General features: G+C 37.0%; 34 protein-coding genes and 1 tRNA gene. 22 read left to right on the plus strand and 13 right to left on the minus strand.

Annotated elements, in window-relative coordinates:
- The first annotated feature begins 176 nt into the window (after window positions 1-176).
- Window positions 177-3161: a UPF0182 family protein gene (locus tag P9B04_RS03535; RefSeq protein ID WP_342053617.1), complete on the plus strand. Its 2985-nt coding sequence runs from the start codon at window positions 177-179 to the stop codon at window positions 3159-3161.
- A 114-nt stretch (window positions 3162-3275) separates the two neighbouring features.
- Here P9B04_RS03535 and P9B04_RS03540 read toward each other — a convergent pair whose 3' ends face one another.
- The 4 genes from P9B04_RS03540 to P9B04_RS03555 form a co-directional block, all read right to left on the minus strand.
- Entirely contained in the window at window positions 3276-6155 is a 2880-nt protein-coding gene (locus P9B04_RS03540; protein ID WP_342053618.1) for a cyclic nucleotide-binding domain-containing protein, read from the minus strand.
- 35 nt (window positions 6156-6190) lie between these two features.
- Window positions 6191-6532 carry a hypothetical protein gene (locus P9B04_RS03545; protein WP_342053619.1) on the minus strand — a complete coding sequence of 114 codons (342 nt, stop codon included), beginning with the start codon at window positions 6530-6532 and terminating at the stop codon, window positions 6191-6193.
- A 17-nt stretch (window positions 6533-6549) separates the two neighbouring features.
- The gene (locus P9B04_RS03550) at window positions 6550-7326 is read right to left on the minus strand and encodes a MinD/ParA family ATP-binding protein (RefSeq protein ID WP_342053620.1); all 777 of its coding nucleotides are present in this window, start codon (window positions 7324-7326) and stop codon (window positions 6550-6552) included.
- A 362-nt stretch (window positions 7327-7688) separates the two neighbouring features.
- A complete protein-coding gene (locus P9B04_RS03555; RefSeq protein WP_342053621.1) occupies window positions 7689-7871 on the minus strand; it encodes a hypothetical protein in 183 nt (60 codons plus the stop codon).
- 394 nt (window positions 7872-8265) lie between these two features.
- Here P9B04_RS03555 and P9B04_RS03560 point away from each other — a divergent pair, with 394 nt between their 5' ends.
- The 3 genes from P9B04_RS03560 (at window position 8266) to thyD (ending at window position 11833) form a co-directional block, all read left to right on the plus strand.
- The gene (locus P9B04_RS03560; RefSeq protein WP_342053622.1) at window positions 8266-9051 is read left to right on the plus strand and encodes a hypothetical protein; all 786 of its coding nucleotides are present in this window, start codon (window positions 8266-8268) and stop codon (window positions 9049-9051) included.
- A gap of 157 nt (window positions 9052-9208) precedes the next feature.
- A complete protein-coding gene (locus P9B04_RS03565; RefSeq protein WP_342053623.1) occupies window positions 9209-10555 on the plus strand; it encodes an AAA-like domain-containing protein in 1347 nt (448 codons plus the stop codon).
- A gap of 354 nt (window positions 10556-10909) precedes the next feature.
- Window positions 10910-11833, plus strand: coding sequence for a thylakoid membrane protein ThyD (thyD, locus tag P9B04_RS03570; protein ID WP_342053624.1), 924 nt, complete (start codon window positions 10910-10912; stop codon window positions 11831-11833).
- 122 nt (window positions 11834-11955) lie between these two features.
- On the opposite strand, the gene P9B04_RS03575 is transcribed toward thyD, so the two are convergent.
- On the minus strand, window positions 11956-13950 hold the full coding sequence (locus P9B04_RS03575; protein WP_342053625.1) for an ABC1 kinase family protein: 1995 nt from the start codon (window positions 13948-13950) through the stop codon (window positions 11956-11958).
- A gap of 106 nt (window positions 13951-14056) precedes the next feature.
- The gene (locus tag P9B04_RS03580; RefSeq protein WP_342053626.1) at window positions 14057-14827 is read right to left on the minus strand and encodes a hypothetical protein; all 771 of its coding nucleotides are present in this window, start codon (window positions 14825-14827) and stop codon (window positions 14057-14059) included.
- Window positions 14828-14972: 145 nt separating this feature from the next.
- Here P9B04_RS03580 and P9B04_RS03585 point away from each other — a divergent pair, with 145 nt between their 5' ends.
- The 3 genes from P9B04_RS03585 to P9B04_RS03595 all read left to right on the plus strand — a co-directional run bounded on the left by P9B04_RS03585 (window position 14973) and on the right by P9B04_RS03595 (window position 17202).
- The gene (locus P9B04_RS03585) at window positions 14973-15743 is read left to right on the plus strand and encodes an ABC transporter ATP-binding protein (RefSeq protein WP_342053627.1); all 771 of its coding nucleotides are present in this window, start codon (window positions 14973-14975) and stop codon (window positions 15741-15743) included.
- Between the two features lie 56 nt (window positions 15744-15799).
- Window positions 15800-17092, plus strand: a complete 1293-nt coding sequence (locus P9B04_RS03590) for an ABC transporter substrate-binding protein (protein WP_342053628.1) — start codon at window positions 15800-15802, stop codon at window positions 17090-17092.
- 36 nt (window positions 17093-17128) lie between these two features.
- A tRNA-Arg gene (locus P9B04_RS03595) sits at window positions 17129-17202 on the plus strand.
- Between the two features lie 66 nt (window positions 17203-17268).
- Here P9B04_RS03595 and alaS read toward each other — a convergent pair.
- Entirely contained in the window at window positions 17269-19908 is a 2640-nt protein-coding gene (alaS, locus tag P9B04_RS03600) for an alanine--tRNA ligase (protein ID WP_342053629.1), read from the minus strand.
- A 242-nt stretch (window positions 19909-20150) separates the two neighbouring features.
- Here alaS and P9B04_RS03605 point away from each other — a divergent pair, with 242 nt between their 5' ends.
- The 5 genes from P9B04_RS03605 to P9B04_RS03625 all read left to right on the plus strand — a co-directional run bounded on the left by P9B04_RS03605 (window position 20151) and on the right by P9B04_RS03625 (window position 23918).
- Window positions 20151-21332, plus strand: a complete 1182-nt coding sequence (locus P9B04_RS03605) for a PP2C family protein-serine/threonine phosphatase (RefSeq protein ID WP_342053630.1) — start codon at window positions 20151-20153, stop codon at window positions 21330-21332.
- A gap of 19 nt (window positions 21333-21351) precedes the next feature.
- A complete protein-coding gene (cheB, locus tag P9B04_RS03610) occupies window positions 21352-22401 on the plus strand; it encodes a chemotaxis response regulator protein-glutamate methylesterase (RefSeq protein WP_342053631.1) in 1050 nt (349 codons plus the stop codon).
- Between the two features lie 17 nt (window positions 22402-22418).
- The gene (locus P9B04_RS03615) at window positions 22419-23006 is read left to right on the plus strand and encodes a DUF6272 family protein (protein WP_342053632.1); all 588 of its coding nucleotides are present in this window, start codon (window positions 22419-22421) and stop codon (window positions 23004-23006) included.
- Between the two features lie 64 nt (window positions 23007-23070).
- Window positions 23071-23415, plus strand: coding sequence for a slr1659 superfamily regulator (locus P9B04_RS03620; protein ID WP_342053633.1), 345 nt, complete (start codon window positions 23071-23073; stop codon window positions 23413-23415).
- Window positions 23416-23420: 5 nt separating this feature from the next.
- Entirely contained in the window at window positions 23421-23918 is a 498-nt protein-coding gene (locus P9B04_RS03625) for a HAMP domain-containing protein (RefSeq protein ID WP_342053634.1), read from the plus strand.
- A 102-nt stretch (window positions 23919-24020) separates the two neighbouring features.
- Here the strand turns inward: P9B04_RS03625 and P9B04_RS03630 are convergent, their stop codons facing one another.
- The gene (locus P9B04_RS03630) at window positions 24021-25037 is read right to left on the minus strand and encodes a diguanylate cyclase domain-containing protein (protein WP_342053635.1); all 1017 of its coding nucleotides are present in this window, start codon (window positions 25035-25037) and stop codon (window positions 24021-24023) included.
- Between the two features lie 950 nt (window positions 25038-25987).
- Here P9B04_RS03630 and P9B04_RS03635 point away from each other — a divergent pair.
- The 8 genes from P9B04_RS03635 to P9B04_RS03670 all read left to right on the plus strand — a co-directional run bounded on the left by P9B04_RS03635 (window position 25988) and on the right by P9B04_RS03670 (window position 31410).
- The gene (locus P9B04_RS03635) at window positions 25988-27643 is read left to right on the plus strand and encodes an HlyD family efflux transporter periplasmic adaptor subunit (RefSeq protein ID WP_342053636.1); all 1656 of its coding nucleotides are present in this window, start codon (window positions 25988-25990) and stop codon (window positions 27641-27643) included.
- A gap of 280 nt (window positions 27644-27923) precedes the next feature.
- Window positions 27924-28292 carry a HetP family heterocyst commitment protein gene (locus P9B04_RS03640; RefSeq protein ID WP_342053637.1) on the plus strand — a complete coding sequence of 123 codons (369 nt, stop codon included), beginning with the start codon at window positions 27924-27926 and terminating at the stop codon, window positions 28290-28292.
- 280 nt (window positions 28293-28572) lie between these two features.
- Window positions 28573-28809 carry a hypothetical protein gene (locus tag P9B04_RS03645; RefSeq protein WP_342053638.1) on the plus strand — a complete coding sequence of 79 codons (237 nt, stop codon included), beginning with the start codon at window positions 28573-28575 and terminating at the stop codon, window positions 28807-28809.
- A 157-nt stretch (window positions 28810-28966) separates the two neighbouring features.
- On the plus strand, window positions 28967-29302 hold the full coding sequence (locus P9B04_RS03650) for a hypothetical protein (RefSeq protein WP_342053639.1): 336 nt from the start codon (window positions 28967-28969) through the stop codon (window positions 29300-29302).
- A gap of 236 nt (window positions 29303-29538) precedes the next feature.
- Complete coding sequence (locus P9B04_RS03655) at window positions 29539-29826, plus strand: hypothetical protein (RefSeq protein WP_342053640.1); 288 nt, start codon at window positions 29539-29541, stop codon at window positions 29824-29826.
- A 43-nt stretch (window positions 29827-29869) separates the two neighbouring features.
- Window positions 29870-30031 (plus strand): hypothetical protein, encoded by a 162-nt coding sequence (locus tag P9B04_RS03660; RefSeq protein ID WP_342053641.1) that lies wholly within the window; start codon window positions 29870-29872, stop codon window positions 30029-30031.
- Between the two features lie 41 nt (window positions 30032-30072).
- A complete protein-coding gene (locus P9B04_RS03665) occupies window positions 30073-30354 on the plus strand; it encodes a hypothetical protein (protein WP_342053642.1) in 282 nt (93 codons plus the stop codon).
- Window positions 30355-30627: 273 nt separating this feature from the next.
- Complete coding sequence (locus P9B04_RS03670) at window positions 30628-31410, plus strand: peptidylprolyl isomerase (RefSeq protein WP_342053643.1); 783 nt, start codon at window positions 30628-30630, stop codon at window positions 31408-31410.
- Here the strand turns inward: P9B04_RS03670 and P9B04_RS03675 are convergent.
- The 5 genes from P9B04_RS03675 to P9B04_RS03695 all read right to left on the minus strand — a co-directional run bounded on the left by P9B04_RS03675 (window position 31324) and on the right by P9B04_RS03695 (window position 38772).
- Window positions 31324-32202, minus strand: a complete 879-nt coding sequence (locus P9B04_RS03675) for a hypothetical protein (RefSeq protein WP_342053644.1) — start codon at window positions 32200-32202, stop codon at window positions 31324-31326. The two genes, P9B04_RS03670 and P9B04_RS03675, sit on opposite strands and share 87 nt — an antisense overlap.
- Window positions 32203-32806: 604 nt before the next feature.
- Complete coding sequence (locus P9B04_RS03680) at window positions 32807-35896, minus strand: ABC transporter transmembrane domain-containing protein (protein ID WP_342053645.1); 3090 nt, start codon at window positions 35894-35896, stop codon at window positions 32807-32809.
- A gap of 318 nt (window positions 35897-36214) precedes the next feature.
- Window positions 36215-36505, minus strand: coding sequence for a hypothetical protein (locus tag P9B04_RS03685; RefSeq protein ID WP_342053646.1), 291 nt, complete (start codon window positions 36503-36505; stop codon window positions 36215-36217).
- A gap of 31 nt (window positions 36506-36536) precedes the next feature.
- Window positions 36537-37895 (minus strand): MlaD family protein, encoded by a 1359-nt coding sequence (locus P9B04_RS03690; protein WP_342053647.1) that lies wholly within the window; start codon window positions 37893-37895, stop codon window positions 36537-36539.
- A gap of 91 nt (window positions 37896-37986) precedes the next feature.
- Window positions 37987-38772 (minus strand): ABC transporter ATP-binding protein, encoded by a 786-nt coding sequence (locus P9B04_RS03695; protein WP_342053648.1) that lies wholly within the window; start codon window positions 38770-38772, stop codon window positions 37987-37989.
- A 159-nt stretch (window positions 38773-38931) separates the two neighbouring features.
- Between P9B04_RS03695 and P9B04_RS03700 the strand changes: the two genes are divergently transcribed.
- Together P9B04_RS03700 and P9B04_RS03705 are read left to right on the plus strand one after the other, a co-directional pair.
- Entirely contained in the window at window positions 38932-39276 is a 345-nt protein-coding gene (locus P9B04_RS03700; protein WP_342053649.1) for a hypothetical protein, read from the plus strand.
- A 230-nt stretch (window positions 39277-39506) separates the two neighbouring features.
- A partial coding sequence (locus P9B04_RS03705) for a transposase (RefSeq protein WP_342053650.1) occupies window positions 39507-40506 on the plus strand: 1000 nt, incomplete at its 3' end.

Consider the following 40506-nt stretch of genomic DNA (forward strand, 5'->3'; position numbering starts at 1 on the left):
AGACTTAGCTTCTGCTGAGCCTGTATCTGCTCCTGTAATCAATGGTTAATTCCTTTGATAACAATCAAATATTAAGATACTAACAGAAAGGCACTCCCAGAGATGGGGGTGCTTTTTTGTTTTTGGTAATAATATATAAATATGTTCCTCCCCCAGAGAGTCTCATAATTTTAATTATGTCAAGATTTTTGAACCATTCTCTAACTAAATTGATTGCTTTTTTATTAGGTATTGGCTTAATAGTTGAATTAATGTGTCGTATTATTGCGGAAGGACTTTGGTTTCAAGAAGTGGGTTATGTAGATATCTTTTACAAACAATTATTATGGCGTTTGGGATTATGGGTTATTGTTAGTGGTTTTTCTTTCTGGTTTTTATTGGGAAATTTGCGCCGAGCAAAACGTTATCAATGGCATTTTATTCCTCAAATCACCATAAGCAACAAAAAGCGCAATAAAGTGAGAAAAAGAACGCCCGGAGTTACTCCGGAGTCTCCTTCTTTTGGTCTTTTGAAGTTAATTATGTTTCTTGTTAGTTTGAGTAGTTTAATAGGATTAATGCTACTTTATTATGGTCAAGTAGCTTATGATTCTTGGACACCAGACTTCACCTTACCAAATATAACCCCTCCTTTACCCACTCCCTTCTTTTTAGATTCCCTTCCTGAAATTTTATCTCAATTCAGCAATCAGTTGTGGAAAGTAGGAATTGTCGGGGTGATTGTTATACTTATTTTTGTCAATACTCAATTGTATTTGAAGATAGTATCTTTATTTTTTAGCATAATATTTGGACTAGGTTTATCCGGGAACTGGACAAGAGTTTTACAATATTTTTATCCTACAAACTTTGGGGAAACTGATCCTCAATTTAGCTTAGACATTAGCTTCTATATTTTTTCTTTTCCTTTCCTAAGATTACTTGTTTTCTGGCTAGGTGGTTTATTTTTATTAGGTTTTGTTGTAGTTAGTATAACTTATTTATTCTCAGCAAATAGTTTATCTCAGGGAAAATTTCCAGGATTCTCCCGAGATCAACTTCGTCATTTATATATTCTATGTGGTCTTTTTATGTCCATTGCTGGACTTTATCACTGGTTGACTAGGTATCAATTATTGTATTCTACTCAAGGAGTTGTTTTTGGGGTTAGTTACACAGATGTTCACTTTCTGTTACCTGCTTACACCATTACAAGTCTTTTGGCTATTATTATTTCTTTATGGTTGCTAATTAAAGGCATAACAGGACAAGGAAAATATAGTCAAATACGTTTATCAAAGCGTTCAAAACTGAATAATCTTCCTTTTTCTCCTATTCCTTTTGTAATCTACTTTTCAATCATAATCATATCATTTTTAGGTCAGCAAGGAGTACAAAGTCTTGTTGTAGAACCGAATGAATTAGCAAGGGAAACCCCTTATATAAAACGTAATATTAACCTAACTCGTCATGCTTTCGGTTTAGATAAAATTGAAATTGAGACTTTAAATGCGACGGCAAACTTAACAGTAGATGCTTTGAGTCAAAATAGTCTAACTATTAATAATATCCGACTCTGGGATTCTCGTCCATTGCTAGAAACTAACCGTCAATTACAACAATTACGCCTTTATTATAAGTTCAATGATGCAGATATTGATCGTTATACAATTCCCGTTAAAAATAGTAGTGATTCAGCTAAAATTGCTAAACAGCAAGTATTAATCGCTGCTAGAGAACTGGATTATAATGAAGTACCAGAACAAGCAAAAACTTGGGTCAACAAACACCTTGTTTATACTCACGGTTATGGGTTTACTTTATCACCAGTTAATCGAGTTGCTCAAGGGGGTTTACCTTTCTATTTTGTGCAGAATATTGGCACAGAAAATAATTCAGGAGACTTGCAAACATCTAGTGCTTTAATTCGAGATAGTATTTCTATTGATAACCCAAGAATTTACTTTGGGGAATCAACTAATACTTATATTATGACTAATACCGAAGTCAAAGAATTAGATTATCCTAGTGGTCAAGATAATGTTTATAATATTTACGATGGTAGAGGAGGAATTAAGTTAAAAAGTTGGATCAAAAGATTGTTATTTGCCAACTACTTAAAAGATTGGCAAATGATTTTTACCCGCAATTTTACCCCAGAAACTAAATTAATTTTTCGGCGCAATATCAATCGAAGAATTAGAACAATTGCTCCTTTTTTAAGGTTTGATCGTGACCCTTATTTAGTGACAGCTACAGTTAAAGATGATAGTGAAAAAACGACAAAAACTACTTTATATTGGATGATTGACGCTTATACTACCAGCAATCGTTATCCTTATTCCGAACCAGGAGATCGCCCTTTCAATTACATTCGTAATTCGGTTAAAATTATTATTGATGCTTATAACGGTGACGTTGATTTTTATATTGTTGATCCCAATGACCCCTTAATACAAACCTGGCAAAAAGTCTTTCCAACTCTTTTTAAACCTTTATCAGAAATGCCGAGTTCTCTTAAAGTTCATATTCGTTATCCAAAAGATTTATACAACACTCAATCAGAACGTTTATTAACTTATCACATGACCGACCCACAAGTATTTTACAATAGGGAAGATCAATGGCGTATTCCTCAAGAGATTTATGGAGAAAATCAACAACCCATTGACCCTTATTATTTATTAATGAGTCTTACCAATGAGGCGCAAGAATTTATTTTATTTAGTGTTTACACTCCTACTAGCAGAAACAATTTAATTGCTGGTTTATTTGCTCGTTCTGATGAAGAAAATTATGGTAAGATGTTAATGTTTGAATTACCAAAGCAACGGGTTATTTACGGACCAGAACAAATCGAAGCCTTAATAAATCAAGATCCTGTTATTTCTCAACAAATTTCTCTCTGGAACCGTCAAGGATCTCGAGTAATTCAAGGTAATTTATTGGTTATTCCTTTCTTCACAGAACAATCTTTGCTATATGTTGAACCCTTATATTTAGAAGCAGAACAAAATAGTTTACCTACTTTAGCAAGAGTTATTGTAGCTTATGAAAATCAAATTGTGATGTCAGAAACCCTAGATCAAGCATTAAACTCTATTTTTGAACCTGACAAAGTAAATTCATCGACCATTATTCGAGAAGTAGATCAAGAAGAAGAAATAATTATCAATAATTAAAGTTTCTGACTTTGATTTATATATTCATCTGTCAAGGGGATTACTTTGAAAGAGATTACATAGTAGGATCAAGATAAATAAAAGGGCTTAATAATATTAAGCCCCTAGTGAATTCTAACTTACTAACTGTTTTAAATGTTTTAATTGACGACTTTCTTGTTCAATAACAGCACGAGCGAACCGTTTATCTTGTTCGATCAATTCATTGAGAATTGTTCCTTCAATGACTAGGAAACAGGCTTTGGGAGAGCTTACAACAACCGTTGCGATCGCTTCTAAATTTCCTAAAATTTCTAATTTGTTTAAGAAATTAACAGGTTCAAGTTCGTCAACAATTACTGTGTCATCTTCTTGGATTTGATGACATTCAACTTGCCCATCTAACAATAAAAACAAGTCTTTGATAACCTCTCCTTGTTCCCAAATAATTTCTGATTCACTGTACTCTTTGATGGGAACTTGATAGGATAATTCCATTAAGCTTTCTGCTCTTAATCCCTTTAACAAATCACAACTGGATAAATATAATAGTCGTTCTAATGGGGTAACAATTTTAGTTTCTTGTTCTTCAGTTTCAGCGACAATTTGTTGTGCAGTTTCTTTTAAGGAAGGATTCAACATTAAATAGGAATCTAATAGTTGACTTGCTTGTTGTTGACCCCGTTTTCTGTCTAATTTATTTAATAAATAAAGGCTGACAGTTTTGGTTAAAGAATCTGGTTCTGATAGTAAAGTTTCTAAATAACTAATCATTAATTCTTCAGAGACTTTAGGAGGAATTAACTCAGCTAATTTTAACTGCTGTTTTAGACGAGATAAGTAAATATCATTCAATCTTTCAGTCCATTTTTGATCATGATTTTCTAGGAGATGAGGTAATACATTAGGAGTTAATGTAGCCAAAGCTAACACTAATCGAGTCCCCTTGGTTCCGGAGTCCGACTGTTCCAAAATTTTCAGCATCCCCTTAGCAATCACTTTCTGTTTTTGAGAAACAGTATTGCGTAAGATTTCTAACCCTTTACGTAAATGAGGTATGTTTAAAACTTCAGGGGGATACAAGAGAGTTAGTTCTATATCGTACAAATCTTGTAATTGTTGTAAGAGAAGATTACTACGGCGTTCGAGTTGAGATTCTTCATCTAAATTAGCAATAATTTGATTTTCTTCTTCCAAAGTAATGCCATATTCCCGTGATAAAGATTCAACGCTTCCCCCTTCTTTATCTAACACATCACTGACTGATTTTTCTTTTTTAACTACTTTTAATAGTTCTCTTCCTAATCCTTTTGCCCCCCTTCTTCGTTTACTACCGACCATACCTCGAATTCGTTGGCGGAAACTTTGTAAACGCAACTGATTTTCACGGGAACGCTGTTGATTAGGATCTAATAATTCTGGATCTTCTACTCCTAGCTCGGTTAAAATAGTCAAGTGTTCTTGCTCACTAACTCCTAATTCTCCCCGCATTTGTTGTAGCACTTCTAAACTACTAGCCGAGTTAACATACCCTTCTTCTAAAGAATCTCGCAAAATTCCTTTGTATGCTTCTAGACGTTTATCACCAGTAAAACCAGGAAGAATTTTAGCTAATACATAAACTTCGTCTGCACTCAGTAAGTCTAAAGAACGACCTTCTAAGAATCGAGATACATCGACTTTTAAACGGTTTAATTGTTTTCTTAATCGGTTAGCTAAGCTTTCTCTAGAATAGCGTTCAGAACTTCTAGACCAGGTACGGTATAACCATAAACTACTAGCTAAAACTAATAGCAAATTAAATAAATATTGAAACTGTACTGGAAATTTAGAAATATAAGCTCGTCCTGCAAAAATAAAGAAAAAATTGAACACCCAAAAGGTTGTTAATGTAAAAATTTGATGTTGTAATTGCTGATTATTTAAAGAAGGATTCCGTTTTAATTGATAGCTTTTATAAACTTTTTCCAGTTGTATTCCTAAAAAATAAGCACCAGCCATAGAAGCGGCAAGCGTTAGAGGTGCAGCAATCAATCGAGGAATGGGAATGGCTACATTAAAGATATAAAATCCTGGAGAAAATAGTAATCCTAGCTGATTTTCTTGATGAGTCCAAGCACCAGACAAAAGATAAGCCCAACTTCCTGAATAGAGATAGTAATATAAGAAAAAACCGAATACTAAACCCGCATAACTATAGTACAATATCTTGTAGTCTGGTTTTTTAATAGCGTCCCAGTAGGCGCGTTCTGCATCGATGTCAACACAGGGACTATTACAAGCAACACAAGCACTACTTTCTGTTCCGTCCGGGTTTGGACGACGACACATAGATTGAGTAATTAATGTTTTTTGTCCTTCGTGAGCAATACTATTTAAAAGTCCTCTGGGTTCCCCATAAAAAGCTTGGACTGGGGCCATGGGACAAAAATATTGGCACCAGGTTTTACCCGCGTAAAGATACCCTACTAAAATAGCAGAACCAATAGTAAATAGTAGGAAAGATCCCAAGACAATACGATTGGAATCATAAAATAAAAGCCTCCCGCAAACACCAACATATAATAAACCCATTTGTAGTTTTAAATGGTTTTTTCCTAACCAGGAATTACTTTTAATTTTAACTAATTCATAATGAGTTTTTCCTGTTTCTTTATTAACTCTCTTTCTTTGTCTCTGCTTTCCTAAAGCTCTAAATATTTGAGACATAAAACCTAATGGACAAATTCTTCGCCAAAATTCGTGACCAAAAATTAGCAGGATAAACACACCACTAGGAACAATTAAACCCCAAAATAAAGAAGATCCTAAACCGTAGGGTTGTTCTTCTAAACAAGTACCTTGAACTTTAACACAGGTATCAAGATTTAATTTAAACGGACTCCAATAGGCATTAAAATGAGTTAACAAAGGAGAAATTGGATCATAAAAGAGGGAAAAAATGAGGATTAGCCAACCACAAGCTAAACCAAATCTTACCCGATGCATTACTTTTTCGGGAATGTTAGCTAACATGAGATTTAAAATCAATAAAATAATAAAATACTAAATTATGAATCACCAGACTGTTCTAGAGAAAGTTGTTTAGCCTTTTTCTTATTGGCTAATTTTTTAAATAGAGATTGTCCTTTTTTCTGAGCATGAGTAACACGATAATAGCGTTCTTCTTCCTCAAGTGTTTCCTCGAGAAATCCTTTTTTTAATAAAGCTTGTAAGCTGTTTAATGCAGTTTGTTCGTCTTGGCAAAGATGAATCGCAATATCGAGTAAACTAGGTTTCTTTTCTCTTCGGATCCAGTTAATTAAATGTTGCTGTTCTTTTGGTAATTTCTGCAACTCACGGAAGGACAGACCAGAGGAAGAAGACGAAACGCCTTTCGATAAATTAGCCATAATAATATCCTCTGGAATTAACCTTGAATGTGGGAAACAATATGCTGCACTTCTTTCGTTAATGGATGGTCTGGGTGCTGTAAGCAAAAAAGTCCTTGGCTTCCTAAACGCAACATCTCTGTAGATAAAGGTAAAATACCGGCTACAGGCAATTGATAAGTTTCGTGAACTTTATCTTTCAAAACGCCAAAATCGATGTCTGGTAAGGCCTTATTCACCACCAAGAGCATTTTAGGAACTTCTAATTCCCTCGCCACTTCCACAATAACTGCGGTCCCCAAATAGTCTTGTTGATCTGGTCGTAAAATGATTACCAACGCGGTAGACAAGCCAATAGAAAGTAAGGTTTCTTCGTTTAATCCTGGGTGGGTATCTACAAAAAGATAATCTAACTCAAGGGTTTCTCCCACCTCATAAAATCCTTGTTGCAGCAATTCTACGTCGTACCCTTCGCTGAGAATGGTGGCAATATCCTCACTCTTCATGCTCGAAGGAATTAAGAAAATTTTTCCGTTGGGGTTAGCCTTAACTTCATCGGGACGATCCAGGACATAACTAACATCATAAGCAATTTGTTCGACGGGACAATCGTCATCCCAGAGATAATCGTTGAGGGTTTTATTGATTTTTGTTTCATCCAGGCGAAAAAGAATATGAATTCCTGGAGACTGGATATCGGTATCAACTATACCCACGCGCTTACCTAACATAGCCATAGAGGTAGCTAAGTTGGCTGTCATGTTAGATTTTCCTGTTCCACCGCGATAGGAATGGATAGAGACAATATGAGTCATAATCAGATTCAATAGGTAATGGGGTGCAATCAAGATAGGAGTCGGTTCATCTCAAATATCGATTAGATAACTGGATGAACAAACGGGGTTAGAGCTAATTTTCAGATTCCTCGAGCTTATAAAGAAACACTGATTTTTTGGTATCAACGATTATTTCGTTTATGAAGAAAGACCATAAACATTCGTCTGTACTCCGTCAGCATTTCTTCTCTTGTGTTTACTATCACACTGCTGTTGTGATCCCTCTAACAATATTATCTTTCCCAAAAATGCGGCGTAAGTTATCACAGGTGGAATTACGTTAAATAGAAAAACTGGACAAGATTTTGTCCAGTTTCCCATTACCTAGCGGTGTTAAGCATTTATTCGTGGGGGAATTTAAGTAGGGGTAAGCGATCGCCTCTAAAGATTTCTTCGCTCTGTTCTCCCCACTCTGAAAAGTCTTTACTAATGTTTTTCATCATCATTAGTCCTGCCAATAAGGGAAAGGTTGCTACACTAAGCCCCATAGTTATTAATTGGGAATTCTGATTTTGATTACTCATGGTTTTAAATTACGATACGATTTTGATCCTAAAAGAATTTCGTGGGACGATCAACTAGCCCCTAAGCCATCGATTAATAATTAAAAGATGATAGTAGCTTGAGCTTTTGTGTTGAGGTTTTGCCGTTCCTCGTTGCCTCCAAAGCAACAGCCTTGGTAAATTTTTTCTACAGACTACCCCCAAATTATAAAAATTTCCTAAAAATTTGAGAATAAAATTTTTGTACTATTTAAGTATAAATCAAGAATATTGATAAGATGAGCAAATATTGTTTAACCCATCGTTAAATAATACATCCATTCAGGATGCAATGGAACAATCTAAAAAGCGTCACAAATATTAGTTTATCTTGTTCAAGATATGTCAAAATAAAATTAAAAAATAAGAGCAAATCATGAAAAAAACATACGATTACTATTTATATTTTAGTTTTAGTTTTGGTTTAGGTTTTTTGATTTTAGTGGCATTCTTTTTATTACAATGGTTACAAATTCCTGCGGGCAATTTTATAGATTGGGTGATTGGAGTTACCAGCTTTTGGTGGTTACTGACTATTGTTACTATTCCTTGGAATATTTATTTCTCTGCTAAAGAGGTAGCCTCAGAAGCGATAATTTCTCAAGATAAGGGTATTCTCCTCGATAATAAAAAATTAGACTATATTAATACTGTGAGCAGATGGGCTTTAGTGGTGGCCATCGCCCTTCATCTACTTTCTGGTTTAGGACTTTATGAACTGGCAGCTTTTGGCATTAGCCCGGTAGGATATATTAGTTGTTTTGCTACATTATTATTAACAGGATTACGACCTGCGGTTAGAGGTTATCAATATTTAGCTTATCGTTTATCCACCATTCAACAAGAAATTAAATACCCTCGTGAAGATATTTTAGAATTACGAAATCGCTTCACTAAATTAGAAGAAGAACTCAACTCCCTTCAAACGAAATTCAATAGTAGTGATCCCAATTCATGGATTAATAAACAGCAAAATAACTGGGAAATTACTCGCCAAGAAGTAATCACTATCGGCGCACAGTTGGATAAATTTGAGGCAAAAAATACTTTAGAACATCAAGAAATTTCTAGGGAAGCAACAAAAGCAATTTCTCAATTAACCGAAGACAGTAACTTCTTGCATCAAGTTAGGGAGATTATTCGCTTTATAAAAACAGCTTAATAGTATTATTTTTTCTAATTATTTTAGGTATTTTTTAAGGATGCAAAAAATTAGAAACTAGAAAATAATACGCCAATACGTACAAAAGTGAGCTATGTAGATCATAACTATAGGAACTGCTATCATAGTCGGTTAGTTTTCAATAATCTTTACCAATATGACAGGAGAAAATAACAAAAAACAACAACGACGACGAGGAGTTATTCTCACAGAAGTAGGATTAGAAAAGTTGCAAAATGCAAAGATAAAAGCTGAACAAGAGGAGAATAACGGCAATCGCTACACTTTAGAGAGTTTGAGCGAAAAAACAGGGTTAGCGATGGATACCCTTATGAAAGTCTTTGCTTGTGAGTCACGAGTAGATAGACAAACCCTTAGACATTGTTTTAAGGCTTTTCAACTACAATTGTGGAATGAAGACTTTTTCTATCCGCAGATGTCCTCTGTAGAAGAAAATGACTGTAATTTATTATCAGATTTGGAATTACCTGAAGGACAAGTTTCCCTCACCTCTCAGTTTTATATTGAGCGACCGCAGATAGAATCTGAGTGTTACAAAGCCATTTTAAAACCAGGCTCCCTCATTCGACTAAAAGCACCGAGACGCATGGGAAAAAGCTCTCTGCTAGCAAGAATTATCGATCATGGGATTCAAAATAATTGTGCTGCTGTTTCTTTAAGTTTTCAACTAGCAGATACAGATTTATTTCAAGACTTAGATAAATTTTTAAGATGGTTTTGTGCAAATATTAGTTTAAATCTAAAAATCGAGAATAAAGTTATTGATTATTGGGATGATATATTTGGAAGTAAAATTAGTTGTAAAAGATATTTTGAAGAATATATTTTATCTACATTAGAAACCCCGTTGGTATTGGGATTGGATGATGTTGATCGCCTATTTGAATACCCTGATTTAGCAGATAATTTTTTTGGACTACTCAGAGCTTGGCACGAGGAAGCAAAAAATAGAGACATTTGGAAGAAATTACGTTTAATTGTGGTTCACTCAGCAGAAGTTTACATTCCTCTCAAGGTTAACCACTCTCCTTTTAATGTAGGAATTCCTATTACATTACCCAATTTTACTACCGAGCAAGTTCAAAATTTAGCAAAAATTTATCAATTGAATTGGTCATTAGAGAACAGGGAAAATTTGATGAGTTTAGTGGGAGGTAATCCCTATTTGTTGAGGTTGGCAATGTATAATGTTTCTACGAGTAAGATCAAATTAAAAGAACTTTTAGTTAGTAATTATCAGGCAATATCAGTTGTATACGGTGATCATCTTCAACGACAACTATGGACTTTACAACAACAAAACTCTGACTTACTAGAAGCTTTTAAAAAGGTTGTTTTCTCATCTAAACCCATTGAATTAGACCTAGTGCAATCTATGAAGCTACAAAGTTTGGGGTTAGTTGATTTTCAAGATCAACAAATTGTTATTAGTTGTCGTTTGTATAAACAATATTTCCAACAACATTTTCAAGGAGTGGTATAAAGTCAAACCTTTGACACTCTGATATCTCTCTTAACCTAAAACACTTCTCCCATCTAAGTAGTCGGACATAAATAAAACTCACTGTATAAAGATTTATAAATATAGCTGTAAACCTACTCCTGCCTACTGCCTCCTGCCTCTTGTTAACTGTAACGTTTATTTTTGTCCAGGTACTTATATTAGGACAATGTTCAGCGTTGAAGATAGCTAAAGTACCATTAGTCAAATTGTTGTTCAAAGAACTGCTTGTGGCTTATGGTAGACATCAGGTTAAATAACACCAAAAAAAGGAAGCTTAATGACTCCCTAATTGGTGGCTATTTAAAAGAATTAATCCTAAAGTCAACTTAAACAATGAAAATTGCAATTACTGGAGCAACTGGGTTTGTAGGAACTCGATTAGTTAATAGTTTAAAAGAAGAACAGCATCAACTTATAATCTTCACAAGAAATGTCAATCGCGCCCAAAACATTTACCCTACTTCTAGCTTTCCCAATGTTGAGATTGTTCCTTACAACGCGACAGAATCAGGGGACTGGCAAGATAAAATTTCGGGATGTGATGCTGTGGTCAATTTAGCAGGGGAACCTATAGCAGAAAGGTGGAGTGCAGAACATAAAAAAGCTATCTTAGAAAGTCGACAGTTAGGAACCGAAAAAATTGTTGAAGCCATTACTAAAGCAAAAGATAAACCTTCTGTCTTAATTAATCCTTCTGCCATAGGTTATTATGGCACCAGCGAAACAAAAACTTTTGATGAAAATAGTCCTTCTGGTGATGATTTTTTGGCTGAAGTTTGCCAAGCTTGGGAAAGCGAGGCACAAGAAGTTAAAAAAGTAAATGTGCGTTTAGTTATTCTGCGAATTGGTATTGTATTAGGCAAGGGTGGTGCATTAGCTAAGATGATTCCTCCCTTTAAACTATTTGCTGGTGGACCAATTGGAAACGGTCGTCAATGGTTTTCTTGGATTCATATTGATGATTTAGTACAGTTAATTAAGGAGTCCTTGAAACGGTCAGGAATTGTGGGAACTTTTAATGCCACAGCACCTAACCCTGTACGGATGAATGAGTTGTGTAAAAATTTAGGGGAAGTTATGAATCGACCTTCTTGGTTGCCGGTACCAGATTTTGCCTTAGAAGTTCTTTTAGGAGAGGGGTCAAAAGTGGTTTTAGAAGGTCAACAAGTGCTGCCTAAAGAAACACTAGCATTAGGCTTTCAATACCAATATCCTACTATTCAATCTGCTTTGACGGATATTGTTCCTAAAATTTAATTTATAGAAATATTTTAGCCATTCAAAAATACACAAGCTAAAAACCCTTATTTAAAGGCGATCGCTATTTTAGCAGAGAGAATTTTTTTGCCTAGCGATCGCTTTAAAAAAAATTATTTATCTTAAGCTGCGGGTAAGGATTTTTGGGTGTTAATTGTCCCCATATTATTACCTGACGGCTGATCAATTTCTAGCAGTAAATTGCGAACCAAACGCGCTACTAACTTGTGCATTAATCCCTCGGCAATTTTTTGACCCATCTTTTGAGTTTCGGGCTTTCCTAATAGTTTCACCACTAAAGGAACAACTTTCATAGGATCAAATCCTGGGGTATTTTGAAGGATTTGCAGAATGTTCTTTAAGTGTTCTACACTCTCGCTTTTGTCCTGTAAATCTTGAGGGGTTTCTTGAACAGCTAAGCCGATTTGTTCTCTAACTATACTAGACATATTAAACCAAGTACGACGGCTAAACATATCCAAAGCATTAACAATTTCACTAACCAATCTTTGTCTGATAAATTCCCCCCGTGGAGAAAAAAGAAAATCAGCGGCCTGATCTACTACTTTATCGATGTCATAATCTTGGGAATCTTTAGCGTTTCTCATTAAATTTTCCAAACGATTCCAGCGAAATCCTCCTTCTTTAAACAATAAATCTTTCAAAGAAGATCGTAATTCTGGAGAGGAATCTGTTAGCAAACGTTTCGCCACATAAGGATATGCTTTACTCAAGACTTTAAAATCGGGATCAATGCCAATTGCGATACCTTCTAAAGTTACCATAGAACGTAAAATTAAAGCATAGTAAGCGGGAACTTTAAAAGGAAATTCATACATCATTTCGGACATTTGATCCGTAATACTTTTAAAGTTTAATTCTGCTACACTTGAGCCTAAAGCATTACCAAAAACCTCTGTTAAAGCCGGTACGATGGGATTAAGGTCTGTTTCAGGTGTTAAAAAGTCTAATTTAACGTAATCATAAGCTAAAGCGTCAAAATCACGATTTACTAAATGCACCACTGCTTCGATTAAACCGTATCTTTGATAGGGTTTAATGCGACTCATCATCCCAAAATCTAAATAAGCCAATCTTCCATCTTTCATCGCTAATAAGTTACCTGGATGGGGATCAGCATGGAAAAAACCGTGTTCCAATAATTGACGTAGAGAACAATTAACCCCTACTTCCACTAAGTGTGTAGCTTCGATTCCTTGCGCTTGAATCGCTTGAATATTAGTTAGCTTAGTCCCTTCAACCCATTCCATTGTAAGGACTCTTCTACCTGTATATTCCCAGTATATTTTTGGTATATATATTTCTGATAAGTGACCGTAAAGCTTAGCAAATTCTTCTGCATTTTTTCCTTCTTGAATATAATTAATTTCTTCAAAAATACGACCAGCTAATTCATCCGTAATAGCCACTAAATCTGAACGAAGGAAAGAGAAGGTTTTCTGCGCCCAAGTAGAGAGATTGCGTAAAATATAGATATCTAAAGTAATCCTTTTAATTAAGTCGGGACGTTGGACTTTAACAGCTACCTTTTCTCCTGTTTTCAATGTTCCTTTATAAACTTGTCCCAAAGAAGCAGCCGCAATGGGTTTATCTGATAATTCAGCGTAAATTTTCTCAGGACTCTGCCCTAATTCTTCCTCAATAAAACTATAAGCAACTTCATTAGGGAAGGAGGGTAATTGATCTTGTAATGTGGTTAATTCGTCTAAGTAAATAGGAGGAACTAAATCAGGCCGTGTTGATAAAGCTTGCCCCACTTTGATATAAGTAGGCCCTAACTCTGTCAGCATTTCCCGTAAATGAATCGCCCGTTTCCTTTCTTCCTTGGGATTTTTCCCTCTGATTTTGTCCCACCACAATCCCAGTACAAAACGGGCAAACAACATGAATACATTGATGAGACGACCTATTACTTGAGGAAGACGTTTACTGTAATAATTGTCTATAATCTCGGGGCTATACTGCCAACTATCGGGAGACATATCACTAATGGGCCCTAAGTCTTCGTTATGTCCCCGAGGGATGTGACGGGGTTGTACATCGATGGTTATGGTGTCAACCGTAGGAGTACCTGGGGAAAGAGTTGATTGAGGCATAAGGATGATTGCAACTTCAGTAAAAATAATTCTCTTTGTAAACTATTGTAACAAGTTCTGTTTACTTTGTTGTTGATTTGTTATCTGATCGAAGTTTTGGCGGTTTCTAACTGTAATAAAAATCGAAATCTTTTAATGCCAATAACCTTTCCTTGTTCAAACGATAATGATATCCTAATCTTCGTTGTAATTTTTCCCAGGCGGTTTTTTTAACAATTGTGGAAGCATCGATATGTTGGGCTATGCGATTGAGGGTTTCCCAATCTCTGCTTTTTTTGGGTTGCCATCCTGCCTGAAATGCGGCTATTCCAATAGTAATTCCCTCTCCCGAGTGAATTCCGTTTAGTTCTAAATATCGACCAATTTTTCCCCAATTTTCTAAAAAAATCTTTGCTTGACTATCTTGGTTAGAAACCATGAGAATAGACTCTCCAAAGTAACTAACGTCATCGAGATTTATTTTTAGTTTTTCGGCTACTTTTTTGACAACACTAAGTCTATCAGGTCGGTATTTAGTAATGTGTCCGATAAGATTTTTATGCACTCCTTGAATACCTGAAAAATCATCTATTTCCCTAGGTATTGGCTCATTGAACCGGGTATCTGCATCTATAAAAATTGCCATGTCAAACCTAGACAAAGCAAACTCAAAGACAAATCTCTTATCGTTATAGCAATGCAAAATTCCCTGTTGTTTTTGATGATAACTAATCACATTCGGACAATCTTTAAAATCTTTAACCTCATCGGTTCCAATTACTATTCTAATTCCAGGAGCATATTTTTCTAAATCACGGGCTAAGTCTTTACTCATCTTCCGATAAGGAGGATTAAAAGCTAAAGTACAAAAACAAAAATTTTTACTTTTTTGATTCATAGAATTAATAAACCCCTAAACTAAAATCAATTATCTAATAAAGATTATTGGCAAATGATAGATTAATCAAAACATCATTATTTATGATATCTTAATATGTTAAAACTTAACCTTGTTGTTTTGAAAATGGTTCTTAGTTACCTCAATGACTGATTCTTCCTCTATTATTCTTGATGCCAAGCAACTGTCTAAAAGTTTCGGTGGTTTAAAAGCTGTCAACAATGCTAACATACAAGTACAACAGGGTAGTATTACCGGCTTAATAGGACCCAACGGTGCCGGAAAAACCACTCTATTTAATCTTTTGTCTAATTTTATTCGTCCCGACGGGGGAGAGGTCATTTTTGACGGGGAACCAATTCACCATTTATCCCCTCACAAAATCGCCTTACAAGGTTGTATCCGTACCTTTCAAGTGGCCAGGGTACTATCCCGTCTCACCGTCTTAGAAAATATGTTACTCGCTACCCAGAAACAAACCGGCGAACATTTTTTACAACTTTGGTTAAGACGAAGACAAGTTAAACAAGAAGAACGAGAAAATAGGGAAAAAGCCCTTAATATTTTAGAATCCGTCGGATTGATCGAAAAATGCCACGACTACGCCGGCGCATTATCTGGGGGACAGCGTAAACTCCTGGAAATGGCCAGAACTTTGATGACTCGTCCTAAACTAATTTTACTGGACGAACCAGCCGCAGGGGTGAACCCCACCTTAATTGGAGAAATTTGTGATCATATTAACACTTGGAATAGAGAGGGAATTTCTTTTTTAATTATTGAACACAATATGGATGTGGTAATGTCTTTATGTAATCACATTTGGGTATTAGCAGAAGGAACTAATCTAGCTGATGGAACTCCAGCCGAAATTCAACAAAATTCTCAAGTTCTAGAAGCTTACCTAGGAGAGTAATCTAAATTCTTTCTCCTCAATATCATAATAATCAAGCTGTTATCAATCATAAAACAATGAGTAGATTAATCAATCGGAGTAAATTAATTTTATGGGGATTTCTCGGCTTAATGCTCAGTTTTCTCATTAGTTGCAATAGCGGTCAATCTCCTACTACTAGTCAAGAACTAGAATTTTGGACAATGCAACTGCAACCCCAATTTACACCTTATTTTACAGAATTAATCCAAAAATTTGAACAGGAACATCAAGGAGTTAAAATTCGCTGGGTTGATATTCCGTGGTCTGCTATGGAAAGCAAAATTTTAACTGCAGTTTCTGCTAATACTGCGCCAGATGTAGTTAATCTTAATCCTAATTTTGCAGCTAAATTAGCCAGTCGCAACGCTTGGTTAAATTTAACGGAAAGTGACTATATTTCTTCTGAGGAAAAACAAGAGTATTTACCCAATATTTGGGAAGCTGGAACTATTAATGATATTAGTTTTGGACTCCCTTGGTATTTAACCACACAAATCACTATTTATAATCAAGAATTACTGAAAAAAGCGGGTATTGAAACAGCACCTAAAACCTTTGCAGAATTGGTTGATGTTGCTGCTAAATTAAAGGAAACAACTGGTAAATACGCTATGTTTTTTACCTTTGTACCTGGAGATTCTGGAGAAGTTTTGGAGTCGTTGGTACAAATGGGAGTTACTTTACTCGATCAAGAAGGGAAAGCTGCATTTAATAGTCCAGAAGGCTTAAAAGCGTTTCGTTATTGGGTAGATCTATATCAACAAGAATTATTACCTCCAGAAGTTTTAACCCAAGGTCATAGACACGCCATCGATTTATATCAATCAGAAGAAATTGCCCTATTATCAACCGGTGCAGAGTCATTTCCAACAATTATAAAAAATGCTCCTACCGTTGCTGAAATTTCTGCAGCTTCCCCTCAAATTACAGGAGAAACTAACAAAAGAAATGTGGCAGTTATGAACTTAGTTATTCCTAAAAATACTGATAAACCTCAAGAAGCGATCGAGTTCGCTAAATTTGTTACCAATACAGAAAATCAATTGGCTTTTGCTAAACAGGCTAATGTTTTACCCTCTACTATAGAAGCAGTAGAAACTTACATTAATGAGCAGGAAAGTTCAACAGAAAATACCGAATTATCACAAGCGATCGCAGTTAGTGCAAAACAATTACAAGATGCTCAAATATTGGTTCCTCCCCAAGATAATATCAACCAATTACAAAAGATTATCTATGAAAATTTACAAGCTGCTATGCTAAAGGAAAAAACAGTAGAACAAGCATTAGAAGATGCTGCCGATGCTTGGAATAATCTTAATAACTGATAACTGTAAACTCGGGTATAATAAATGGAGGTAAATGGGGCTGTGGCTCAGCTGGATAGAGCAAGCGCCTCCTAAGCGCTAGGTCGCCGGTTCAAATCCGGCCAGTCCCGTTGAATGGGAAAATTTTTTAGTATCCACTGAACCTTATAGGGTGGACATTTACCACCCAACTCTATTTATTGTAAGCCTTCTTTTAACTGTTGTTTAGCAGTTGATAAAGCCTCAGATAACTTACTAGGATCTCTTCCTCCTGCTTGGGCTAAATTGGGACGGCCGCCACCACCACCACCGCATATTTTAGCAATTTGACCGATAAATTTTCCTGCCTGTAGTTGCTTCTCTTTATTGACTTTTTTACTAAAAGCTGCTACTAAGCTAACCTTTCCTTCTGAGGGAATAGAACCCAAAATAACCGCCCCTTCCCCTAGTTTTTGTTGTAACCTTTCCGCAGCAGTTTGTAAAGCTTTTGCATCCATTTCTCCCATGTCTGAAACCAAAAGTTTAAACTCACCAATAGACTCTGCTTCGTTTAATAATTGATCAGATTTTGCTATGGCTAAGTCTTGTTTAACCCCTTCTAATTCTTTCTGAGTGGTTTTCAGTTCAGACTGTAGAGAAGTGATCCGATCGCTGATTTCTTCTGGTTTAATCTTAAAGCGATCGCAGAGATCCTTAACCACAGTTTCCCGAACTTTCAAGTATTCCAAAATCCCAGGGCCAGCAACAGCTTCGATACGTCTTACTCCCGAAGAAATACCGCTTTCCGACATAATTTTAAACAAGCCAATTTCTGCTGTATTTCTAACATGAGTTCCTCCACACAATTCCATAGAAACTCCAGGTACATCGATCACCCGAACTTCTGCCCCATATTTCTCCCCAAACATAGCGATTGCACCTTTTTCCTTGGCGGTTTCTAGGGACATTACTGTGGTTTCTGTATCGTGCGCTTCAGCAATCCAGGTATTAATTAAACTCTCAATTTCTTGTAACTCTTCTGGTGTGATAGAACGAGGACAATTAAAATCAAATCTGAGGCGATCAAAAGCAACTAATGAGCCAGCTTGAGAGATAGAATTATCAACCACTTTCTTCAAAGCTGCTTGTAATAAATGGGTAGCCGTATGATTAGCTTGTACCCGACGACGACAAGCACGATCGATGGTTGCATTAACAGAATCATTAACTGCAACTTCTCCCCTTTCTACGCGGCCAAAATGAACAAAAATTCCTGATTCTTTCTGCACATCATTAACACGAATCACTAAATTTTCTCCCGTCAAAAATCCACGGTCGCCTATCTGTCCTCCCGATTCTCCGTAAAATGGAGTCTTATCTAAGACAATCTGAATCTCTGTTCCTGCCTCTGCATTATTAACAGTTTTACCCTCAACTAAAACTGCTTCCACTTTAGCCGTAGATTGTAATTCTGTATAGCCTAAAAATTCTGTAGGATGGATATGTTCAGCCAATTTATCCAAGCTTCCTTGTACCGTTAAATCTATAGTTTCATGGGCAGCTTTAGAGCGTTCTTGCTGCTGCTTCATCTCCGCCTCAAAACCTTCAATATCTACCGTTAGATTGCTTTCTTCTGCTATTTCTTGGGTTAGTTCTAAAGGGAAGCCAAAAGTATCGTACAGCGTAAAAGCATCCACTCCAGAAATTTGACCGCCTTTTTCCGTTTTCTCGATAATTTCAGCGAGTAATTTTTCTCCTCGCTCTAAGGTTTTTAAGAAAGTGGCTTCCTCCCGTTCTAATTCAGCTTTAATAAAGCTTTCTCTTTCCCTAACCTGGGGATAAGCTTGTTCAGAAAGTTGGATAGCAGTTTCTGCAACTTGGTTGATAAATTTTCCATCAATTCCGATTAAACGACCATGACGAACGACACGACGAATTAAACGACGTAAAACATAACCCCTATCTGTATTTGATGCAGTAATATTGTCACTAATCATGTGAACTACAGAACGAACATGATCCCCAATTACTTTTAAGGAAACCTTATTTTTTTCCGTTGTTTTTTGGTAATCAATATCAGCAACTTTAGCTGCCGTTTCAATAATTGGAAAAATAAAATCTGTTTCATAATTATTAGGAACTTTTTGTAATATTTGAGCCATCCTTTCTAAACCCATTCCTGTGTCAATATTTTTGTTTTGTAATGGGTTCAAATTGCCGTCAGCATCTCGGTTATATTCCATAAATACCAAGTTATAAAACTCGATAAAACGGGAATCATCTTCTAAATCGATATTTTCCTCTCCTAGTTCCGGATGAAAATCATAATACAATTCCGAACAAGGACCACAAGGACCGGTCGGCCCAGCTTTCCAAAAATTATCTTTTTCTCCCATACGTATAATCCTTGTGGGGGGAAGACCAATTAATTCTTGCCAAAGTTGAAACGCTTCATCGTCTTTTTCAAAAACACTGACAACTATATTTTCTGGAGGTAATTGATAAACTTTAGTAGATAACTCCCACGCCCATTTTATAGCTTGTTCTTTGAAATAGTCCCCAAAACTAAAATTCCCCAACATTTCAAAAAAAGTATGATGTCTAGCAGTACGTCCCACATTCTCGATATCATTTGTTCTGATGCACTTTTGAGAAGTGGTGGCCCGAGGAAAATCCGACTGCTTTTGTCCCAGGAAAATCGGTTTAAAAGGAAGCATTCCCGCAATTGTCAGAAGTACGGTGGGATCTTCGGGAACTAAGGATGCACTGGGCAAAATTTGGTGAGTGTGTTGGGCGTAAAATTGCAAAAAACGATCTCGTATTTGATGTCCAGTCAAAAAAGGTGCAGTGGTAGTCATGACAGTGTTCTCTAGTTTCGGTTTATTCTTAGTCTAGAATTTTTTTTGCCTTGATGATTCGTCATCGGGGTGTATCCACCAAAATCGACCCCATAAAATAGAAAGGCACGTTTAGGTTATTCTATAGAGAGGATTTGATCGCAACAAACGTTGTTTAACGGTGAACCTCTTTAAACACCGTAAAAACTGAAGTGGGTTAACCCCCCAATATCATAACTCGATGCTCCTCATAACCCCCTATAATGACCGAATCTCCTATTGTTGTTCTTTTAATTGATGATCAACCCACCATTGGCGAAGCGATTCGCCGTATGTTGGAGACAGAAACGGACATAATCTTTCACTATTGCCCTCATCCAACAGAAACTTTAAAAATTGCTAAAGAAGTCCAACCCACGGTTATTTTACAGGATTTGGTCATGCCTGATGTGGAAGGATTGATGCTGGTAAGGTTTTTACGGGCGAAAGACGCACCAACCCACGACATTCCTTTAATTGTTCTTTCGAGTAAAGAAGAACCTCTGGTAAAAGCAGAGGCGTTTCAATTCGGGGCTAATGATTATGTAGTCAAATTACCGGATAAAGTGGAGTTAATCGCCCGTATTCGTTACCATTCCGCCGCCTACAACAACCTTCTGAAACGTAAAGAAGCAGAAGAAAAACTCAAAGAAGAAAACCTCCGTCTGAGTGCAGAAGTCGAGATTACCCGTCGCTTGCAACAAATGATTCTCCCAAAAGCTGACGAATTAAAACAAATCAAAGGGTTAGACATTGCTGGTTTTATGGAACCTGCAACGGACGTAGGAGGGGACTATTACGATGTTTTAAATCATAACGGCCGGGTCAAAATTGGGATTGGTGATGTCACTGGTCACGGTTTAGAAAGTGGTGTGGTGATGATTATGGTGCAAACCGCCATCCGTACCCTAATGACTCATAACGAAGCAGATCCCCTCAAGTTTTTATCCGTTATTAACCGCACTATTTTTGACAATGTAGAAAGAATCAACTCAGATAAAAATTTAACCCTATCGTTGCTCGATTATGAAGACAATTGTCTCCGGTTGAGTGGTCAGCACGAATCCTTAATTGTAGTGAGAAAGGGAGGAGAAATAGAGATTGTGGATACCATTGATTTAGGATTTCCCGTGGGTTTAGAAGAAGACATTAGCGATTTTTTGGGGGAAACAGAAATCTTATTGAGTCAGGGAGATCTAGTGATTCTCTACACCGACGGGATCACCGAAGCAGAAAATCCAGCCGGAGAAATGTATGGTTTGGAACGTCTATGTGAAATTGTTAGTCAAAATTGGGAACAATCAGCACAGGAGATCAAAACGGTTGTCATCGATGATGTCAAACAACATATTGATACACAAACCGTCTATGACGACATTACCCTACTGGTAATTAAGCAAAAATAACCCTGTTAACAGCACCCCAATGAGGATTGCAATTGTAAATCATACAGTGATGGTCGTAGAAATTCTACGAAGCATTATTACATCAGTCCCCGGCTACCGTATCGCCTGGGTTGCTTCTGATGGCAAAAGTGCGATCAATCATTGTGCTGCGGATACCCCGGATCTTATCTTAATGGACATGACTATGCCCAAAATGGACGGGGCCCAAGCTACTAGGGTGATTATGCAACAGCACCCCTGCCCAATCATCATCGTAACGCCTGATATCAAGAAAAATTCGGCTAAAATCTTTGAAGCTATGGGTTATGGAGCTTTAGATGTGGTTCGCCTGCCTGTTATGGCTATTGCAGAACACGAACAAGTCTATGAAAATTTGTTAAAAACCATCGCTTCTGTCGGCATTGTCACTGGAATCGTTTCCCCTAGACGATCTCTTTCCCAATCAAAAACCAGCAACTACAAATCAGTTTCTCATAAATTATCCTATCCCCCGCGTCATTTACCCCCATTGATCATTATCGGTGCTTCTACTGGAGGACCCAAAGCTTTAGCGACTATTTTAGGAGCATTACCAGCCAATTTCGAGGGTAGTATTGTGATTATTCAGCACCTTGATTTCCAATTTTCCTCCGGACTGGCGAAATGGTTGGACGAACAAAGCCCTCTATCGGTAATTTTGGCTTCTGAGGGGGATGATCTCGTAGCAGGTAAAGTTTTATTAGCAGGAACCAACAATCACTTAATCTTACGTCCCAATTTAACGCTAACATACACTAGGGAGCCTCACAATTATCCCTATCGTCCCTCTATCGATGTGTTTTGTGAGAGTGTGGATCAATATTGGAGTCGGAAAGGGATTGCTGTATTACTGACGGGTATGGGACGGGATGGGGCAACGGGACTAAAAAGATTACGTCGCCGAGGGTGGCATACCATCGCTCAAAATAAACAGAGTTGTGTTGTTTATGGAATGCCTAAAGCCGCTGTGGAAATGAACGCAGCCAGAGAAGTGCTGTCTTTATCAGAGATTGCATCGACCCTGATCAAGCGAATCACACATATTCCTTAATTAGCAAACATTAAACCATGAAAAATTCGGAAATTTACGGCGATTTTGAAGAACATCTACCAGACAGCGATCAATTTTTGGTGATTAGTTTTTCCCCCTCTTCTATTCCTTTAAAACAACGATGGCGTAACAATGGTTTATCGGCGGATTTTGTGGCGGATTACTTAACTACTTTTTTCCCTGCTAATGAAGAAGACCCGAGTAGCGTTGAACGGCAAAAACAACTCAAAGGTGCTGTTAGTTATATTGCGAATGAACTCTTAGAAAATGCTATGAAATTTCACGATGAGAATGTAAATAGCACTATCAAGTTTGGTATTCATTTATTGAATGAAACCATTGTTTTATTCTCTAGTAATTGTATTTCCCCTAAACAATGGCCAAAATTTCACACTATTATTAATGACCTAATAAACAACGATCCTGAAGATTTATACATAACACAAATGGAAAAGTTAGCAGAGGATGAAAATAGTACTGCTTCAGGGTTAGGATTGATTACAATCTGTTGTGATTATGGTGCTAAACTAGGTTGGAAAATTGATATAAATCCCGAAAAAAGCACCACTATGACAATTAACACTATGGCAAAATTAGGGGTATAAACTTTTGAACCCTAATGTTTCAATTTCACACTTTTACACTACTTAAGGAGTAATTAATTAAATTATGGAAATCAAAACTAATGACTATTCTGTTACCTATAATCCTGAAACTATTACTGTCAGCTTTCAGGGTTCATTAAGATTAGGTGGTAGCGAGGAATACACTCCTATTGTTGACTTACTCAATGAAGCGGCAAAGAATGAGCCTGAAATCGTCACCCTGGATTTGAAAGAACTAGAGTTCCTTAATAGTTCTGGAATTAGTATGCTATCAAAATTTGTGATTAACATTCGTAAGAAAAAAACTAGTTCTATTACGGTAAAAGGTTCTAATGCTATTCCTTGGCAGGGGAAATCTCTCAAAAATTTACAAAGATTAATGCCTACTTTAATACTAGAATTAGAATAAATATTATGATCAACAATCAACTATCAGAAGACCAATTAATTGAGCATAATCAATCCCTTCAAAAAGAAATTGAAGAATTGAAAGACGAGCGAGTAGATTTAGAAATTATGCTCGAAACTATTACAGAACACTCAACAGATTTAGAAAACGAAATCTATGAAAAAAATCAAATTATGTTGAAGTATTTAGAACAGGTTAAATTGATCACAGAAGCTGCTGCTGCTGTGGAATCTGAGTCTTTTACCATTAATAGTCTCGATGAAGTTTCAGCTCGCAAAGATGAATTAGGTCAACTGGCCAGAGTATTTCAACATATGGCCAAACAGGTGGAAATTCGAGAAACCAAACTTCGTCAACAAGTTCTAGAATTAAAGATTGAAATCGATCAAAGTAAGCAGGCCAAACAAGTAGCTGAAATTGTACAAACAGACTCCTTTAAAAATCTCAAACAAAAATTGAAACGTTTAAAAAATGCTCGAAAAAATGGTGCAAGTAGCCCATAATTCCCTTGCTTGACCTGATCTCAATGCAAGGGAATTGAGGGATAATTCACTCATATCAAATCAATAGACATATTCCATAACTCCAGAGCATTTACACTAGAGTTATTCTATTATTTGCCTATTTAGTAATGCTTTTTGAATCAGACTCTGAGGGGTCAATTCCTGCTTAGGTATAATACTAGCAGTTCCTATACAAATCCTGATGGTATTAAATTCATCAAACTGATTGAAATTTTTTTTCCAAGCAGTAAACCACTTCATAAATCTCTCGATTACACATTGAACTCCTTGGATATGAGTATTCGGTAAAACAGCCACACATTGGTCATCATCGTATTGTCCTATGAAATCTCCTGTGCGTTTTAAACTATCAGCTAACCCATAACCCACTTGCTGAATTAGTTGATAGACTAAAAGTTCTTCATAGCTACTATTTTGTGTGTCAATTTTACATATAACTAGGGATAAATACTGTTCTGCGCGCAACATTCTGCGCCATTCTTGCTCCAAATAATCATTAAAATCAAAAGGGTCATAAATTTCACCAGATGGGCATATTTTATCTTTTTTAACACTTATAAAGTCTAAGAAATCCGATTGATAAAATAGAGATAGATTAGCTGTTGTTGCAGTATTGTGGTTAATTTCGTCGTCATTTGTCAGTTCTGGCGGCTTGTTTTGGTTGTCTTTGAGGAGTTGTTTAGCAAAAGAAAATGTAATTGTTTGACCTTGCTTTGCTTTTATTAAAGCCTGATTCCGAACTTCTTGGGGAGTCGAAGGAGCAGCTAATACATAGAGAGCAGAAGGAGAAATTTCTACCTCTTCTAAATCATCTAGACAGAATCTTTGACTAACGTGCATAAACTTATTGGCAGCAGAAACACTCCAATCAAATTCTGTCTTTAACCAAATCCTAAACTCTCCATGTTTTAATTGTTGTTTGATTTGGCATAAATTATAACCAATAATATAGATATCCTGAGCGCACCGACGTAATCTATTTTTAATATCAACAGTTAATTCCTGAATGCGATCTCGTAATTGTGGATTTAATCTTTGATAGTTAAAGGTTGTGATATCAGGATTATTAGATATTGAATTAACTTTATTTTTAATCATTGTAACCTATCTTAATATTTAAGCGATGGTGCAATTAAGTTCTTAATGTAATCTCAAATTGGATAGTCTACTTCTACAAAAGATACGAAGTAGTTTAAGTTAGTTTTATGAAGATTCAAGAAGCTTTTTTCTGATAAGAGTAAGTTCCTAAAAGCTTCCCTAACTTTAGGTATCACATTAAGATTTACTTAGTAAATGGTCTTTAAAACAGCTATCAATAATAGCAACCTTATAATATAAGTGGATATATAAATTGGCTACTATTGCTTGCTCAAAACATTTATAAATGAGGATTACATTGAGCAGGTTAGGGGATTAGGGCAAACCAAAAATATCCGTTATTCTCAACGAATAAAACCACAATAACACAAGTGAGACATAAAGTTATTATATTTTTGTCAAGAAATTTTTATTTTCGTGAAGTCGAACTAATTACCAAATCATTGAGAAATATATGATTTTAAAGCTGATAAAAAATATGTATCCTTTAATCTTTGTCAAGTTTTATTAATGATTTTTAATGCAATATGGATAGTTTATACCTCACTGATTGTAGATATCACAGTTACGAAAATGTATAAAATTTACACTTATGATAATCAGGAATAACTTGTATGATATTTTTTTATATTCTGATTTAAAATAGCATAAAAACTTATACATTTTTTCTTGTTAAAAAGTAAAAAATAGTAAATAAAAATATATTTATATTTTCTTAAACTTGACAATTAAAATTACATAAGATATTCTTTTTAGAGAACAAAACCCTTAGTTTTATTCTAATCACTTCAAAAATTTCTTCAAGCTTTTTGCTAGAGTTGTTCCCTATTTTTTCCATGTGGCGTAAGCGTCAATAATAAAAAAACGTCATTGAATAATGAACGTTTATTTCAATCAATCTTACTAGATTTTTTTGAAAAAATGTCGATCAAATTCATAATGGATTAGCTATGTCAACCTACTCAAATTCAACAGAAAAATTATTATTTGAGGGTTCAGATAAACAAAAAAACCCTCTATCCGTTAACCATAAAGACCAGAAAAATTTTACTAACCCTGAAAATACCAACAAAATTTATGGGGGAGTTAGCAGCACCCTGGAACTGCCCCAAACCCCTTATAAATCAGCCCCCGTATTCCAATCACCTCAATTTACAGAAGACACCCAAAACTGGTCTTCCTCCGTACAAAACCTGTTAGATCAACCTCCTGCCAGCCTACCCCAAAAGTTTATTATGGGGGGAATGGTGTTCTGTATTGCCTTCGGAGCCTGGGCGTGGTTAGGAACCTTAGAAGAAGTGGGTACAGCCCAAGGAAAATTGGTACCAGAGGGAGAAACCTTTAAAATTCAGCCAGTTGAACTGGGCAAAGTCATCGATATTGCCGTAGAAGAAGGACAAGAGGTCAAAGCAGGGCAATTATTAGTGGAACTCGATACCGAATTAGTGCAAAAAGAGATTAATCGCTATCAAGAGATGATTCGAGTTTATAAGACCGAATTAGGTCAAAAACAGACCTTGCAACAAAGAATTCAACTAGAAGCTAAAACCGATGCAGCCATTGCATCAGCCGAACTAGAAGCCCAGCAAGCGGCGATCGCTCATACTCGAGAAAAGATCACCACAGTTCGTCAATTATTGGCTCAACAACGAACAGAAGCTGCCGCCTATCAGTTACGACAAAAACAGTTACAACCCCTAGATACCATTGCTCAACGGCGACTCAATCAATTGCAAGCTGAGAAAACTGCCCAACAAGAACGGATCAACCGACTGAAACCTCTAGAAGAAGAAGGAGCTATTTCCCGAGAATATATCTACGAAGCTGAACAAGCTTTGAGAAATACAGAACAACGTTTAACCAGTAGTCGACTACAAGAAGTTACTCAGGCAAACGAACAAATGTTTCAAGCAGATCAAGCATTGCGGGATCTTCAATCTCGAATCACTGAAAATCAAGGAGAACTATTTGTTGCTCAAACAACCGTTGAAAAGTCCCAAGCTGAATTAACTCAGAAAAAAGCTCAAGCTCAACGGAAGCAATTAGAAGCCATCCAGAGAATTCAGCAACTGGATGTAGAAATGACCCAACTAAAAGGGAAAATAGCAGAAAGTAGAAATTTACTAATTGTTGCCCAAAGTAAACTTCAACACAGTTATCTCAAAGCCCCCATCAGTGGTACTGTTTTATCTCTCGATCTCAAAAACATTGGTGAAGTTGTCGAAGCAGGAGAAACCGTTGTCGAGATTGCTCCCCATAATGTACCGCTAGTGGTGTCTGCAGTTCTACCGGACGAGGAAGCAGGTTTTGTCAAACTAGGAATGGACGCACAAGTTAAGCTAGATGCCTACCCATATCAGGATTATGGGGTTATTACCGGTCAAGTTACCGCAATTTCTGCTGATGCTGAATCAGACGAAAAATTAGGTGAAATCTATCGTGTGGAGATTGAACTAGAACAAGATCATATCCTAAAAAATCAAGAAGTGATCGCCTTTAAACCGGGACAAACGGTAACAGCAGATATCATCGTTCGTCGCCGTCGCATTATTGATGTTTTACTCGATCCCATCAAAAAAATGCAAAAAGATGGACTCAATCTTTAAAAGCAGTTCTCGATGGAATCTATCACTATTTTTTCAACACGCAGAGTACAGAAAACCCAAGTTTCAAATTAGGGAATTTGTAGAACTCTGCGCCACCAAACTCACAGTAGGAAAAGTGGGACAGGTAGATCGAGTTGCTTTGCTTTAATTAGACATCGTTCAATTAAAACCACTCAAGTTTGTGGTTTGAGCCGATGGTAGATTAATTTAATAGTTCCCAACATTAACTTATTTATTTTGTTGTCCACCCAGTTACAAAAGTTTAAGAGAATTTTTTATCATGTCTCAATCCCTTTATAACCAGAAAAATCAGCTAACTAAAAGCATGACCGAGCAGCAGTTTGAAGAAATTGTTGGTGCCATTGTAGCAGGTAAGTATTCCTGGGCTTGTGTCTTAATTTTACAAACGGCTGGTTATAATCCCCTACATTATATTCCTTATCGTACCTATAATCGTTTACTCAAAGATAACCGATTGAAAAAAGAAAATAGTGAACAACAGAAGACAAATCAACTATCTTCAAAAAGTTCTGTAGCAAGAGGTCAAAACTCCACACAAATGAGGAAGATAAGTTATGTAGAATCTTTAGATAAGTCAGAATCAAAGATTTTAGGTAATTTAGGGTGTGAGCAAATGATCGGCAGATAAGATTCACTCTAAAATGACTACAAATAATTGAGTATTTGATTTTAAAAATACTCAACGTAAAAAATAAAGGTTTGCTAACTTTATTGACAAGCCTTTATCTTTTGCTGTTTCAAAATAATGTTCTATGAATACTTTACTTGTTTATATATGTGTCAAAAATAAATTAGATTAACTGCCAAATTGGCAACAAACACTTTGATAAATTGTTTATCTTAAATATAGGAAGAAAAACAAGTCTTCCACAATTTAATCTTCAAGCAAATTAACGAGGAAAAAACTCATGAAAATCTCTGATATGATCTATCTCGAAACTGTTGAAGCTAATGAAGTCCAAGGTGGATTTTTACCAATTAATTTTGCCCCTCCTTCAGCCACAGCTTTTAGTGATGCTTTTAGTGATGCTTTTGGTCGTGGTTTCTCTCAAACCTGGACTTTCACTGATACTGACACCACCGCAGACATCGGAGCCAAAACCTCTTCCTCCGTTGCTCAATCCGCTGCTGCTGGAGAAGTATAATTCAAAGAGAGATTTCTAAAACTTTTAGAAGTCTGATTTTAGGGATATTACTTAGATGAAAAACAAGCTTTTTTAGCTTTTAATATCTAAAATTAGTTATCTTATAATATCCCTAGTTTTTCAAAATTTATTCCAAAGACCTCTGGAGATTCTTTTTATGATGAATAAAATCTCTGGAGGATCTTTGGTTGTTTTAGTTTCTAGTAAAAAGGAGATGACCATGATTATTGACAATTTAGAGTATGAGGAACAATTTAAGCCAAGAATCGTAATTTTTGGCGGTTTTAATAGTTCCATTCCTCTTCAGATATTTCCACAAGAAAAGTTTTTGGATGGTAAGCAAGTTGCCTATTCTGAAGTTTCCTATGGTTCCACAGCCAGTGGTATTCGTTCTGCTATGACAATGCTCTTAGATTTTAGTCAAAGCACGGAACAAGTTGCAGAAGGTTTTGTCTCCAGTTCCTCTTCATCTATTGTTTCGCTCTCTGAGTAATTAAAAGAATTAAGGAACTCTCAAAATTTTCAAAATATTAAACTATTTCAGTGTTGCCATGAGGAATAATTATTGCCATTGTGGCAACACTCTTTTCTTTTTTATATGTATCTTGATAATTGAAGATAAAGTTATCCAACTAACCAGTAAAACGGCAGACTAATTAAATATTTTTTTGCCTTTATTGTTAGAGAGACAGCTTTTATTGACCAATTTTGTTTAAAGAGATTAGAGCAATGATTATTACCGATTTAGAACATATTAATCCTATTTCCGAAGTCGAAGGTATCCACGGAGCATTTTTTGAGCGTCTAATGCTTACCTCGGACTTGACTTCAACCCTACTAGATAGTGCTTTTAATACAGGCGTTGGCTTTTCCTTCAATATGAATAATGTTGATTACTTAACATTAGGAGGAGTTGGTTCTTCTGCTGATATTCAACAAGAGTATTTATCAACTGCTGTGGGAACTTCTCGTATTTCTTCTGGAAAATTTAGCCTAATCCAGTTTTCCTTTGGTTAATTGTATATGTTTATAGTTTATGTCACGTTTGAAGGAGACAAAGATGAAAATTACCGATCTAGAACATTTAGGAAATGTTACAAAACCCGAGCCAACGGTTCAAGGTGGTTTTATCAATTTCGAGGCTTTTTCTTTCGCCGAAGCAAAAGGAAGTAAGATAGCTTGGACTTGGACAAATACCTACACAGTTGCAATAGCACTCTAATTTTTTTGAATCCTATGTACTAAGTTTCAAGGAGTAATTTGATGAGTCAATTAAGAATAAAAGACTTAGATTTTCACGAGGAGACAATCCTCACCAAGGAAGAAATTAGGGGTAGTTTTCGTTTTACTAATTCTTCTTTCAGTAATCCGGCTTCTGGCTTCTTTGATGTACAGTTCCGTTCTAGTCAATCATCTATGATTGGGGAGTTATCCGGTGAAGCGGGGGCGGCGTTTGGTACTGCTATAGCCGTAGCCCTTGGCAGGAACATCAACATTGAGATAGAGGCAGGAGTATTCTCAGAGAGAGGAGTATTCTCATTTTAAATGAGATACTAACCACCCCGTTCAACGAGAGCATCCTTGCATTGCGCTTAACAACCCTAGCACTTTTTCATCGATCTATTCATGAGAGGATGTTCTTTATCTTCAGAAGGCGAAGGATAATGGGTATAGGGAGACTATCAGCTTTTTAAGCAGTAGCTTGTAGTCCCTAGTCCATAACCTTCCCTATCTTTTACTTTATCAATTTTATGCCAATCAGTTCTTTGAACAATTACTTTTAGACAATTAGCTGATGGAAATATTATCTAATATGACATGACTAACAATTTGATCACCTCAATTGAAGTTGAAGAGATTATTGATCATCTAAAAAAAAATTTACAATTTAAAGAAACTTGTCACAAAATCCTTCAACAAAGAATAATTCAGCGAGCTTCTGAGCAAAGAAACCTAACGGTTACAGATCACGAAATTCAAACAGAGGCAGATAAAATACGTCGTGAAAAACGACTGGAAAAAGCCGTTGATACTCTAGCTTGGTTAAATAATCAACTGATTACCCCCGATGACTGGGAATCAGGGATTAGAGACGATTTATTACGGCACAAACTAAGTAAAAATCTCTTTGATCAAGAAGTCAAAAAAACGTTCCAGCAGAATTTGTTTAATTTTGGTCAAGTTCTGCTTTATCAAATTATTGTGCCTTACGAAAAATTGGCTTCAGAAATTTTTTACCAAATAGAAGAAGAAGAGATGAGCTTCTATCAGGCAGCACATCTTTATGATGTTGATGAAAAACGGCGATTACAGTGTGGTTATGAGGGAACGATTTACCGGTTTAAAATTTCGTCAGAACTCTCACCAATGATATTTGCCGCTAACCCAGGAGAAGTTATTCCTCCATTCAAAACAGAACAAGGCTATCATATTATCATGGTGGAAAAATTTATTAAAGCCCAATTAAACGAGGAAATTTATCAACAAATTATTGAAAAAATGTTCGACGAATGGCTATTTAATGAATTGAATTATTTGTTTCATAATTCTGGAGAAATAAGCACCCATACCCCCGCAGCACAGCAAGAGGAGCAAAGCTAATCGGTTGGAGGGTTCCGGAATTTTTCGACAAACCCCTATCTCATTAGCACCAGCGGTACAAGATTCAACCACTGCTACTAGGTTTAATTCTGTTTCTTCTTCAAAGAATTGTTGGAACACTCCTGTAAACTCAACACGAGTGCTTTCTTGATCACCCTGTTCAAGTATGATTTCTTCTTGATAGTCCATTAAATTAAAATTAGAACCCATTTCAGTGCGGAAAAAATCCCGATTGAATCGAGGATCTGGATTTGTGTTGACAATACTGATCATGTCAACCACAGGCCAACTATTCCCACTCAAGCGATCAAAAACATATAAAGACATACCACCAAAACTGCTTGAATTACCCACTGGCCAAGTGTCCACAAAATTTTCTAAATAAAGAGAACCTTCTGTTCTAAATTCAAAGAAATTCCCCGCAGTAATAGGAAATGTCCCTAGGAAAATTGAGGATAGATTGGTTTCTACAAAGTATTGCGGACCGGTACCAAAGCTAATGGTTTCCCAGCTACCCTCGGCAAAAACCGTGGTGTCTTCAGCGAAAAAAATTGTCTCTCTATCGATTTGATTTTCGGCAAATCCTTCCTCAGCAACGGCGATCGCTTCAACGTCGTTAATAACCCCCACCCCTAGAGGAAATTGATTAAAGTTATAGATAGCTAAGTCGATTTGAGACGTACTCGTAAAAGTAGAAGCATAACTCGGTAAACAGTTTATTATCGAGCCAACCGCGACTAATGGTGTTATTAAAGTTCGTAATGTTTCAGAAATTATTGCAGTTTTTTTCATTGGCTTTTCTCATGAGAATGCGATAGAAAACTCCATGGTCATCTATTAATATATCTTTCAACTAATTTTATGAATTAATTGCTTAAAATTTTGTTTGACGGCCTTACAAGAGTTATCTATCAACTTAATATTTGATTAATGTTTCTGTGATTCAAACTATCAGTTTAATTTTAAGATTAAATAACGCTATAGGGTTATTAATTTTTGTCAAATTTTTGCTCGATTACGATAATAAGTAGTCCGACATAAATAAAGCTCACTGTGTAAGTACAGCAGTTTTCGACTTAGTGAGCTATAGCAATTTTCTTATGCATAGATTACAAACTCAAAGAAAAATAGTCCCCACACTTCCCACCCCTCCCTGTTACTGAGCGAAGTCGAAGTACACTCCCCACCCTCACTAAACCGAGATTTTGATACACCCAATTGAAAACTGCTATAAGGCTTGAGGCAGGAGGCAGAAGGCAGGAGGCAGGTGTGAAATGTACTTTAATAACTGGCAAAGTTCCGTATTTGTCAACATAGCTGTAAGCTAACTCCTAACCCCCACACCCCGCACTTCATAAAACAGGTGCAAGATGTGAGGAGAAAAAAGTCAGAAAAATCAACAATTGAGTTGTTGTTCAGCTAAATGAGCGTAAATACCTTTCATTGCTATTAACTGTTCATGGGTTCCCTGTTCCACCAAAATGCCCTTATCCAGTACAAGAATGCAATCAGCGTTGCGTACTGTCGAAAGACGATGGGCAATAATAAAAGTGGTACGGTTGCGACACAGACGGCTAAGATTTTCTTGAAATCTCCGTTCAGACTCCGTATCTAAGGAACTGGTAGCCTCATCTAGAATAAGAATGGGTGGCTTGCCTAATAAAGCACGGGCGATGGCGATGCGCTGTCTTTGTCCTCCGGATAGATTCATTCCTCTTTCTCCCACCTTGGTGTTATATCCCAGGGGCATACTCTGAATGAAAGCATGAGCTTCTGCTAGTTGAGCAGCCTTCACCACTTGTTCTAGGGTAAATTCGGGACGGTGTAAGGTAATATTCTCAAAAATTGTCCCAGAAAATAAGAAACACTCTTGAGGAACTACACCCAGTTGACTGCGTAAAGATTGGGGAGAAATATGGTTAAGATCGTGTTCATCCACACAAATGCTTCCTGAGTCTGGGATATAAAGTCCTTGCAGTAGTTTTACTAAGGTCGTTTTTCCTGAACCACTGCGTCCGACAATAGCTACTGTGTCCCCCGATGGCACCTCAAAGGAAATATTTTGCAAGGTGTTGCGTTCCTCGTCAGGGTTATAACAAAAGGTCACATTGTCAAATTTGATATGTCCCTGCAAAGGTGGTAACTGCAACTTGTGCTGACTGGGTGTTTCTTCGAGTTGACTATCAAAAATATCATTCAGTCGTTCCACAGAAATTAACACCTCTTGCAGTTCGTCCCAAAGATTGGCCAAAGAGAGAACTGGGGCAATTACTTTGCCAATCATCATATTAAAAGCGACAAATTGACCAATAGTCAGTTGATCCTGAATCACCAACGTTGCTCCGTACCATAACAAAGCTGTAGTCCCTACAGAGTTAATTAAACCGCTAGCTGCTTGTAGATTAATACCCAATTTTTGACTACGAAAACGGGCGTTGAGATAATTGGTGAGACGATCTTCCCAACGCCAGCGTAATTCTCGTTCTGTTGCAGTTGCCTTAACCGTTGCTACCCCTGTAATGGTTTCCACTAAAGCGGAGTTTTGTTCTGCAGAACGATTAAAAACATCCCTAGAGACTTTTCGTAATAAAGGGGTTGCCGCCAAGGTTAGTAACATGATCGGTGGAATCAAAGCAACAATCAACAAGGTAAGTTGCCAGTTGTAATACAACATCAACGCCAAATAGACAAAACCCATCAAAAAATCTAACCAAGCTAACACCACTTGATTGAGCAAAAATCGCTGGATTTTCTGATTTTCGTTCACCCGTGTGATAATGTCTCCCACATGACGGGATTCAAAAAATTTCAGGGGAAGCAATAATGCATGATTAATGAAACCCCCAATCATAGTTAGATCCAGACGGTTAGACAGATAGCTGAGTAGATACTGTCTAACTCCAGATAACAAAACACTCCAAACTCCGAATAGTAGAACCCCTAAAGCAAAAGCATTTAAGGTGCTTACACTTTTGTTCACTACCACTTTATCGAGGATAATTTGGGTAAACAGGGGTGTTACTAATCCAAATAGCTGAATCAGTAAAGAAGCGAGAATAACTTGTATTCCCAAGGTTCGATAGGGTAAAAGTAACCTCAAAAATCTCCCTAAAGACCGTTTTTCCGTGGGAACTTCGTTTAAACCTTCTGTGGGGTTGAGCAATAAACCGTATCCTGTCCACCCGGTAATAAATTCTTGACGAGGTATTAAACGCTTACCCTGAGCGGGATCGGCAATAAGTAAACAATCCCCTTTAACCCGATATACAACCACATAATGATCTCCTCGCCAATGAGCGATCCAAGGATTTTTCTCTTCTATTAAACGGTTTAAACTGGCCCGTACTGGTCGAGCTTGATAACCCAAATTTTCGGCAGCTTTAGCCAAATTTTGTAAAGAAGCCCCCGATCGCCCCACTTTTGCTAAATCTCGCAAAAAGTTGAGACTGACTCTTTTTCCCCAATATTGACTAATCATGGCTAAACAGGTTGCACCGCAGTCTGCTGAGCTTTGTTGTTCAATGAAGGGATAATTTTGCCATAATTGTCTGGGTTTTTTTAGGGGTTTGGGAAATTCCACCGTCGATGATTCTGAGTCAGGGAAGACAGGTATGGCCAGTGATTGAGGAGCAAAGGAATTAGGTATGATCGGAATGGAATGACCATTTTGTTTGGCTGGAATCAGTGGGGTTTGGCTGGGAATATTGGGGGAAGCATTGGGAGAAAAGGGTAAGTTATGAGCGATCGCTCTAGCTTCATTCCAGTCTTGTTTGAGAATTTGATAGACTTCGAGGTCTGTTTGAGAAATCCAGTTAGTAGGAATTTCCTCTGGATAGCCGAAAGAAGCACCGATTTCTAGAGAAGAATTTTCAATCACTCCTCGACGCAACCAAAAGCGACTGGGTTCTTTTGTGATTAACGAACTCAAACCCTTTCCCTTGGGAATTCGTTTTTCTTGGATATAGGGTGACAGTTGTTTTAGTTGTTGACTCGATAGTTTTCCCAAGTCCCCAAATAACTTGAAAAAAATCAACGTTTGTCTTTGTTGCGCAATGGTAGACCAGTGACTTTCTAATTCTGGTAACTGTTCTAAATAGGGTTGTAATTGAGCAAGAGAAATTTTACCCACTTGCACAGGTACGGAACCAACAGCGATCGCACTATAGGGCAAACTTGTTTTCTTTTCTAACTCATCTCCCCCAAAAATGTCTCCTTCCTTTAGTAAGTCAATGGAGACATCTCTTTTTTTAGCTACCTGAAAACCGACTAACCTAACTTGACCTCGACAGATAATGTACAAATTTTGCCCATTATGTTCAGTCGTCTCAGGAAACGTTGTAATTTCATCTCCGAATTTACACTCTCTGATTTCAAAGGTTTTGGCTAAGTCCACTCCTAATTCTTGGGTGGGAATAATAGCTTGAATCGTTTGTAAAATTGCACGCCACGATGCACTGCCATTTAAAGTGTTCTTGTTACTATTCATTTTCTGAAAATCACCTAATAATGAAGATAAATGGTGTTTTGGATGTATAGTTGTCAATTGTTAACATCAACTTAACATCGCCAAAAATTCGTCTGTAGTTAGGAAACTTTTAATTAACACTGTAGCTGGCCCAGTAAATCCACCTAAGTATAAATGTAATGTTCTTATTTAAACCCAAAATTGAACCAGTAGAGGTGTTGCGATGTATAACTTCACATATTACCCAAAAATTAATACACAAAACTACAAATTTGAGTTCGGTGTTATAAAAAATTCAGTAGATCACAAAGTTAGTTTGAGGCCAGCGATCGCCTTACCTTAGATCATATCCACATATTCAAATATGTACCCATGACCAAGTTCTTCTTTAATTTGTTGAAATATACACAGTCCTTTTCTTCTAAATGCTTCTCTTTCTTCAGATGTAGAAAATCCCGAAGATTTTGGGTCGCTCATGTTAAGAATCGAGTCATAAATCTCAGTCCATCTGGTGAGCATCAACTTTAACTCATCAGAGATCTCTAGCTCTTCGGGTTCAATAAACGTTGCATTTTCACAGTCCCAGAAAGGCGAAATTCCATACTCAAGTGCTACCACAATAGTTTTCATCTGAATACTGCTAAATGGTAACTGATAACTGTTATCTCCTTTCACTACTGTTAACTGGGGTTGGAATCACATTTGTTTGTATTTTGGGTGTAGGTTTTTGAATAGTTAGAGGTTTGTTTGGCAACCTAGTAGGGGTTTTTTGTGCGGGGGAAAAAGATTTTAAATTTTGTTGTGGCAATAAGCTATATTCAACCTGAGCAGAGAAAGATTCCACCAGTTGTCCGATATAAACCTGTTGTTCTAATTGTTCTGTATGAGCTACTAAATTACCAAGTCCATCGATTAGCTTACGAATATTATTTCTAAAACTGGGATCTCCTGTTAACTCTTCTACATCAGATGTGATTTTTTGGGTATTTTCAAAGGTGACACGAGCAGAATCTAAGGTTTTTTGAATTGTTAATAATACTTCTGGATCGTTAAGAGATTGAGATAAATTTTGTAAGTTTTCTGCGGTTTGGGCTGCATTGGTCATCAAAAGTTCGAGATCATTGGCCAGTTGTCTCATATCAATTTCATCGATCCCTTGGTTAACTCGATCGACGGTTGTATTAAAATTCAATGCCAATAAACGCACCTGATCGCTAGTCTTTTCAATGCTACTGAGGGTATTGACAATATTACCCCTATTTTCGGAAACCAACCCATCCAGATTACTAATTAAATTGGCTGCGCTGCTAAAAGTTCGATTGATATTGGCGCGGTTTTCTCCAACCACTGTATTTACATTGACCATCAATTGTGACGCATCCCTAGCGGTTTGCTCTGCACTACCGATAAGATCGCTCACTCCACCAATTTCCCTCTGTGCAGCCTTGGATAACTGGGCGATCTCTTCGGATGCTTTGGCGGTGTTTCTGGCGGCTGCGTTGATATTACCCACAAACTCGGGATCGCTATAAGCGTTGCTCAAACGGGTCAACGCTTCCACTAACTGCGATCCTGTTTCCCCTCTAACTTTATCGTTGTTACAGAGAATTTGCCCGGAATCAGCACAGTCTTGACTGGTGGGATTGATCGCTAAGGCCTCTTCGGACAATTCTTGGGATGGGGTAATATCCACAGAAGCTTCTCCAATTAAACCAGAACGGTTAATCTGGACTGTTGAATCTTTGGGAATTTGTAATTCGGTGGAAGAAATTTCTAGGGCCACGGTTACCCCATTACTACTGGGTTGTAGCCCCAAAATTTTCCCCACAGCTACCCCCCGATAACGGACGGGGGCCCCTATTTGTAGGCCGTTAACATTTTGGAATTCTGCAAAAAATTGATAGGTTTTTTGGCCGAGAATTCCTCCCCGTAACCAAACCACTAAACCCCCAAAAATAATTAAACCAAAGAGTGCAAATAGCCCGACTGAGCCTTCTTGAAGGGTTCGCATCCGTAACATAGTTTTGCCTCACACTTCTTCTAGATGAAGATTTTCTGTATTCCCCTCTTACCATAACTTAATCAAATTCAGTTGGGAGGGATAATTATGATTAATCAATGACTCGAATGGGACCTTTAACGCTCGCACTAAAGAACTGTCTGACAATGGGGTTAGCTGTTTCGTCGATTTCGTGGACTTTTCCTTCCCATTGAATTTTGCCCCCGTACAAAAAGATCACCCGATCGGCCGTGCGTCGAATGGTACTGTCTTGGTGGGATACCATAACGTAAGTATCGCAACCCCCTGGGGCCTTCTGTAAACGTCTTACAAGGTCTTCTATCACCGTAGATGAGATGGGGTCTAGTCCGGCGGTTGGTTCGTCGTAGAGGACGATTTCGGGGTCATCTAGGGGATCTTCTGGGTTAGCAATGAGGGCGCGAGCAAAACTAACTCGTTTTCTCATCCCCCCTGAAAGTTGGGAGGGGTAGCGATCGCTCATTCCCTGCAAACCCACCATAGCTAGTTTATTTTCTACTAATTCCCGAATGCGAGTGTGGGGGAGTTTAGAATGCTCGTAGAGAAAAAACCCTACGTTTTCGTCCACGGTAAGGGAGTCAAATAGGGCTGCTTGTTGGAAAACTAGGGCGATACGCATGGGTTGATGACCATCTTCGATGATCCCTTTTCTCCGTTTTCCTTTGATGTAAACTTCTCCTGCATCCAGGGGTAATAATCCGGCGACTAGGCGCAGAATTGTGGATTTTCCTGTCCCTGACGGACCAATGATAACTAAGGCTTCCCCTCGGTAGATGGTTAGGTCAATTTCATCTAAGATGGTATAGCCGCCAAAGGCTTTGGAAACTCCTCTAAGTTCGATTAATGCTTCTTTTCCCATAGGTTGACAGTTTCGATAATTTCTAACGATCTGCTTTATCTTAAAAGATTCTCAGATAAGGCCATTAACTCTTATTTTTAACTCAGAATTTAATCATTTGCTTTTCAGGTAAGGCTCCCATACTAACAATAACGAAACAAAGCAATGGAGTTCTTAATCATGAAAGGCTTAATTATTACTGGTTTATCTTCTCTCTTATTAGGTGGGTTTTTCGCTCCGGTTAATGCCAATGAAACAGTAGCAGTTATGTCCACTATGGAACAAAATCGAATTGCTTATGTATCCCCTGTTAATTTAGTAAGTCATGGTAGAGGTGGAACATTTCGTGAACAAGGAATTCCAGGTTATGTACGTTTTAGTTTAGCTGTAAAATCTGGTAAAGTTGACGCTGAATCTTTGGTTGAAGCCGCTATTCAAGCAGGCCTTTTATCTGCTGAAATACTCAATGATGCTGCTTATTTATCTAGTGTTAAATTTGAATTATCTCAGTTAGACAATGATTAATTTTTAAATGTTATTTTGCGGCCACTGTAACAGACTAATGTTTTTCTAATGCATATTCCTACTATTTTTAGCGGATTGAAAATAGTAGGATTTTTCTATTTATCCCTATTCCTCAATCAAGAAAAAGAAAGGTAAAAAATTAACAAAATAAGAAAAGAAATATAGGCATTTCAAAGTTTATCGGTTTATCTATTTTTATGGTAAACTCATCTAGTGAGTTTTTAAGGTCAATGAAACAAGTCTTAACCTTAGTTATCAAGCTTCAACCTAACCCTGAACACAATCAATTATTAGATGATACTGCTCAGGCGTTCGCAGATGCTTGTAACTACATTAACAAAACTGTTAAACGTAATTTGACCAATAGAAACTCAATCCAAGCTGTATGTTATCAAGATGTTAAAGAACGTTTTGGTTTGACAGCTAATCATGTTGTTAGAGCTTGTGCAAGGGTAGGAGCTAATCGTTTAACGGCTAAGCAGAAAGGTAGAAAAGTTAAAGCTTCGACTACGCTCAGCTTTAACACCGAGCGAAGCCGAGGTGTTAAAAAATTTAAACCTACGAGCTTTGACTGTGATACTCGTACTTTTCGGTTTATTGAGACTGGTTATTTAGCTAGTATTAGTACAACTGGGAAACGAGCTAAAATTCCTATGAGAGTAAGTAATTACCATATAGGAAAACTATCAGGACAAAACCTAACATCAGCACAAGTCTGTCAGCACAAAGATGGTGATTGGTATGTGCATATTCAACTAAAATCTGATGCTCCAAAACCTATTAAAGCTGATAACGTTATTGGGGTAGATTTTGGGAGACGAGACATAGCAGTTACCTCCACGAATAAATCATGGTCAGGAAAAGAAATTCAAGAAAAACGAGATAAATTTAATCTTATCAGAGCTTCTTTGCAGAAAAAAGCGGATGCGACCCCGCGCCGTCGCACGGCGCAAGGGAACGCGCACCAAGCAGCATCCCAAGGCACAAGATCAACACGGCGTAGATGTCGTCAGATTTTGAAACGGTTATCGGGACGAGAAAGAAGATATCAGGCATGGATTAATCATAATATTAGTAAAGCTATTATTGACGAGGCTAAACAAACTCAATCCTTTGTATCCATTGAAGATTTAACAGGTATTCGAGAACGAACTAATCAACAACCAAGAAATAAAACTGAAGCTTCTCAAAAAGTCTGGGGGGACTCGCCGAAAGTTAGGGGACAAAGAT

The sequence above is a fragment of the Crocosphaera sp. Alani8 genome (assembly GCF_038442745.1).
Lineage (GTDB): Bacteria > Cyanobacteriota > Cyanobacteriia > Cyanobacteriales > Microcystaceae > Crocosphaera.

Excerpts from the sequence above, each read along its gene's own strand:
- P9B04_RS03575 (WP_342053625.1), bottom strand. The coding sequence starts at position 13,950 with ATGCCTCAATCAACTCTTTCCCCAGGTACTCCTACGGTTGACACCATA.
- P9B04_RS03640 (WP_342053637.1), top strand. The coding sequence starts at position 27,924 with ATGTCTCAATCCCTTTATAACCAGAAAAATCAGCTAACTAAAAGCATG.
- P9B04_RS03645 (WP_342053638.1), top strand. The coding sequence starts at position 28,573 with ATGAAAATCTCTGATATGATCTATCTCGAAACTGTTGAAGCTAATGAA.
- P9B04_RS03535 (WP_342053617.1), top strand. The coding sequence starts at position 177 with ATGTCAAGATTTTTGAACCATTCTCTAACTAAATTGATTGCTTTTTTA.
- P9B04_RS03615 (WP_342053632.1), top strand. The coding sequence starts at position 22,419 with ATGAAAAATTCGGAAATTTACGGCGATTTTGAAGAACATCTACCAGAC.
- P9B04_RS03650 (WP_342053639.1), top strand. The coding sequence starts at position 28,967 with ATGATGAATAAAATCTCTGGAGGATCTTTGGTTGTTTTAGTTTCTAGT.
- P9B04_RS03630 (WP_342053635.1), bottom strand. The coding sequence starts at position 25,037 with ATGATTAAAAATAAAGTTAATTCAATATCTAATAATCCTGATATCACA.
- P9B04_RS03655 (WP_342053640.1), top strand. The coding sequence starts at position 29,539 with ATGATTATTACCGATTTAGAACATATTAATCCTATTTCCGAAGTCGAA.
- P9B04_RS03685 (WP_342053646.1), bottom strand. The coding sequence starts at position 36,505 with ATGAAAACTATTGTGGTAGCACTTGAGTATGGAATTTCGCCTTTCTGG.
- P9B04_RS03680 (WP_342053645.1), bottom strand. The coding sequence starts at position 35,896 with ATGAATAGTAACAAGAACACTTTAAATGGCAGTGCATCGTGGCGTGCA.
- cheB (WP_342053631.1), top strand. The coding sequence starts at position 21,352 with ATGAGGATTGCAATTGTAAATCATACAGTGATGGTCGTAGAAATTCTA.
- P9B04_RS03540 (WP_342053618.1), bottom strand. The coding sequence starts at position 6,155 with ATGTTAGCTAACATTCCCGAAAAAGTAATGCATCGGGTAAGATTTGGT.
- P9B04_RS03675 (WP_342053644.1), bottom strand. The coding sequence starts at position 32,202 with ATGAAAAAAACTGCAATAATTTCTGAAACATTACGAACTTTAATAACA.
- P9B04_RS03690 (WP_342053647.1), bottom strand. The coding sequence starts at position 37,895 with ATGTTACGGATGCGAACCCTTCAAGAAGGCTCAGTCGGGCTATTTGCA.
- P9B04_RS03670 (WP_342053643.1), top strand. The coding sequence starts at position 30,628 with ATGACTAACAATTTGATCACCTCAATTGAAGTTGAAGAGATTATTGAT.
- alaS (WP_342053629.1), bottom strand. The coding sequence starts at position 19,908 with ATGACTACCACTGCACCTTTTTTGACTGGACATCAAATACGAGATCGT.
- P9B04_RS03545 (WP_342053619.1), bottom strand. The coding sequence starts at position 6,532 with ATGGCTAATTTATCGAAAGGCGTTTCGTCTTCTTCCTCTGGTCTGTCC.
- P9B04_RS03605 (WP_342053630.1), top strand. The coding sequence starts at position 20,151 with ATGACCGAATCTCCTATTGTTGTTCTTTTAATTGATGATCAACCCACC.
- P9B04_RS03695 (WP_342053648.1), bottom strand. The coding sequence starts at position 38,772 with ATGGGAAAAGAAGCATTAATCGAACTTAGAGGAGTTTCCAAAGCCTTT.
- P9B04_RS03550 (WP_342053620.1), bottom strand. The coding sequence starts at position 7,326 with ATGACTCATATTGTCTCTATCCATTCCTATCGCGGTGGAACAGGAAAA.
- P9B04_RS03625 (WP_342053634.1), top strand. The coding sequence starts at position 23,421 with ATGATCAACAATCAACTATCAGAAGACCAATTAATTGAGCATAATCAA.
- P9B04_RS03560 (WP_342053622.1), top strand. The coding sequence starts at position 8,266 with ATGAAAAAAACATACGATTACTATTTATATTTTAGTTTTAGTTTTGGT.
- P9B04_RS03590 (WP_342053628.1), top strand. The coding sequence starts at position 15,800 with ATGAGTAGATTAATCAATCGGAGTAAATTAATTTTATGGGGATTTCTC.
- P9B04_RS03580 (WP_342053626.1), bottom strand. The coding sequence starts at position 14,827 with ATGAATCAAAAAAGTAAAAATTTTTGTTTTTGTACTTTAGCTTTTAAT.
- P9B04_RS03700 (WP_342053649.1), top strand. The coding sequence starts at position 38,932 with ATGAAAGGCTTAATTATTACTGGTTTATCTTCTCTCTTATTAGGTGGG.
- P9B04_RS03565 (WP_342053623.1), top strand. The coding sequence starts at position 9,209 with ATGACAGGAGAAAATAACAAAAAACAACAACGACGACGAGGAGTTATT.
- thyD (WP_342053624.1), top strand. The coding sequence starts at position 10,910 with ATGAAAATTGCAATTACTGGAGCAACTGGGTTTGTAGGAACTCGATTA.
- P9B04_RS03665 (WP_342053642.1), top strand. The coding sequence starts at position 30,073 with ATGAGTCAATTAAGAATAAAAGACTTAGATTTTCACGAGGAGACAATC.
- P9B04_RS03635 (WP_342053636.1), top strand. The coding sequence starts at position 25,988 with ATGTCAACCTACTCAAATTCAACAGAAAAATTATTATTTGAGGGTTCA.
- P9B04_RS03585 (WP_342053627.1), top strand. The coding sequence starts at position 14,973 with ATGACTGATTCTTCCTCTATTATTCTTGATGCCAAGCAACTGTCTAAA.
- P9B04_RS03555 (WP_342053621.1), bottom strand. The coding sequence starts at position 7,871 with ATGAGTAATCAAAATCAGAATTCCCAATTAATAACTATGGGGCTTAGT.
- P9B04_RS03660 (WP_342053641.1), top strand. The coding sequence starts at position 29,870 with ATGAAAATTACCGATCTAGAACATTTAGGAAATGTTACAAAACCCGAG.
- P9B04_RS03620 (WP_342053633.1), top strand. The coding sequence starts at position 23,071 with ATGGAAATCAAAACTAATGACTATTCTGTTACCTATAATCCTGAAACT.